The 57,671-nt window shown below is 41.0% G+C and carries 47 protein-coding genes, 2 pseudogenes, 1 riboswitch and 1 other annotated feature (1 of these 51 only partly in view); of the genes and pseudogenes, 42 read left to right on the top strand and 7 right to left on the bottom strand.

The features are described 5' to 3' along the window. Positions 1–6: 6 nt before the first annotated feature. A complete protein-coding gene (locus BSM4216_RS08570; protein ID WP_048622401.1) occupies positions 7–1,050 on the bottom strand; it encodes an IS30 family transposase in 1,044 nt (347 codons plus the stop codon). 406 nt (positions 1,051–1,456) lie between these two features. On the opposite strand from BSM4216_RS08570, the gene BSM4216_RS08565 reads away from it, so the two are divergent. Further along, on the top strand, positions 1,457–1,894 hold the full coding sequence (locus tag BSM4216_RS08565; protein ID WP_004439798.1) for a Rok-like winged helix domain-containing protein: 438 nt from the start codon (positions 1,457–1,459) through the stop codon (positions 1,892–1,894). Positions 1,895–2,074: 180 nt separating this feature from the next. On the opposite strand, the pseudogene BSM4216_RS08560 reads toward BSM4216_RS08565, so the two are convergent. Continuing rightward, a pseudogene (locus BSM4216_RS08560) lies at positions 2,075–2,833 on the bottom strand (IS1182 family transposase); the annotation flags it as partial. A gap of 173 nt (positions 2,834–3,006) precedes the next feature. Here BSM4216_RS08560 and BSM4216_RS08555 point away from each other — a divergent pair. Further along, positions 3,007–4,368, top strand: a complete 1,362-nt coding sequence (locus BSM4216_RS08555; RefSeq protein ID WP_003353499.1) for an IS4 family transposase — start codon at positions 3,007–3,009, stop codon at positions 4,366–4,368. Here BSM4216_RS08555 and BSM4216_RS08550 read toward each other — a convergent pair. Beyond that, positions 4,355–4,981 (bottom strand): annotated as a pseudogene (locus BSM4216_RS08550) (transposase); the annotation flags it as partial. The gene BSM4216_RS08555 and the pseudogene BSM4216_RS08550 sit on opposite strands and share 14 nt — an antisense overlap. Before the next feature lie 448 nt (positions 4,982–5,429). On the opposite strand from BSM4216_RS08550, the gene BSM4216_RS08545 reads away from it, so the two are divergent. The 4 genes from BSM4216_RS08545 to brnQ all read left to right on the top strand — a co-directional run bounded on the left by BSM4216_RS08545 (position 5,430) and on the right by brnQ (position 12,808). Beyond that, positions 5,430–6,302: an AAA family ATPase gene (locus BSM4216_RS08545; RefSeq protein WP_048623434.1), complete on the top strand. Its 873-nt coding sequence runs from the start codon at positions 5,430–5,432 to the stop codon at positions 6,300–6,302. An 8-nt stretch (positions 6,303–6,310) separates the two neighbouring features. Then, positions 6,311–8,221 carry a vWA domain-containing protein gene (locus tag BSM4216_RS08540; RefSeq protein WP_048623433.1) on the top strand — a complete coding sequence of 637 codons (1,911 nt, stop codon included), beginning with the start codon at positions 6,311–6,313 and terminating at the stop codon, positions 8,219–8,221. Between the two features lie 235 nt (positions 8,222–8,456). Further along, complete coding sequence (locus BSM4216_RS08535; RefSeq protein WP_048623432.1) at positions 8,457–10,160, top strand: ABC-ATPase domain-containing protein; 1,704 nt, start codon at positions 8,457–8,459, stop codon at positions 10,158–10,160. Positions 10,161–10,427: 267 nt separating this feature from the next. After that, positions 10,428–10,659, top strand: a binding site (T-box leader). 820 nt (positions 10,660–11,479) lie between these two features. After that, positions 11,480–12,808 (top strand): branched-chain amino acid transport system II carrier protein, encoded by a 1,329-nt coding sequence (gene brnQ / locus BSM4216_RS08530; RefSeq protein WP_048623431.1) that lies wholly within the window; start codon positions 11,480–11,482, stop codon positions 12,806–12,808. Between the two features lie 260 nt (positions 12,809–13,068). On the opposite strand, the gene BSM4216_RS08525 is transcribed toward brnQ, so the two are convergent. The 4 genes from BSM4216_RS08525 to BSM4216_RS08510 all read right to left on the bottom strand — a co-directional run bounded on the left by BSM4216_RS08525 (position 13,069) and on the right by BSM4216_RS08510 (position 16,199). After that, positions 13,069–13,347: an acylphosphatase gene (locus BSM4216_RS08525; RefSeq protein WP_003352441.1), complete on the bottom strand. Its 279-nt coding sequence runs from the start codon at positions 13,345–13,347 to the stop codon at positions 13,069–13,071. A gap of 175 nt (positions 13,348–13,522) precedes the next feature. Further along, positions 13,523–14,662 carry an IS110 family RNA-guided transposase gene (locus BSM4216_RS08520; RefSeq protein WP_048624456.1) on the bottom strand — a complete coding sequence of 380 codons (1,140 nt, stop codon included), beginning with the start codon at positions 14,660–14,662 and terminating at the stop codon, positions 13,523–13,525. A gap of 445 nt (positions 14,663–15,107) precedes the next feature. Beyond that, entirely contained in the window at positions 15,108–15,869 is a 762-nt protein-coding gene (yidC, locus tag BSM4216_RS08515; protein WP_040340837.1) for a membrane protein insertase YidC, read from the bottom strand. Positions 15,870–15,881: 12 nt separating this feature from the next. Beyond that, positions 15,882–16,199 carry a hypothetical protein gene (locus BSM4216_RS08510; protein WP_048623430.1) on the bottom strand — a complete coding sequence of 106 codons (318 nt, stop codon included), beginning with the start codon at positions 16,197–16,199 and terminating at the stop codon, positions 15,882–15,884. Positions 16,200–16,458: 259 nt separating this feature from the next. On the opposite strand from BSM4216_RS08510, the gene BSM4216_RS08505 reads away from it, so the two are divergent. The 36 genes from BSM4216_RS08505 to mutS form a co-directional block, all read left to right on the top strand. Next, the gene (locus tag BSM4216_RS08505; protein WP_003352438.1) at positions 16,459–16,686 is read left to right on the top strand and encodes a FeoA family protein; all 228 of its coding nucleotides are present in this window, start codon (positions 16,459–16,461) and stop codon (positions 16,684–16,686) included. Beyond that, positions 16,683–18,680, top strand: coding sequence for a ferrous iron transport protein B (gene feoB / locus BSM4216_RS08500; RefSeq protein ID WP_048623429.1), 1,998 nt, complete (start codon positions 16,683–16,685; stop codon positions 18,678–18,680). The genes BSM4216_RS08505 and feoB overlap by 4 nt, the downstream gene beginning before the upstream one ends. Then, positions 18,616–18,864 (top strand): FeoB-associated Cys-rich membrane protein, encoded by a 249-nt coding sequence (locus BSM4216_RS16320; RefSeq protein WP_315968600.1) that lies wholly within the window; start codon positions 18,616–18,618, stop codon positions 18,862–18,864. Before feoB ends, BSM4216_RS16320 begins: the two co-directional genes overlap by 65 nt. Before the next feature lie 268 nt (positions 18,865–19,132). Then, positions 19,133–19,372 carry a YlmC/YmxH family sporulation protein gene (locus tag BSM4216_RS08490; protein WP_040340808.1) on the top strand — a complete coding sequence of 80 codons (240 nt, stop codon included), beginning with the start codon at positions 19,133–19,135 and terminating at the stop codon, positions 19,370–19,372. A 261-nt stretch (positions 19,373–19,633) separates the two neighbouring features. Further along, a complete protein-coding gene (dpaA, locus tag BSM4216_RS08485) occupies positions 19,634–20,539 on the top strand; it encodes a dipicolinic acid synthetase subunit A (protein WP_048623427.1) in 906 nt (301 codons plus the stop codon). Continuing rightward, on the top strand, positions 20,536–21,135 hold the full coding sequence (locus BSM4216_RS08480; RefSeq protein ID WP_048623426.1) for a dipicolinate synthase subunit B: 600 nt from the start codon (positions 20,536–20,538) through the stop codon (positions 21,133–21,135). The genes dpaA and BSM4216_RS08480 overlap by 4 nt, the downstream gene beginning before the upstream one ends. 165 nt (positions 21,136–21,300) lie before the next feature. After that, positions 21,301–22,347 (top strand): aspartate-semialdehyde dehydrogenase, encoded by a 1,047-nt coding sequence (asd, locus tag BSM4216_RS08475; RefSeq protein WP_048623425.1) that lies wholly within the window; start codon positions 21,301–21,303, stop codon positions 22,345–22,347. A gap of 32 nt (positions 22,348–22,379) precedes the next feature. Then, positions 22,380–23,627, top strand: coding sequence for an aspartate kinase (gene dapG, locus BSM4216_RS08470; protein WP_048623424.1), 1,248 nt, complete (start codon positions 22,380–22,382; stop codon positions 23,625–23,627). A gap of 20 nt (positions 23,628–23,647) precedes the next feature. After that, positions 23,648–24,520 carry a 4-hydroxy-tetrahydrodipicolinate synthase gene (dapA, locus tag BSM4216_RS08465; RefSeq protein ID WP_003352428.1) on the top strand — a complete coding sequence of 291 codons (873 nt, stop codon included), beginning with the start codon at positions 23,648–23,650 and terminating at the stop codon, positions 24,518–24,520. A gap of 525 nt (positions 24,521–25,045) precedes the next feature. Then, a complete protein-coding gene (locus BSM4216_RS08460; RefSeq protein ID WP_048623423.1) occupies positions 25,046–26,215 on the top strand; it encodes an ISL3 family transposase in 1,170 nt (389 codons plus the stop codon). 174 nt (positions 26,216–26,389) lie between these two features. Then, on the top strand, positions 26,390–26,599 hold the full coding sequence (locus BSM4216_RS08455; RefSeq protein WP_048623422.1) for a hypothetical protein: 210 nt from the start codon (positions 26,390–26,392) through the stop codon (positions 26,597–26,599). Next, positions 26,596–28,263 (top strand): ribonuclease J, encoded by a 1,668-nt coding sequence (locus BSM4216_RS08450; RefSeq protein ID WP_003352426.1) that lies wholly within the window; start codon positions 26,596–26,598, stop codon positions 28,261–28,263. The genes BSM4216_RS08455 and BSM4216_RS08450 overlap by 4 nt, the downstream gene beginning before the upstream one ends. 100 nt (positions 28,264–28,363) lie before the next feature. Beyond that, the gene (locus BSM4216_RS08445) at positions 28,364–29,113 is read left to right on the top strand and encodes a ClpP family protease (RefSeq protein ID WP_003352424.1); all 750 of its coding nucleotides are present in this window, start codon (positions 28,364–28,366) and stop codon (positions 29,111–29,113) included. Further along, positions 29,110–29,331, top strand: a complete 222-nt coding sequence (locus BSM4216_RS08440; protein WP_048623421.1) for a YlzJ-like family protein — start codon at positions 29,110–29,112, stop codon at positions 29,329–29,331. Before BSM4216_RS08445 ends, BSM4216_RS08440 begins: the two co-directional genes overlap by 4 nt. A 174-nt stretch (positions 29,332–29,505) precedes the next feature. Next, entirely contained in the window at positions 29,506–31,815 is a 2,310-nt protein-coding gene (locus BSM4216_RS08435; RefSeq protein WP_048623420.1) for an FtsK/SpoIIIE family DNA translocase, read from the top strand. A 564-nt stretch (positions 31,816–32,379) separates the two neighbouring features. Then, complete coding sequence (gene yfmF, locus BSM4216_RS08430; protein WP_048623419.1) at positions 32,380–33,660, top strand: EF-P 5-aminopentanol modification-associated protein YfmF; 1,281 nt, start codon at positions 32,380–32,382, stop codon at positions 33,658–33,660. Further along, positions 33,660–34,946, top strand: a complete 1,287-nt coding sequence (gene yfmH / locus BSM4216_RS08425) for an EF-P 5-aminopentanol modification-associated protein YfmH (protein WP_048623418.1) — start codon at positions 33,660–33,662, stop codon at positions 34,944–34,946. The genes yfmF and yfmH overlap by 1 nt, the downstream gene beginning before the upstream one ends. Positions 34,947–35,197: 251 nt before the next feature. Next, on the top strand, positions 35,198–35,923 hold the full coding sequence (gene ymfI / locus BSM4216_RS08420; RefSeq protein ID WP_003352419.1) for an elongation factor P 5-aminopentanone reductase: 726 nt from the start codon (positions 35,198–35,200) through the stop codon (positions 35,921–35,923). Positions 35,924–36,036: 113 nt separating this feature from the next. Beyond that, positions 36,037–36,294 (top strand): DUF3243 domain-containing protein, encoded by a 258-nt coding sequence (locus BSM4216_RS08415; RefSeq protein WP_003352418.1) that lies wholly within the window; start codon positions 36,037–36,039, stop codon positions 36,292–36,294. Between the two features lie 102 nt (positions 36,295–36,396). Then, complete coding sequence (locus BSM4216_RS08410; protein ID WP_048623417.1) at positions 36,397–37,188, top strand: DUF3388 domain-containing protein; 792 nt, start codon at positions 36,397–36,399, stop codon at positions 37,186–37,188. Positions 37,189–37,206: 18 nt separating this feature from the next. Further along, positions 37,207–38,106, top strand: a complete 900-nt coding sequence (locus BSM4216_RS08405) for a helix-turn-helix domain-containing protein (RefSeq protein WP_048623416.1) — start codon at positions 37,207–37,209, stop codon at positions 38,104–38,106. 55 nt (positions 38,107–38,161) lie between these two features. Beyond that, positions 38,162–38,740, top strand: coding sequence for a CDP-diacylglycerol--glycerol-3-phosphate 3-phosphatidyltransferase (pgsA, locus tag BSM4216_RS08400; RefSeq protein ID WP_003352414.1), 579 nt, complete (start codon positions 38,162–38,164; stop codon positions 38,738–38,740). Positions 38,741–38,868: 128 nt separating this feature from the next. Beyond that, positions 38,869–40,104, top strand: a complete 1,236-nt coding sequence (locus BSM4216_RS08395; protein WP_048623415.1) for a competence/damage-inducible protein A — start codon at positions 38,869–38,871, stop codon at positions 40,102–40,104. Between the two features lie 84 nt (positions 40,105–40,188). After that, positions 40,189–40,304, top strand: a riboswitch (SAM riboswitch). 130 nt (positions 40,305–40,434) lie between these two features. Continuing rightward, positions 40,435–41,742 carry an O-acetylhomoserine aminocarboxypropyltransferase/cysteine synthase family protein gene (locus tag BSM4216_RS08390; protein WP_048623414.1) on the top strand — a complete coding sequence of 436 codons (1,308 nt, stop codon included), beginning with the start codon at positions 40,435–40,437 and terminating at the stop codon, positions 41,740–41,742. 229 nt (positions 41,743–41,971) lie between these two features. Beyond that, positions 41,972–43,315 (top strand): ISLre2 family transposase, encoded by a 1,344-nt coding sequence (locus BSM4216_RS08385; protein WP_048622768.1) that lies wholly within the window; start codon positions 41,972–41,974, stop codon positions 43,313–43,315. A gap of 492 nt (positions 43,316–43,807) precedes the next feature. After that, a complete protein-coding gene (gene recA, locus BSM4216_RS08380; RefSeq protein WP_048623413.1) occupies positions 43,808–44,863 on the top strand; it encodes a recombinase RecA in 1,056 nt (351 codons plus the stop codon). A gap of 933 nt (positions 44,864–45,796) precedes the next feature. Beyond that, complete coding sequence (rny, locus tag BSM4216_RS08375) at positions 45,797–47,356, top strand: ribonuclease Y (RefSeq protein WP_048623412.1); 1,560 nt, start codon at positions 45,797–45,799, stop codon at positions 47,354–47,356. Positions 47,357–47,531: 175 nt separating this feature from the next. Further along, complete coding sequence (locus tag BSM4216_RS08370; protein WP_048623411.1) at positions 47,532–48,332, top strand: TIGR00282 family metallophosphoesterase; 801 nt, start codon at positions 47,532–47,534, stop codon at positions 48,330–48,332. 182 nt (positions 48,333–48,514) lie between these two features. Continuing rightward, complete coding sequence (gene spoVS / locus BSM4216_RS08365) at positions 48,515–48,775, top strand: stage V sporulation protein SpoVS (protein ID WP_003352407.1); 261 nt, start codon at positions 48,515–48,517, stop codon at positions 48,773–48,775. A 241-nt stretch (positions 48,776–49,016) separates the two neighbouring features. Beyond that, positions 49,017–49,937, top strand: a complete 921-nt coding sequence (locus BSM4216_RS08360) for a dipeptidase (protein WP_048623410.1) — start codon at positions 49,017–49,019, stop codon at positions 49,935–49,937. Between the two features lie 157 nt (positions 49,938–50,094). Then, on the top strand, positions 50,095–51,852 hold the full coding sequence (locus BSM4216_RS08355; RefSeq protein ID WP_048623409.1) for a 2-oxoacid:acceptor oxidoreductase subunit alpha: 1,758 nt from the start codon (positions 50,095–50,097) through the stop codon (positions 51,850–51,852). A gap of 23 nt (positions 51,853–51,875) precedes the next feature. After that, entirely contained in the window at positions 51,876–52,742 is an 867-nt protein-coding gene (locus tag BSM4216_RS08350) for a 2-oxoacid:ferredoxin oxidoreductase subunit beta (RefSeq protein ID WP_048623408.1), read from the top strand. Between the two features lie 198 nt (positions 52,743–52,940). Beyond that, complete coding sequence (gene miaB, locus BSM4216_RS08345; protein ID WP_003352402.1) at positions 52,941–54,485, top strand: tRNA (N6-isopentenyl adenosine(37)-C2)-methylthiotransferase MiaB; 1,545 nt, start codon at positions 52,941–52,943, stop codon at positions 54,483–54,485. A 1-nt stretch (position 54,486) separates the two neighbouring features. Then, a complete protein-coding gene (locus BSM4216_RS08340; protein ID WP_048623407.1) occupies positions 54,487–54,918 on the top strand; it encodes a YlbF/YmcA family competence regulator in 432 nt (143 codons plus the stop codon). Between the two features lie 1,030 nt (positions 54,919–55,948). Beyond that, a complete protein-coding gene (locus BSM4216_RS08335; protein ID WP_048623406.1) occupies positions 55,949–56,485 on the top strand; it encodes an outer spore coat protein CotE in 537 nt (178 codons plus the stop codon). A 137-nt stretch (positions 56,486–56,622) separates the two neighbouring features. Then, positions 56,623–57,671, top strand: the 5' portion of a protein-coding gene (gene mutS / locus BSM4216_RS08330; protein WP_048623405.1) for a DNA mismatch repair protein MutS. The gene runs 1,570 nt beyond the window's last position; 1,049 of the gene's 2,619 nt are visible here — the first part of the coding sequence; the start codon lies at positions 56,623–56,625; the stop codon falls past the right edge of the window.

The following is a 57,671-nucleotide window of genomic DNA, read 5'->3' as shown; positions in this document are numbered from 1 at the left end:
TTAAGGTTAAGAAGCTAAGCCAGCTAACTCTATTTGGAAACACTCCTCAGGTGTACGATAATTGAGGATCTTCCTTGGAAGATGGTTACACCAATTTTCAACATAGGTAATGGTTTCGTCTGCCACAGAGGAAATGGGTCTCCCCTTTGGTATGAAGCGCCTAATAAGGCCATTATGACGCTCGTTGGTTCCTCGTTCACAGGATGTGTAAGGGTGTGTAAAATAAACCTCTGTTAGATCTTTTTCAACACTAAGGCCGAGGTCAGCAAATTCAGAACCGTTATCAGCCGTAATGGTTTTAAACACTTTAGAGAACCGATTACCATAAGACACTTTCAACTGAGATATGACTTCTGAAACGGATAGACTATCCTTGGCTGTCACTCTCAAAATTATTTCTTTACGGGTTTTGCGCTCAGTAAGAGTCAATAAGGCCTGATCTTTAGTCTTCTTGCCTATAACCGTATCAATTTCCCAGTGACCAAACTCTTGGCGTTCATTGACTTCAATTGGTCGCTCATCGATACTGCGTCCTAAGATCTTCTTATTCTTCCGGTTACGTTTTTTCTTGGTGTTCAGGGTAATTTTCATAGGTAGGTCAATGTTTTTAACGCCTATAAGTCCTAGATCAATATAGTTATAAAGGGTCTTGGTGCAAACCATTTTGTCTTTGAATTTCCCATCACGTTTGGCTCTCCCACATACCGCATCAGGAGACCATTTCTTATCAAGGATCTGAGTTTCGGCATACTTAATAAACTCGATGGCATCGTCTAGTTTTAGCTTGCGGCCACAGGCTTTCCTGTTTCTCTCATAGAGAAGTTGACCTGTGTCTGGAAAATAGACATGAACAATTTTCCCGTTGCTTTTTCTTTGTGGCACTGTACCTCTTCTTAACTCACGGGAGATGGTGCTTTTGTGACAACCAACATAATCTGCAATCTCCTGTTGAGTCTTACCAGCAGCGTGTAAGGCCGCAATTTTCCCACGGTCATAAGCCGTTAAGTGTTTGAAATGCCGAGCTCCTATGGTAGAATTAGTAATTGCCATAGATAAATCCTCCGTATCGATATTGTTTTAGTCGACTTAATCATACGTGGTTTATCTATGGTTTTTCATTTTTTATGCTTGTTGCATTTGATTATACAACTAGCCAATTTATAAAATCATAAAAAGTATTTAGAAAGATAATAATTAGCAGCAATGATTAAATGAGTCCATAAATGAGTTTCCCTTGTAAAAAATAAGGTGAAGAAGAGGATCGAAAAGAAAGTCTCATAACGAAAAAAATAAAATATGAGAAAAAAGAATAGTTTCTTTAATAATAGAAATGAATAATTATAAATTTTTAATAGTCACGAGTGCATTTTTTTGTTAGTATAACTTTGACGCAATTTATTATATAGAATAGAAAATGGACTAATTTACATTTAGAAATAACGGAGGGAGCAGGGGGATGCTTTTTAACGAAAGAATGGCATTGAAAATTCGTTTGGAACAATTAAATAATGTGGAAGTGAAGATTTTTCAGGAGATCCGAAAAGAACGGGAAGAAATTACAAACAGATTAAGAGAATTGGATGCGATGGAAAAAAATCTTCAAGGTGATTGGCCGGTAGAAGCATACTCCCCAAATGAAGCAGCCAACGCTGTTGATTCTGAAAAAAGAATCTTAGGGAGAAGAGAAGAAGTAAGCGAAATGAGAAAAGTGGCAGTCTCCATTTTGAAAGCGCAAAATGAACCGATTCGAGGAGTTGACTTGCAAAGACAGATTGAGGCCGTCACTTCTAGGAAAATCGCGAATATGACTACTTTTATGAAAGCGCTTATGAAAGAAGAACCGCATGTTCAAAAACTGGGAAGAGGATTGTACATTTACGATTATGAAGACTGATTGTTTATACATATGATTCAATTGATCGGTAAAACGGACGATGATGCCAACAGCTTAGGCTGATTACGGATGTAATCAGCTCAGAGTGTAGACAAAAGGCATCCGAATGTGCGCTTTCGGATGCCTTTTGTCACTTTTATGCTTTCAAATGTTTGGAATAGACCCCTCCAGGGGTCTATTTTATGTTATTGCTGGACTTTTCCATGTCCAGCAAGCCATCTTTTTCAAATTCATTGCAGCAAAAGTTAGCATCGCCTGCATGGACAATTTTTTTAGACCTCTTAAGGTTGTCCAACGCATACCATGCTTTTCCTTTGCATCAGCAAAAACACGTTCAATGGTTTCTTTCCGTCTTGCATAAATGCTCTTATTCTCTTGTGTATGCCGAAGATGATCAGCTTCCTCTAAATAAAATTCCCATACATGTCGCTGAATCAGTTTTTTATGCTCCTTACTTTGGGTGCACTTCGAAAGGAATGGACAATCTTTACACTGGACTGGATCAGAAAAATATTGACGATAGCCTTCCTTCGTCGTAGTTGCATATTTTAACACTTGTCCTTGCGGACAAAGATAACAATCGTAGTATTCATCGTAAACATACTCATGTTTTTTGAAATAACCATCCTTTGTACGAGGGCGAGTATAAGGTAAAGCAGGGGTCATATCATTTTCAAATATGTATTGGGCAACGGCGGGAGTTTTATATCCAGCGTCAGCAGCAACTACAACCGGTTTTCCATGTTTTTCTATGACTTTTTCAAGAAGTGGCTCCAATACGGAACTGTCATGAATATTCCCTGGCGTTACAATAGCCCCCAAAACAAAGCCATTTCGATCCGCAGCAGCATGGAATGAGTAAGCAAACTGTTTTGTTCGCTCGTCTTTTACGTAGTAACCACTTTCCGGATCAGTGGTACTTTCTTTTATTTCTTTACTCAACTTTCGCAGTGAAAAATTTATGAATAATCCTTGATTTGATAGGTTTCTTTGGGTATCTCATATTCACTTGACACTGAAAAAATTCGTCTAAAAAACAAAAAGACACCTCTTTCTTTTGGTAAACTATTGGTGACCAAACCAAAAACCAAAGAAAGAAAGGTGTCACCATTATGATAACGAAAAAAGAGTATTTTGCGCAATTACCAAAAGAAATAAAAGACGGATTTTCTGAATTACAAATTGGTAATCATTTAAGAAAAGCAGGAATTATCAAGGCTTGTGGTTATTCTTGTTTATCGATTTTTCAACTATTATTTCTTCTTGTTTTTCAATACAGAAACTGGTACCACGCCTTACAAAGCAAAAAGGCTGCCGATTTACCAGGAAAAGATACCATTTATCGTTTTTTGAACTCGTCTACGTATAACTGGAGAACCTTTTTACTATCTCTGAGCTCCGAAGTGATTCGTCGTGTGAAACAAACGATTTCGAAGCGCCGTGTTACCGTGTTTATTGTAGACGATTCGATTTATTCTCGTAACCGTAGTAAATCGGTTGAGCTTCTAGCTAAAGTATTCGATCATTCCACTCGTCAGTTTGTCAATGGTTTTCAACTATTAACGCTCGGATGGTCCGATGGCTTTACATTTGTACCTATCGATTTCGCTCTTTTGAGTTCAGCGAACCAAAAGAATCGCTTGAACGAAATCCATTCGTCCATTGATAAACGAACCACAGGCTACAAACGACGGCTCGAGGCATTGGAAGCAAAACCAAACATGGTGTTGAAATTAGTAGAACATGCATTGGATAAAGGAATTTTCGCTGATTATGTGCTCATGGATACATGGTTTACTCATGCCCCGTTGGTGGAGAAGATTCACTCCAAAGGCCTTTTTGTCATTGGTATGGTCAAACAGCTGAAACAACGGTATCTTTTCAACGGAGAACGTTTAACCTTGGAACAACTGTATCGAAAAGCGAAACGAGACATTGGCAAAAAAGAAACACTCGGCTCGATTCACGCAACCCTTCATACGGGTTTACCAGTGAAAATCGTGTTTGTGCGGAATCGAAACAACCAAAGTGAATGGCTAGCCATTTTGAGTACAGATACCACGCTGTCTAATGAAGAAATCGTTCGAATCTATGGGATGCGTTGGGACATTGAAACCTTTTTTAAATTCAGTAAATCGTTTTTACATTTAGCCAAAGAGTTTCAAGGTCGTTCCTATGACATGATGATTAGCCATACTACCATTGTCTTCACTCGGTATATCTTGATTGCTTGGCAACTTCGGAAAGAAGAGGATCCGAAGACCATGGGCAACTTATTCTTGTTTCTATGTGACGAAGTAAAGGAGATGGACTTTAAAACGGCTTTACTACAATTGATTTCTCTTTTCCAAACTTTGGCTGAAGCTAAGGTTTATTTGAGTATGGACATTTTTCAGTGTCAACTGTCCAATTGGATTACTTCTTTACCTCGTTATATCAAGGACTGTCTCCATATTTCTGTGTGCGAAAGTTGAGTTCTTTATATTCTTCTTTCCCAAATTTATCTGGAGGAAATGGCTTTTTTCCATGTGCTTCTCGATCAGCATTTATCTCATCTTGTAGACGTGCTTGATAGGCTTTCGTTTCTTTTCGAACCACTTTCTTCTCAAATTTATGCTTATTCGCACTCGCTTTGACATGAGTAGAATCAATAAAGACATGCTCACTGCTTATCAGCTTCTTATCTGCAGCTTCTTTCAAAATGCGATAGAATATCTGTTCAAATAAGTCTGTATCCTTAAAGCGTCGCTCGTAGTTTTTCCCAAACGTTGAAAAGTGAGGTACCTTATCATAAAAACCAAATCCAAGAAACCAACGGTAAGCCAGATTCGTTTCGATTTCCTCTATAGTTTTTCGCATGGAACGAATACCGAAGGTATATTGGATGAAAGCCATTTTAATCAATACAACTGGATCAATACTTGGTCGACCTCTTTCCGATGAATACATGTCTTGAACAAGCGAATAGATAAATGAAAAATCAATAGCAGCGTCGATTTTACGAACCAAATGATCTGCAGGTACAAGTTGGTCTAAAGCTATCATTTCTATTTGATCACGATTCATCTGTGTATTTTTTGTTAGCACTTCATCCACCTCAATTCATTACGGTATCTTAATTATACAAAAAAAGACTGTCGGCAAATCCGATTTTTTCGGATTTGTCGACAGTCTGGGCTGATTACGGATGTAATCAGCTTTTTTGTTGTGGTCAAATATAATGGTCTTATGATTTTAAAGAATCTCCTGTATCATCTTTTAAATAGAATGCACGTTTGCCGACCGATCTCTTACCGTTTTAAAGCGGGCCTTACAAATAGTCTTGTTTCTTTTGGCAAGGTATAATAAAGTGTAAATTGGTTTATTCACGTCTTTTTCTTTTCAGCGTCTAGATTGAATGGAAAATATTTCAATTTAGAATGTATCAACGCTTTTTTGATAGGTGATGAAAGCAAGATATCCATCACTTAAATCTGTTATTGGTCATTTAATGAATGAAACTGTGCAAAATGCTTCATAGAAAGGATCGAGATAAATGAGTTCTATAGAATATTTGCCGCAGCCGGTTCAAGAAGAAATTCACAAACGGTCACAGCGGTTTAAAAATAAGGAACAGCAGACAAAAATACGATACAATGCCGAAGATCCGGCTATTTTTGTTGACGCAGCCATCGCATTGGCAATGGGGAAAAATATATTATTGAAAGGACCGACTGGTTCAGGGAAGACAAGACTGGCAGAGACGTTGGCGTCATTATTTTCGCAGCCGATGCACAGCATCAATTGTTCGGTGGATCTCGATGCAGAAGCAATGCTTGGATTTAAGACGATTCAGGAAAAAAACGGAAAACAAGTCATTGAATTTATTCCAGGCCCCGTTATCCAAGCGATGACAAAAGGGCATTTATTATATATAGATGAAATTAATATGGCCAAACCGGAAACACTTCCGATATTAAACGGAGTTCTTGACTACAGACGAACCATTACAAACCCTTTTACCGGCGAAGTCGTCAAAGCGGATCATGATTTTGGCGTCATCGCTGCCATTAATGAAGGATATATCGGAACGACGCCATTAAATGAAGCTCTCAAAAACCGATTTGTCATGATTGAAGTACCTTATATTAGCGGAGAAACGTTAAAAAAGGTGTTGCTTGATCAAAGCCTCCTGAAAGAGGAACGAAAGATTGATCAATTTGTGGCCCTTTCTTCCGATTTAATCGAGCAAGCCAAAAACGGAATTATTTCAGAAGAGGCGGCTTCCATTCGAGCATTGATTGATGCCTGTGATTTAGCCGTTTTTCTGCCGCCGATTCGCGCCATTAAGCGAGCGATTATAGATAAATTGGAAGATGAGAGAGAAAAAGCAGCGGTTCAAAACATCGCTGAGACGATATTCGGGTAGGGATGGATATGGAGCGGTTTATCCAATTTAACGATGAAAAAATCGATTCATTTTTATATATGCAACTGACCGACTTGGCGAAGACGTTATCGAAAAATAAAGAAATGGAAGTGGAATTCGGTCCGTTTTCCTACCTTGATAGAGGCCAACAAAAAGTTTTTGTAAGCTATTTTTGGGATCATCGGCCGGCGTTTGATAAAGTCAATGGACTGAAGAGCGATGTGTATTTAAGAGCCATTGGCAGCTTGCATTATACGGACTATGAACAAGTCCGACAGTATGTAAGAGAGGTAAAAAAGACATCCATTTCTTCTTTTGCCAAACAACTGTTAGTGCTTGCTGAAGATTTGCGTCTTGAAGATATTTGCACGCGTCTTAGACCGGGTACAAAACGTTCTTTTGCCATCCGTCGAAAATTATATAAACAGCATTTTCGAACACAGATGAATGCCAATTTAGTCAAGAGTGTCCTGACAGATGCTTTGTTTTGCAAGATTTATCTTATGCTGAATGCAGAGTCGCCTTTGGAAGCTGCCGGGAGTCTTGGTGAAAAGCTGGATTCGGTATTTCCGTTTATTGAACAAACGTTATTGCCTATTTTGGATGCGAATTCTACAAGCGACGTTAGCCGCCGTTGTTTGCAAGTGGTAGAAGTTCTTGATGAACTGTTGGAAAAAGACATGCTGAATGAGTATTTTCACCTGCCGGAAACTGTTTTCCAATTAGAAGATGAGTTATCCTGGAAGGACGTAAAAAGAATGGATCCGTTGGAATGTCATAACCGGACTGAGAAAAAGAATGATGATGAAGACTTGATGGAGGAACAGTTTCAAACTTGGCATCGGGAAACAAAAGACAAAGGAAAATCGTTTCTTCAGTTTGATTTAGACCAAGGTTCAAAGAGCGATCTGCTGGGAGATGGTGTTCGCGAAGGAGATGTGGAGGACCAAGCTCTCGGCATCGTCCAAGGATCATCGCAAAAATCCTCTCGCCATGATTTTTTCTCGCTTGAGGCCGAACAAATGCGGGATACGAAAAAACAAACAGGTAAAGCCGAATATGGAAAGGAAAATCGTTTTGCCTATCCAGTGTTTAAAAGAGCAGCCATTCCGCGTCAGGAAGAGATTCTCCATTATCAACAACTGAAATCCTCCATCGCTCCTCTTAAGAAAAAGCTAAAAAAATTGATTACAGAAATATTGGAGCGTAAAAATAGTCATCCTCGGAACCATTTGCATTTTGGACGATTGGACAAAAATCTTCTTCGCTATTTTTTGGAGGAACAGCCAAGACTCTTTTATAAAAAGCACCAGCCCTCATGGGAGATTGATGCTGCTTTTGCCCTTCTGGTCGATTGTTCTGCTTCCATGGAAGATAAAATGAACGAGACAAAGGTGGGAATTACACTGTTTCATGAGGCGCTAAAATCCGTGAAAGTACCTCATGAGATCGCCGGTTTTTGGGAAGATGCGAATGAAGCCATTCCCGAGCGTCAGCCCAATTATTTGCAAACGGTGATCGATTATTCCTCCTCTTTAAATCCAGCAAGCGGACCCGAAATTTTGCAATTGAATGCTGAAGAAGACAACCGGGACGGTTTTGCCATTCGCATCATGACAGAACGAATCCTTCGTCGTTCTGAAAAACAAAAATTTCTGCTTGTTTTTTCGGATGGGGAGCCGGCTGCCTTGAATTACGCTCAAAATGGAATCATCGATACCCATGAAGCCGTTGTGGAAGCCCGAAAACAAGGGATCGAGGTGATCAACGTGTTTCTCTCCAAAGGCGGGATTGAGGAAGGGCAAAAAAAGACGATTGAAAACATTTATGGGAAATATACCGTTCTTGTCTCTAATGTGGAAGAATTGCCGGATGTCTTGTTTCCGTTGTTGCGAAAACTGCTTATTCAAAGCATTTAATTTCAACGTACACATGTGCGCCAGATCTTTCTAGTTATTTTTAGAGTTACGGTTGACATGAAAGTTTCTTCTTTAAATCGATTGAAATGCCTATTAAGATGGAGGCGAAATACTTGCTATTGGCAAAAAGAATTCCTTCTTGAATCATCAATCAATCGGTATAAAAAGCGGATTTGGCGCGCAGCTGATATCTTGTTCATGTCCAATTTTGGCTAGAGAAGAGGGAGATAATCAGATGGAACATATGAAACAAATATTGCGACAAATAGATGGAAAAGGCTATTCTTCCTACCAGCGATTACGCGGAGAGTACCGTTTTCCGGATTATACGCTCATCGTCGACCATGTCCAAAAAGACCCGTTTGCGACTCCGACGAAAATCCGGTTAATCGTTCCACTTCAAAAGTTGAATTTAAAAAAGGATCATTACAGTCCGAAGAGACGAAAGATCTATTGTGAAGATTTATTGGCGCGGAGAATAGCCCATTCATTAAAGAAAAGACGACAGACAGGAATGGGATCTGGAAAAAGCGGACAAATTCGTATTGACGTTCCGGGACAAGAAATTTTAGAAAGAACCGCTGTTCAGATTCATCAAACGCTTTCTATTTGCTTAACAGTGGGGCTGCCGGCGCGTGGCAGAACGATTTTAGGAAGAGAAGCGGAAACCATTTTCTTTCAAGATCTTCCGAAAATCGTGAAAGAAGCAGTCTATTCCGCTTCAAAAGCTGATTTTGACCAAGTGGTTCGATTATGTGACCAGCAATTTGCCATCCGCAAATGGATGAAAGAACATGATTATATTGCTTTTATTGCCAACGGATCGATTTTGCCGCGCGAGAGCGGGATAAGCGATTTGCCGGTGTCGAAAGAAAAGGCCATACCCTTTAAGAGTCCGAAAGAACTGGAAGTGAGCATTTCGCTTCCTCATCGTACGGAACCCATTGTGGGGATGGGAATTAAGAAAGGGGTGACATTGATCGTCGGCGGCGGTTTCCATGGCAAAAGCACGCTGCTTCAAGCAATTGAAAAAGGAATTTATAACCATATTGAAGGGGATGGCAGAGAGTTTGTCTTAACGGATGAAACCGCCGTGAAAATTCGGTCGGAAGATGGAAGAAGCGTGGCGTCGGTCAATATCGAACCTTTTATTCAAAATCTTCCTTTTGAAAAAGATACATTGCATTTTAGCACCGAAAATGCGAGTGGAAGTACGTCGCAAGCCGCCAATATTATGGAATCATTAGAAGCCGGTGCCAAAGTTCTTTTAATGGACGAGGATACTTCTGCGACTAATTTCATGATCCGTGATGCCAGAATGCAGGCCCTTATTTCGAAAGAACACGAACCGATCACGCCATTTGTAGATAAGGTACGTTCATTATTTACACAACATGGAGTGTCCACCATTCTCGTATTAGGTGGTTCAGGAGACTACTTGGATGTGGCCGATGTTGTCATAAAAATGGATCACTACTTGCCGTTTGATGTAACCAAGCAAGCAAAAGAAATTGCCAAACGTTTTTCTACTCAGCGTATTCGAGAAGGTGGAGAAACATTTGGAGAATTTCAAAGCCGCATCCCGTTGCCTCAATCGCTAAACTGCAGGAAAGGAAAAAAAGAGAAGGCAGCGGCAAAAGGAAAATACGAAATTCTGTACGGTCATGAATCCGTCTCTCTTCAAGCGGTGGAACAAATTGTCCATCCTAGCCAGACAGCTATGATCGCAGAAATTCTCCATTGGATAGAAAAAAAGGGATTTTTGAAAAAAAGAATGACTGTTTCTGAACTCCTGTTGATCGTGGAAAGAAAAATGAATGAGGAGGGGCTTGCTTCTTTTTCAAGCTTCCCGAAAAACCCCGGTGAACTAGCACGGCCGAGAGCATTGGAAATTGCTGCTGCTCTCAATCGGATGCGATCATTAAAAATTCATTGTTGAATCATAGAATATTTTTAAATAATATATTAGAAAAGGCATATTGGTAAAAAAATTGAACAATAGCCACTTGAATTATATGAATCGAAAAATTTAGCTTTTGAAAAAATTCAAAAAATTATATTGACAATAATTTTAATGATTGTTATGATGATAAACAATTAGTGAAAGTCGATGAAAAGAAGAGTAAGTATAATGCGAACCATGGTTTTGTCACAAAACGGTTCGATTTATCTGCCCCTTATTATTCCGATCTCCTCTGTTTAGAGAGGGTAAGCCTGGAATAGAAAGGGCAGATAAATATCTGTTCACCAGAGAGTCGGGATAGGTGGGAGCCGATGAACAGACTTATACTGAAGATCCTCTTGGAGACGCTATGCTGAAAGAGAACAGTAAGCATTGCCGGTTTCTTCCGTTACCAAGACTAGACGTATGATGCGTCTTCTAAAGTGCCGTATATATACGGAATTAGGGTGGTACCGCGATTCGACTCGTCCCTTCAACTGGACGAGTTTTTTTATGTGCGCCCGGCATGTACATGAACTATAGGGTGTAAGTCCCGAACCCCGAAGACAGAAGTAGAGGTTAGCCAAGAGCAAGGGTGTCCGTGGTGACGCGGAATCTGAAGGAAGCTGGAGGCAAAACACCGGTCCGAGGAACACGAACCTCATATAAGGCTAGGTATGATTGAGTGAGTTTGCATAACAAAACAAAGCTCTTTCTGTCGAAGGTCATATCGAGTAAATGAGGCGGATAGATGGTGTGAAAGTGCATGTACTTACCCGGGGAGGTCTGGCGGATATGTGAAGTACTCTTCATAACCTACTTAGTGATAAGTAGCTGAACCGTCAGAAGTCAGCAGAGGTCATAGTATTAGTTGGTCTAGAACAACTAAGAAGGACCGAACAATTAAGAGAGAATAGCCCTTGGTATTCAGTGAGTCATGATGAACACAGAAAACGTAGTACCTCACTTGAGGGAGGAAGCGGTGAATCCCGTGGGAGACCTCTTGGAGGGTGGAGTGACCACTGGCATAAAGAGAACAGCTATTCACGGAAGTTATAAAGACTTGCGTCAATTATCTTAATTGAACCGCCGTATACGGAACCGTACGTACGGTGGTGTGAGAGGACGGGAGTTAATCGCTCCCTCCTACTCGATTGAAAAAATATTCTAATAGAGTACTGGAATCAGGCAGCCAGCTCATCGAAAGGAGAAAATAAAATTTTGCTTTGGCGTCTGACTTGTCGGAGTAAATGTTTTTTTAATCCAGTACCACTAATTCATCATTCAGATTACAACATAGAGAAAGGGGAAACGTTATGAAAAGAAAAGAGTTATGGGTTGTAGGGCTTATGCTTTTCGCGCTGTTTTTTGGAGCGGGAAATTTAATTTTTCCTCCTTTATTAGGAATCCAATCAGGACGGTCTTTTTGGTCAGCCATTGCTGGATTTATCATCACGGGAGTAGGGCTGCCCATTATAGCAGTGGCGGCGGTTGCGTTGTCCAGAAACGGGGTCCTTTCGATTGCTGAAAAGGTCCATCCACGTTTTGCGCTGTTTTTTGCCGTGGTGATTTATTTAGTAATTGGACCGTTTTTTGCCATTCCGCGCGGTGCGAATGTTGCATTTGAAATGGGTGTCAAACCATTTTTATCGAACGAAGCAGGTTCCATTAGCTTATTTTTATTCAGCATCATCTTTTTTATCTTGATCCTTTGGTTAAGTTTAAATCCATCGAAAATGGTCGATCGAGTGGGCGAATTATTGACTCCGCTCCTGCTTGCCTCTATCGCTGTTTTATGTGTGACGGGTTTCTTAAAGTTGGATGGTTCCATTCAGCCGCCGTCTGCTGAGTACTCGCATGCCCCTTTAGCAAAAGGGTTTATGGAAGGGTATTTAACGATGGATGCCATTGCCGCTTTAGCATTTGGCATCGTGGTCGTCAATGCACTTAAGGAAAGAGGAATTAAAAATGGCAAGAAAATGGTGGCGATGACGGTCAAAGCCGGAGTAATCGCTGGTTCGGGATTGGCACTTGTTTATATTGGAACAGGTTATATCGGGGTTAAAATGGCCACACACGGTTCTTTCGAAAATGGGGGAGAAATCCTGTCCAAAGCAGCTAGCCTTCTTTTTGGAGCAGGAGGTAAAGTTCTTCTCGGCATCATTGTGGCGCTGGCTGTATTAACGACTTGTATTGGATTAGTGGTGGCATGTGCCCAGTTTTTTGCGGAACGATTGCCTGCTGTTTCATATAAAAAATTTGTCATTTTGATTACGATTATCAGTTTTTTGATTTCGAATATAGGCCTTAATCAAATCATTTCCATTTCCGTTCCGATTCTAAGCATGATTTACCCTTTGGCCATCGTATTAATCGTTTTGTCTTTCATAGATCATTATTCCAAAGGCATTTCTGAACGTGTTTATCAAGGGGCCATTCTTTTTACGGCAGTTTTCAGTTTATATGATGGTTTGAAAGCATTCGGATTCAATTGGGAATGGCTGAATCATTCCTTGTCTTGGGTTCCGTTGTTTTCCGTAGGATTAGGGTGGCTTTTGCCTTCGATTCTCGGAGGAATCATCGGATGGGTCTTATCTTCTTCTCGTACTGAGAAAAAATGGACACCTGCTAAAATGAAACAGTAACGTTCACACAAAACAGCATCATTTCGTTTTTGCTATATAAACGGACCATATAGAAAGAATGGCTGCCGACAAAGTCGACAGCCATTCTTCATTCATGACAGGCGTTGTTTCTGCATGGAACAGGTTTACGGGAAAGACGTATGATCGCCATTCGGGGGATCCCAAGAATCGTTAAATGCAGGAGGAAATGACCTATCTGTATGATCCTGTTGCAACAAACAGATTGTCATTTTTTGTGAGTTCAAGAGATTCTTTTTGAATTAGTATTGGATGGTAAATTTCTTTTCATTTTCTTTCGGTTCTTTTTCGACAACTTCGATTTGATCTACTCTTCCGTGGGGGCTGGCTCCTTTTTTGATGAAAGAAATCAACTCGGACAGAGGCATTTCATCCCCTTCGGCTTCTATTTCGACAGATCCATCCATTTCGTTTCGCACCCAGCCTTTCAGACCTAATTGTTGGGCTTTTTGTTGTGTGTAATAACGGAATCCTACACCTTGAACTTTTCCGTATACTTTAATAAAAAGTCGTTTCATCATAATCTGATCCTCCTCGTCATTGCGGGGTTTTTTTCTGTGAAAATAATTTCCTAGGTTTCCTCGTATATTACGGGCGGAAGCAGGCAAACCTAAACAAAGAACGAAAAAAGTCAATAAGAAAGCAGAGCTACCTGTGGGAGGTAACTTTGTATAAATCTTTTTGACTTTGGTTATACTAGTTAATTTGCTTTTCTTTAAAAGCCTCCTTGTTGATAAGCATGGAGTAAATGATCCGAAGCATTCGATGCGATGTGGCAACGAGTGCTTTTTTCTTTCCTCTTCGTGCTGCCAATGACCAATATTTTGCTGCTAACCATCTGTTTCGGCATCTTGACACTGCCCAAGCCGCCTCGCACATGGCGGATTTGATAGGTGGATTCCCTTTTACCGTCCTTGTACTATACCGTTTTCCTGCACTTTCTTTGTTCCCTGGACACACTCCCGCCCATGATGCTAAATGTTGTGATGTAGGAAACTGACTCATATCTACACCCATTTCGGCGATAATGACGGCTGCTGTGTCTTTCTTAATGCCGGGTATCGTTAGAAGTAATTGAAGTTCTTCCTGATATTTCTGTAATAAAACATCAATTCTTTGTTCAATTTCGGTGATGAGGGATTCCAAATATTCAATGTGCTGCCAGGACTGACGAATCAGAAAAAGCTGATGCTCGTTTATTGTTCCAAATAAGGAATCCGCAATCTGCTGCTTTTTCGAAGCCATTTTCCCATGAATTCTTTCTTCAACATCCTTTACATCTACATATCCTTTTTCGATGAGGCGATTGAGCAGCTTTCTTCCTGAAACCCCAAACACATCTGAAATGACCGTACTTAATTTAACATTTGAGGCTTCCAATACTTTCTGAATCCTGTTCTTCTCAGAAGTTACGTGGCCAATCCATTTCTTTCTCAGCCTTGTTAAATCACGCAGCTCCCGAATATCTACCGGAGGGACAAAACTCTTTTCAATTAATCCATGGCGCAATAATTTTGCAATCCATTCAGCGTCAGAAACATCCGTCTTCCTTCCAGGTACGTTTTTAATCCTCTGGGCGTTCGCCAGGGTTATATCGAAGAAGTCCTCTAAGATATTGAACACGGGTTTCCAGTAGACTCCCGTACTTTCCATCGCAATGTGGGTCACATCATGGTCTTCGAGCCATTTTAACAACCGGAATAAATCTTTGGTCAAAGTCGGAAAGGTTTCTGTTTCCTTAATTAGTTCATCATCCTTTGAACCAATCAGAACACAAGCCACTATGGTTTCTGAATGAACATCCAATCCTGCACATCTTTCAATAAATACTTCCATCCAATCACTCCATAAAGATAGGATCACAAACAGTGAGTGAATTTGAAAATAAGCATTTTTCTGTACGTAGTCATCCTTCCATTTGGAAAGAGCTAACAAAGGGTTGAACACCAAATTCACTCAAACAGTTTTGTGTTCAGGGTCGAACCACCAAAAAAAGCCACGTATTATGAACTGTTTGTGTCTTTACCAATATGGACGGGAAGGAACTATTTTCATGCACGGGTTGGGAGAGAGACGATCATGAATGTTTTGTGAAAACATCCTCCTAAAGAATAGAAAGGTAGAAAATTCAATTTCATAGTTTTCCGAAAATAGCACCTTGACCGAGAATTTATTTTTATTTTATCACAGGATAAAGGCTGATTGGGATCGGGAAAGCAATGAAAAACGGACTGACTTTACTAGCAGTCAGCCCGTTTATAAGTTCAAAATGAATCGTTTTTTATTGTCCTTCACGTGCTTTTTGTTTTTCGTAAAATTTCTTCGACAACCATGTTTGTCCAATTAGAAACAATCCGCTGACAGCCCAGTAAAGCGGCAGTGCAGCCGGGGTTGAGAACGAAATGAACAAAATCATCAACGGAGACATTAGCCCCATGATTTGCATTTGTTTTTTCTGGTCTTCCGGAACACCTATCATGGAAACACGGAATTGGAAATAGTACATAATTCCGGCGATAATGGCCATGGGAATATCAGGATGTCCTAATTTAAACCATAAAAAGTCCGCTTTTTTAATATCCTCAGAAATTCGGATTGCATAATAGAGAGCCATCCAAATCGGCATTTGGATCACAATCGGAAGGCAGCCCATTGAAAAAGGATTGATTTCGTGTTTTTGATATAGCTGCATCATTTCTTGCTGCAGCTTCATCTGCTCTTCTTTTGTTTTAGCCGATTTTATGCGTTTCTGAATTTTTTCCACTTCCGGTTTAATTTTATCCATTTTTTCTTTCATTTCTTGCTGTTTTTTCATGGTGTTCAACATAAGCGGCATCAATATAATTCGCACAAGCAACGTGATCACGATGATCGCTAAAGCATAATTTCCGCCCAAAAAGGAACCGATGGCATGAATCAATTTTACGAATGGTTCTACAAAGTAATCATGAAAAAAATGTCCCTTTTGTTGGGCGCTGGAACATCCGGATAAAAGAACAGAAGAAAAAAGAATAAAGGTCAATAACGAAAAGTATTTTTTCAACATACATCCTCCTCAATAAGAAAAATTCCAAACAGATGCGGCAGAAAGAGAAGGAATATAATGATCTTCGTTATCACGCGCCGATTCTTTTCGGCAAACAGACTTCGGCAGCCAAGACACAAACCGAACGGCAGGGAGAATGGTATTTTGCTTGATGGAAAGCAATACCGTTTCTTGAGTTGTCCGTTCAGCTATTGTGTAGCATGTTTTCTTCGAAGAGTACTTGACAATCCAATGAAGAGTCAACGCGAACACAAAATGGAGAACCAAGCTCATATAGAGAGAGTAAAAGGCAAGATCCGTCAAATTATCACTCATAATCGTTATCATGGCGACTCTCCTTTTGCAAACTAAAAAAATTATACATGAAAATTCATTTGTATTCAATTAATTATGAAACATGCTGCTTGAAAGATCCCTATTCCTTTTAAAGAAAATTTCAAAAAAATGATTTTCCCTATGTTTCTTATTCGTGTTAAAATGAATTGAGAGTTATTGAGAAGTATTATCATTCTTAATTCGATTTTGTAATTTCATGAGAATCAAATGGATGAAAAGTGCTCGTTCATTTTAAAGGAAGGGTTTGGTTATGACGCTAACTGAATTGAAAGAAGGAGAAAGCGCTTATATCACTACTTTAGAAGGAGTACAGCAACTTGTGAAAAAGCGTTTATTGCATATAGGGTTAGACGAAGGATCATATGTGACATTACACCGCATTTTGCCGATTGGAGGACCATGTCTATTAGAATGCTCCGGTCAAATGATTGGAATTCGTCGCAAAGATGCCAGGAAAATTAAGGTGAAAAAGATATGAGCCAGACAGCACTCATCGGAAATCCGAATACCGGAAAAACTTCTTTGTTCAACAGCTTGACCGGTTCCTACGAACACGTGGGAAACTGGAGCGGTGTGACGATTGAGAAAAAGATTGGCAAGTTAAAAACAGAAGATGGATTTTTAATCGATTTACCGGGAGTATACTCACTTCATCCTCTATCAAAAGACGAAGCGGTTGTCATTCGATATATGCTTCATGAACATCCGCAAACACTATTAAATATTGTAGATGCATCGTTATTGGAACGGAATTTGCAGTTGACAGTCCAACTTCTGGAATACGGAAAACCGCTTATTCTTTGCCTAAATATGGTCGATGTTGCAGAGCGGAGAGGTTTGAAAATTGATGACCGGCTTCTTTCCAAACGATTGGGTGTGCCTGTTATCCCCGTCATTGCTCGAAAAGGAGAGGGATGTCAGGAAATTAGCGTGTTATTAAATCAAACGATTCAAACAAAGCCTATTGCTATTTTCTATGGTGATATGGTAGAAAGGGCCATTGATTCGATCGTTCGTTTGTTGCCGGAGAATCTGCCTTTTTCGGCGCGGTGGCTGGCTCTGCATTTGCTTGAACAAAATCCATATGCGATGGAATTTGCTCAAGAATGGATTTCAGAAGAAGAGCTGAAACAGCAGATTGAGGCGGTCAGTCAGGAGCTGAAAAAACATGGCGACTCCACGGTGAGCCGTTCGATATTCAATACAAGAAAAAATTGGATCAGTCAAATCGTCAACGAATGCGTCGTCATGGAGGAGAAAGCATCCGCCGTCAACTGGACAAAACGAATAGATGACGTTCTTACTCATAAAATTTTGGGGGTTCCGATCTTTCTCGCTTTTATGTATTTATTGTTTATGATGACGTTTAATTGGATCGGTACTCCGCTTTCGGACATGTTGGACCGTTTTTTTAACGGTCCGCTTACAAAGTGGATGGAACAATTGTTGGTTTCGATCCATGCCGGGCCGTTTGTGCGGGCGTTGGTGCTTAATGGAATTGTCGGAGGAGTCGGTGGAGTTTTAGTGTTTATACCGCAAATTTTTGTGTTATTTTTCTTTATTTCTTTCCTTGAAGATTCCGGGTATATGGCTCGAGCGGCGTTAGTGATGGACCGATTGATGGAAAAAGTCGGACTAAACGGCAAAGCTTTTATTCCGATGGTCATTGGTTTCGGTTGCAACGTCCCCGGCGTGATGGCCGCGAGAACGATCGAACAGCCGAAAGAACGGCTGCTTACGATTTTACTGACGCCTCTCATGTCCTGTTCGGCAAGGCTTCCCGTCTATGCCTTGTTTACGGGAGCGTTTTTTGATCATCATCAAGGGGAAATCGTGTTCTCATTATATGTACTTGGAATCTCGGTCGCATTCTTATTGGCAAAATTGTTCTCCAGCACCGTTCTAAAAAACGAAGCTTCCATTTTTGTCATTGAACTTCCGCCGTATCGAGTACCACAATGGAAAACGCTATGGCTCAGTACTTGGGATAAAGGCAAAGGCTTTGTACGCAAGGCGGGTACGTTTATTTTTGGAGGCTCGGTGTTTATTTGGCTGCTTTCTTATATGGGTCCCGGAGGCATTGGGGTTTCTATGGACGAAAGCTTTTTAGCGAAAATTGGCGGTTTAATCGCTCCTTTGCTTGTTCCGCTGGGATTTGGTACTTGGCAGGCGGCTAGCAGTTTACTAACAGGTTTTCTGGCAAAAGAAGTGGTCGTGTCGACGATGAATATTATTTACCATGCGGCAAACACCTCGTCCTTAAAAGGCGTTATTACGGGGAACTTTACTCCGTTATCCGCTTATAGTTTTATCGTATTTATTTTGCTGTATGTCCCATGTGTGGCGACGGTTGCTGCCATTCGACACGAAACGGGTTCGAAAAAGTGGACGTTCTTTTCGATCGGATATGGATTGGCTATTGCCTATCTATTATCTTTCATCATTTATCAAGGCGGACAACTATTCATCTAAAGGAAGTGAAGGCGTGATGATCATCAGTAGTTTCATTGGGGCAGTGGTTTTCGGCTATGCTGGATACACTTTATATCGATATATTCAAAGAACGAAACAAGGCGGGTATTGTGCTCACTGTTCTCTAAAAGACAAATGCACAACGAAATGTGAAACGGTCAAGAAAGAGTCTATCTCTCATTGACGTTATACCAGGAATAAAAAAACACGTATGGACTTTTTATTTCATGCCATTGAAATTGTATCGGAATATGGGCGATAAAGATGATAATGGACAGAATCCGCTTAATGGCGGGTTCTTTTTTAATAAACATTTCTTCTATCAAATATAAAAGGATCAAATCTTTCAAACGTTTTGAGCGCGACAAAAAGGTTTCTTCCACTTTCGTTTCCAGTTCTAAATTTTTATTTCGGCTGATACATTGTAGTAAAAGGGATTAAAGGTGATGAATATGCGACTTAGCGAATTAAGCGGAAAAGAAATCGTCGATTTGAAAAAAGCAGAAAGACTTGGTGTCTTAGGGCAAACGGACTTGGAATTTAACGAAAAAACCGGCCAAATCTATGAATTGGTTATTCCAACCGGTAAACGGCTGGTTAAAAAACAGAATGCCGAGATTCGCGTGCCATGGCAACGTATCAAAACGATCGGCTCTGATATGATTATATTAGAAGTGCCTGAACAGTCTTAATAGATTACAAAAAGGTCTGGTTCAAATCCTTCGGGTGAACCAGATCTTTTTTTGTTTATGAAAGGAAATGCCTCCGTTTTAGACTGCATGCTGACACGCATTCTCTAGTGGGTGAAAATGAGTTTCTTTTATAAAAACACCGGAAAACGAAAAAGCTGTCCTGATTCTCCGCAAAATTCCTCCTCATTACACCTATTGATACCCATCTTCATACAATAAAAAAGTAAATATAGAGCTTATGATCATCAAAGGGGGTTCAATATGTTAACAGGCATGCAAATTGCAGTAATCGGCGGAGATGCCCGCGAATTGGAAATCATCACAAAATTAACAGAATTAAACGCCAAATTGTTTTTAGCCGGATTTGAACAATTGAATCATGCTTATCCCGGGGCTGTGAAAGAGAAAATGGAGGACATTCCTTTTTTCGAAATTGATGCCATCATATTGCCTGTAGCGGGAACCAATCATGAGGGAGTGGTTGAAACCATTTTTTCTGATGAGCGGGTTGTCCTTACAAAAGATATGCTCCAAGCCACTCCCCAACATTGCACCGTTTATTCAGGTATTAGCAATCAATACTTGAACGATTTAACCAAAAGAACAAACCGAAAATTGGTCAAATTATTTGAACGTGATGATGTCGCTATTTATAACTCGATTCCAACCGCTGAAGGAGCGATTATGATTGCTATTCAAAATACAGATTTCACGATTCACGGTTCGAATGTCGTCGTTCTCGGCTTTGGCAGAGTCGGGATGAGTGTAGCAAGAGCCTTTGATCAATTGGGGGCAAATACGAAAGTGGGGGCAAGAAAAAGTGAGCATTTAGCAAGAATATCTGAAATGGGAATGACGCCTTTCCATCTTAAAGATTTAAAAAATATGGTTCGTGATGCGGATATTGTCATCAATACTATTCCGCATTTAGTAGTAACGGCTTCCGTAATTGCCAACATGCCATCTCATACCATAATCATCGATCTAGCTTCCAAACCGGGAGGAACCGATTTTCGCTATGCGGAAAAACGAGGGATAAAAGCCATATCGGCACTCAGTCTTCCGGGAATAGTCGCTCCCAAAACAGCCGGGCAAATTTTGGCCAATGTGTTGGCAAAGCTTTTAAAAGAAGATGTTTTTAAACGAAGGGAGAATATTTCCTTATGACGTTAAAAGGAAAACGAATTGGTTTCGGATTGACAGGATCGCACTGCACGTATGATGAGGTGTTTCCGGAATTGGAAAAACTGACGAAGACAGGAGCAGAAGTGGTGCCGATTGTAACATATACCGTCCAAAATACATCCACGAGATTTGGTGAAGGAGAAGAATGGGTAAAGAAAATAGAGAAAGTAACAGGCAATAAAGTCATAAACACTATTGTGGAAGCGGAACCGCTCGGACCGAAAAAACCGCTCGATTGCATGATTATTGCACCGATGACGGGAAACTCGATCAGTAAATTTGCCAATGCATTGACAGATTCACCGGTGCTGATGGCGGCTAAAGCGACTTTGCGAAATCAAAAACCGGTTGTTCTTGGCATATCTACGAATGATGCTCTTGGATTAAACGGGGTAAATATTATGCGTTTAATGGCATCGAAAAATATCTTTTTTATCCCATTTGGTCAAGATGATCCTGTCCAAAAGCCAACTTCTATGGTAGCACGTATGTCCTTATTGCAGGAGACAGTAGAAAAAGCTTTGGAAGGAAAACAACTTCAGCCAGTGATTATTGAAAGGTTTCATGACAACGTGTAAGTAAAATCTCCTCATTTTCAACAACTTTTTCAAATTAGTATTCTCATTATCTTTTAATGTGATAAAATAATAGCAATTCAAGGAATATGTTATGTCTTAAGGAGCTGTTCGTTTCCCTTACGCTTACGACGCGTGATAAGGAGAAACTGGAAGGAGAAGATTAGATTGACGAACAATGGTTTTCACGTAGCAGTAGTTGGCGCAACAGGTGCAGTAGGACAACGAATGATTGAAACGTTGGAAAAACGTAATTTTCCAATTCGGAAACTGACACTTTTATCTTCTTCCCGATCAGCGGGAAAGACCCTTACGTTTAAAAATGAGGAGATTACTGTACAAGAAGCTAAGCCGGAAAGTTTTGAAGGCGTAGATATTGCATTGTTTAGCGCAGGAGGAAGCGTCTCAAAACAGCTCGCCCCGGAAGCTGCTAAAAGAGGAGCAGTTGTCATAGACAATACAAGCGCATTTCGGATGGATCCGGAAGTTCCGTTAGTGGTCCCTGAAGTGAATAAAGAAGATTTAAAGAAACATAAAGGAATTATTGCCAATCCAAACTGCTCCACTATTCAAATGGTAGTCGCGCTTGAACCGATTCGCCAAAAATACGGGCTGAAAAAAGTAATCGTTTCTACCTACCAAGCTGTATCAGGAGCAGGAGCCAAAGCCATCAACGAATTGAATGAACAAACAAAAGCCATTATCAACGGAGAAGAATTTACACCGGCCGTTTTGCCAGTTGCTTCAGATCCAAAGCATTATCAAATTGCCTTTAATGCCATTCCGCAAATTGATAAATTTCAGGATAATGGCTTTACGTTTGAAGAAATGAAAATGATCAATGAAACAAAAAAAATCATGCATTTGCCTGAGTTGAAAATTGCCGCAACCTGCGTGAGATTGCCGGTAGCTGTCGGGCACTCTGAATCCGTTTATTTCGAAATTGAAAAAGAAGGGGTCACAGCCCGCGACATACAAGATTTGATTAAGACTGCACCAGGAGCAGTTTTACAGGACGATCCAGCTGAACAAATTTATCCGATGCCTGCTGATTCCGTCGGAAAGAATGAAGTGTTTGTAGGACGAATCCGCAAAGATTTAGATGAAGAGAAAGGCTTCCATATGTGGGTCGTTTCTGATAACCTATTAAAAGGAGCAGCATGGAATTCTGTCCAAATCGCTGAAACTTTAATTGAAATGGGATTATTGAAGTAAACAACTTGAATGGAATGCCGAGGTGTAGTCAATTGAAAATAGTGGTACAAAAATTCGGCGGGACATCTGTACGTGATGAAAAGTCACGATTAAGCGCAAAAAGACATATTCAAAAAGCAATTAATGAAGGATATAAAGTAGTCGTTGTCGTTTCCGCCATGGGGCGCAAAGGAGAGCCGTATGCGACTGATACGCTCCTTTCCCTGGTGGAAGGGGCGCGGACTAAGCTAAGCAAACGCGAACAAGATTTGCTAATGTCGTGCGGAGAAATCATTTCTAGCCTTGTCTTTACGAATATGCTTCTCGAACACGATATTTCCGCTGTCGCTCTTACAGGGGCGCAGGCCGGCTTCTTGACAAACTGCGATTATACCAATGCGAAGATTTTGGAAATGAAATGTGATCGGGTTAAAAAGGAACTGGAAACTCACGATGCGGTTGTAGTCGCCGGATTCCAAGGTGCTGACAAATACGGTGAGATCACAACTATCGGACGTGGCGGTAGTGATACGTCTGCGGCTGCACTTGGAGCTGCATTAGGCGCAGAATGGATCGACATATTCACGGACGTGGATGGGATTATGACGGCTGATCCTCGTATTGTCGAAAATGCTCGGCCTTTATCGGTTGTTACTTATAATGAAGTATGCAATATGGCCTATCAAGGAGCAAAAGTCATTCATCCGCGTGCAGTAGAAATTGCCATGCAGGCGAAAGTGCCAATCCGCATTCGTTCCACATACTCCGATGAAGTAGGAACGCTTGTCACAACGCTGAGCAAACAGAATAAAGGCACCGATATAAAAGAAAGGCTAGTGACTGGAATCGCTCATGTCTCTGATATAGCACAAATCAAAGTGAAAGCGAAAAAAGATCAATATGATTTGCAGTCCGAAGTGTTTAAAGCGATGGCTAATGAAAAAATCAGCGTTGATTTTATCAATATTTCGCCGACAGGTGTGGTATACACTGTGCAAGAAGACATGGCCGATCGGGCTGTGGCCATTTTGAATGAACTTGGTTATGAGCCTATTGTCGAAAAAGGATGCGCGAAAGTTTCGGTTGTAGGAGCCGGAATGACGGGAGTTCCTGGAGTTACAGCGAAGATTGTGACCGCTCTGTCTGAAGAAGGAGTACGGATATTGCAATCAGCGGATAGCCATACCACCATTTGGGTGCTTGTCAAAAAAGAAGATCTTGTTAAAGCAGTAAATGCTTTGCACAGTGCTTTTCATTTAGAAGATGAACAAAATGAATACGAAGCAACCATCAACATTTAAAAAAAAGAGGGGGAAAAAAGATGGTTTCTTTAGGTCGGATTTCGACCGCAATGGTTACACCCTTTGATTCAAAAGGAAATATAGATTTCCGAAAAACAACTCAGCTGGTCGAATATTTGATTGAAAATGGGACGGATTCTCTTGTTGTTTCAGGCACGACGGGAGAATCGCCCACTTTAACAACGGAAGAAAAAATCGCTCTGTTTCAACACGTTAAAAAAGTAGCAAACGGGCGCGTACCGATCATTGCCGGTACTGGCTCCTACAATACACAAGCTACTGTTGAGTTGACGAAAAAAGCAGAGGAAGTCGGAGTAGATGCAATTCTGCTCGTGACCCCATATTATAATAAGCCGAATCAAGAAGGGTTGTACCAACATTACAAAACAGTTGCAGAAGCAACTTCTTTGCCGATCATCCTTTACAACGTGCCGGGGAGAACAGGTGTTACGTTGCAGCCTGAAACGGTGATTAGGCTGTCTCGTATTCCTAATATAGTGGCAGTAAAAGAAGCGAGCGGAAACTTAGATGCAATGGCAGAAATTATCGCCAATACAGACGATGATTTTGCCCTTTACAGTGGAGATGATGCTTTGACGCTTCCTGTTTTAGCGATCGGAGGAAACGGAGTTATCTCGGTTGCTTCCCATATTGTGGGAAATGAAATGCAGGAAATGATTACGGCCTTTTTCGACGGTGATCTTTCCAAAGCGGCAAAACTTCATCAAAAACTTCTTCCTCTTATGCGAGGGCTGTTTGCTGCGCCGAGTCCTGTTCCGGTCAAAACAGCACTGCAAATGAAAGGAATGGATCCGGGACCTGTACGTCTTCCGCTTGTGCCGTTAACGGAAGAGGAACGAAACAAACTGGCAGAATTGCTCAATCGTTTATAAAAACTTCCGCTTTTTTATTTCTGGAATAGAGAGATTACGTGAACTGCAGGAGTCCTTCATTCGGGGAATGGACGTGTTTTTCAATCGGAATGTTTTCGTTTTTTGTCTCTTTAATAATTGGGATATGAAATATAAGAACAACATCGTTTGAACGTGAAGAAATGTTGCTCGTACCATGTGTGCTTAGGACGTGAAATATACTTGCGGTGATGAAAATAAGGAGAATCGACCATCATTTGGTCAAAATCAAAGTAGATTCGTTCGTCACCCTGAAGAAATGGGAATATCCCGTAAGATAGATATCGTTCTCGATAAAGGTTTGGTCCTCACATTTTCTGATATAAAGAACACGAGCTTAACCAGTTCCTGTTTTTTATATGGAAACGTGAAGGATCAAACCTTTTCATTTTTTGGTTCTATACTAAATGTTGGGGTTAAGAGACTTTTCAGGGAAAATAAAAGCACTTACGAAGATCTCCCTTTAAAATGATAGTTGGCGACTACATCGAAAGGGAGATTTCGTAAATGCATTCTCATTTTATCACAAAACTGCTTGGGTTAGAAGATGTTGAAATCACTCATGTAGAGGATCAAATCACTCACTTTGAAATCCATATTCAAACGCCTGTAAAAGTTCAAAAATGCCCCTGCTGTCAGAAGGAAACTTCCTCTGTCCATGATGATCGAATTCAAAAGATTCGTGATGTAAAGGTCTTTGAAAAATATTGTTTTCTCATCTTGAGAAAGCGCCGATACAGATGTAAGTCCTGTGGAAAACGGTTCTACGAACCCTATTCTTTTCTAGAGCGTTACCAGCGCCACACGAAACGACTCCTCCAAGCTCTTTTGGTTAAAGTGAGGGAGTATAACTTTAAGCAGGTTGCCAAGGAAACAGGACTTGGGCATTCCACCGTCATTCGGCTCTTTGACAAGTACTATTCCTATGACAATAAGGCCCTCCCGAAAGTTCTGGCCATTGATGAATTGAAAGGGACTTCTGAAACGGGCAAGTACCAATGTATCATTGGCGATCCTGTAAACCGAAGGGTTTACGATATCATTCCTAACAGGAATCTATCCACCCTAAAGGAATACTTCCGTACACTTCCAAGGGAGAAAGTGCAGATGGTGGTCATGGATATGTGGCAGCCCTACAAGACGCTCGCTTTGAAAAGTTTTGATAAACCGATTCTGGTGGTCGATCGATTCCATTATGTTCGGCATAATGTATGGGCATTGGAACGGGTAAGGAAGAGAGTCCAGAAAAACTTTCAAGAGAAGGATCGTAAATCCATGAAGAAGTTGCGTTATCTGCTTCATAAGCCACATGCCCATTTGAATGCAGATGAAATGGAACAGCTGAACTATTTCTTTTCACTGGCCCTTGACTTAAAGAAGGCCTATATCGTAAAAGAGACCTTCCATAAGTGGCTGAAGGAAAGTGACAAAACAAACGCCAAAAGAAACCTTGAGCACCTCTATAAGGTCATAGAGGAATCGGGACTCGAAGAATATCAATACATGAAAAGAACGTTCAAAAACTGGGAAAAGGAGATCTTAAATTCCTTTCTCTTCCCCTACACCAACGGATTTATTGAGGGGATCAACAACAAGATAAAGGTCATTAAACGAATGTCATATGGCATTCGGAATTTTAAGAGACTAAGAAATAAAGCTTTATGTTCACTCATCTAGTCAACTACAAAAAAGGGGGCACTTCGATAAGTGTACCCCAACAATTGACATAGAGCCCATTTTTTCTAGACAACAAGATTTCTCTTCCTATAAACTCAATAATAAAGGGGATATGAATCCTTTTTTCACGGATTAATCCGAATAGACAGAATAATTCATATAAAGGTAATTCTTATGAATTCTGCTTCAACACATAAAGCGTTTGGGTTGGAAGTGGGACCTTTTCATTTTTTTGCATTAAAAATTAAAGCTTGGAGCATTCAAAAAGTTTGTCGAATGAAAGTAGAAAGAATAGTGTTGGATTTTAAAAATGGCATCCGATATAATATTACTAATGGCAGCGGGCGGATTAGAGAAGTCAACATAGGAGGATTTAAACATTGAGTAAAAGAAAAAATGAGAGTATTAAAGTGATCCCATTGGGAGGAGTAGGAGAAGTCGGGAAAAACATGATCGTGATCGAAGTGGATCATGAAATTTTTGTCATCGATGCCGGCTTGATGTTCCCTGAAAATGAAATGCTCGGAATCGACGTTGTCATCCCAGATATTACATACTTGGAAGAAAACAAAGACAGAGTGAAAGGCATCTTTCTTACACACGGTCATGAGGATGCCATTGGTTCACTAGGCTATGTGCTCCGGAAAATCAAAGCACCTGTTTATGGAACGAAGTTAACATTAGCTTTGGCCAAAGATCGGCTTCGTCAAGAAAAAGGGATTGAATCTGTTAAATTTTATACGATCCATTCCGATTCCCGTTTGCGGTTCGATACGGTCGACGTGACTTTTTTCCGAACGACGCACAGCATCCCTGACTCTGTCGGGATTTGCATCCATACGTCCGAAGGCGCTATTGTTCATACGGGCGAATTTAAATTTGACCAAGAAGCAAAAGGTTTTTATAAACCGGATATTGGAAAGATGGCCGAAATTGGCGAAAAAGGAGTATTGCTGCTTCTATCGGATTCCACAGAAGCCGAAAGACCGGGACATACAGTATCGGAAGGTGTGATGGCTCGACACTTGTCTGATGCCTTTCATTCTGTCAAAGGTCGTATTATTGTAGCTTCCTATGCATCCAATCTGATCAGGATTCAGCAAGTATTCCAAGCAGCATATGAGAATCATCGGAAAGTCGCGGTTTCAGGAAAAAACCTGCAACGGGTTTATGAAATTGCTTTGAAACTCGGCTATTTAGATGTGAAGGATAATATGCTGGTCGATATTACAGAAATCAATCAGCATCCTGACAACGAACTAGTCATATTGACGACGGGCATTCAGGGAGAACCGATTGAGGCCTTGCAAAAAATGGCGAAAGGCACTCATAAATTGGTCAATATAAAAGAAGGAGATACGGTGTTTATTACCGCTAATGCAACGCCGGGGCTGGAATTGTTAATGGCCAAAACGGTGGATCTCTTGTTTCGAGCGGGAGCTAATGTTTTAACCAATCACCGCGAAGTTCACGATTCTGGCCACGGCAGCCAAGAAGATTTGAAATTTATGCTGAATCTGATGAAACCGCAATTATTTATCCCTATACAAGGCGAATATCGGATGCTGATTGCTCATGCTAAATTGGCCGAAAATGTTGGATTGAAGCAACGTCAAATTTATATTCCTGAAAAAGGGGAAGTCATTGAAATCAAGAATAAAGCTTTCAAAGTCGGCGGACGAGTGCAAGCAGGCAATGTTTTAATCGATGGCATCGGAGTTGGCGATGTTGGCAATATTGTATTGCGCGACCGCAAACTGTTATCACAAGATGGAATATTTATTGTAGTCGTCACGTTGGATAAAAAACGGAAAAAAATTGCCTCCGGTCCAGAAATTATTTCCAGAGGTTTTGTGTATGTAAGGGAATCGGAAAAGTTGATTGAAGAATCGACATCGTTAATTTCGCAAATCGTTGAAAAGAATATGGAAAACGACGTCATTGAATGGTCGAATATTAAACAAGCCATTCGTGATCAATTAAATACGTTTTTGTTTGAAAAAACGAAACGCCGTCCGATGATATTGCCGATCATTATGGAAATATAATCGATAAAATCACCGATGAAATTCGGTGATTTTTTTATGAGTATGAAAACGAAACGATCGTGAATAATAAAAGCATCACCGTTAAAAGGAGTTGCAATCCATGGCAGAGCTTGAAGGAACGAATCCAGAACCGTCCAAGCATGAGGAGGAGAATGAGCAAAATACCTCTTCCACTTTAATGGAAAAAATTCAGCAACTTGGACAAACGAATGTCCCGGAGCTTTCCAACGATTCGAATATTCACTGCCTGACAATCGTCGGCCAGATCGAAGGACACATCCAATTGCCTCCTCAGAATAAGACGACCAAATACGAACATTTAATTCCGCAGCTTGTTGCGATCGAGCAAAACCCTAAAATCGAAGGGCTGCTCGTCATATTGAATACAGTCGGCGGGGACGTGGAAGCTGGGTTGGCCATTGCTGAAATGCTTGCGTCTTTATCGAAGCCAACGGTTTCCGTTGTCCTGGGCGGGGGGCATTCCATCGGGGTGCCTATTGCGGTAAGCTGCGATTATTCTTTTATCGCGGAGACGGCCACGATGACGATACATCCTATTCGTTTAACGGGTCTTGTTATCGGAGTTCCGCAAACGTTTGAATACTTGGATAAGATGCAAGAACGAGTCATCAAGTTCGTGACAAGCCACTCTCATATTCAAGAAAAAACATTCCGGGATTTGATGTTTGCCACCGGAAATCTTACTCGTGATATTGGAACGAATGTTGTTGGCCGCGATGCAGTGGAAACAGGGTTAATCGATGAAGTAGGCGGATTAGGATCCGCCATGAAAAAACTGAATGAATTGATTGAAGCGAAGAAAAAGGCTGACAAAGGGATGATCCAATGATTTTGTATACCCCGATTCCAAAAGAACTCATTTTTCCAGCTTTACAAGAAGAATTTCAAGCCGTTGAAACGGTAACGTGGCAGGGAATTCCGTTGATGGTGCAGAAAGAAGAACAACAAATGCGTATCCTTCGTGTTTTAAGCACAAATCCAAACGATTATTTAAATCAGCAAATTGTACCAGGGCAGTATTTGCCATATCCACCAAAACAATATTAGGTAAATGCGAACAAATATGCTATAATGATAGGTGAAAATTAGCAGCCGAACTGAAGGCTGCTTTCTTTGTTCGTTTTTTACAAATAATCCATAATGATCTCGATCATCCGAAAGAATGGTTTATCGAGATTTTTTGGAAAATGACATACTCTGTTTAATCTAGGTGATGGTATCATGCCAAAAAAGAAAAGAAGAGCAAGACGAAAGTCGTCTCAAAAAGTTCAAGAGACATTGAAATATGAAATTGCGGGCCTTTTGCTGATTGCATTTAGTATTATTGGACTCATTCCATTGGGCGTTGGAAACTATTTTGTGTATGTTTTTCAATTTTTGCTGGGGAGATGGTATAAACTAGGATTCCTCATGGTCATTGTGTATGCTGGATTTTTAATGATCAAACGGACAAGACCCACTTATTTCAACCGCAGGCTTCTCGGATTTTATATTATCGTAGCTAGCTTGCTGCTGTTTGATCATATCGCTTCCTTTGAAAGCAGAGGATCTGTCAATCCTAGTATTATTTCTAATACTTGGGATATTTATTTGAAGGAAAAAGGTCAAGAGTTTCCAGCAGATCTTGGCAGCGGGATGATTGGAGCGGTGCTTTTAGCTGTTTCGTATTTTTTATTCGAAGCGTTAGGAACGAAAATCTTGTCATTGGTTCTTCTTATCATCGGTTTTATGCTTTTGACCAACATTTCGATTGGCGACATTTGCGGAAAATTGCTTTTCTCTATTTTGAGATTTTTAAAAGAACAATGGCAGGCCTTTTTGCAAGACATAAGAGACTGGCAGTCGGGACGTAGAGAAAGACGGAACCAATCAAATCAAGAGAAAAAAGCGAAGCCTACTGAAGATGAAAATGAAGGCAGCGTCGTGATTTTAGACCATAACCAAAACGAACCGACTCATCCAGTCATTACGGATTTTTCGGATAAAGTGGCGAACGAAGAAAACGATGATCCAACTCATTCGATCGTCAACGGAGGACCGGAAACAGAAGGAGAATCGGATGTTTATTCTGGTCCTCCAATGAACTTTAGTGAAGTAGAAAACGAAGATTATCAGCTGCCTCCTATATCTCTGTTAAAGAGACCTAAAAAGACCGACCAAAGCAACGAATATCGTTTAATTCACGAAAATGCGGCTAAATTAGAAAGGACGTTTCAAAGTTTCGGCGTCAAAGCAAAAGTCACTCAAGTACACTTAGGACCAGCTGTGACAAAATATGAAGTTCATCCAGATATTGGAGTCAAGGTCAGCAAAATTGTCAGCTTAAGCGACGATCTTGCATTGGCATTGGCGGCGAAGGACATTCGAATGGAAGCTCCAATCCCCGGAAAGTCGGCGATCGGAATCGAAGTCCCGAATTCAGAAGTAGCGATGGTTAGCTTGCGGGAAGTGCTCGAAAGCAAAAATAACGATCGTCCCGATTCCAAATTATTAATCGGACTTGGACGCGATATTACCGGTGAAGCAGTGCTTGCGGAACTTAATAAAATGCCCCATCTGCTGGTTGCGGGGGCAACCGGAAGCGGTAAAAGCGTGTGCATTAATGGGATTATTACAAGTATTCTCATGCGTGCTAAGCCGCATGAAGTCAAATTAATGATGATTGATCCGAAAATGGTAGAGTTAAATGTTTATAATGGAATCCCTCACTTGTTGGCTCCTGTGGTGACCAACGCGAAAAAAGCTTCTCAAGCTCTAAAAAAAGTGGTGGGTGAAATGGAACGCCGCTATGAACTGTTTTCACACAGCGGTACGAGAAATATCGAAGGCTACAATGAACACGTAAGGCGGCATAATAGCGAAACGGGGGATAAACAACCGCTTCTTCCTTATATTGTAGTGATTGTAGACGAGCTGGCAGATTTAATGATGGTGGCTTCAAGCGATGTGGAAGACTCGATCACCCGACTTGCCCAAATGGCACGCGCGGCTGGAATTCACTTAATTATCGCTACTCAAAGACCATCTGTAGATGTCATTACCGGGGTGATTAAAGCTAATATTCCTTCACGAATTGCTTTTGCTGTTTCCTCTCAAACGGATTCGCGAACCATTTTGGACATGGGTGGCGCTGAAAAATTGCTTGGACGAGGAGATATGCTTTTTCTTCCTGTTGGTGCTTCTAAGCCAATACGGGTTCAAGGAGCTTTTCTTTCAGATGAAGAAGTCGAAGAAGTGGTGAATTTTGTCATATCGCAACAAAAAGCGCAGTATCAAGAAGATATGATTCCAGATGATTTGCCGGAAACATCGTCAGAAGTAGAGGATGAATTGTACGATGAAGCTGTTCAATTAGTTGCGGAAATGCAAACTGCTTCCGTTTCTATGCTGCAGCGGAGATTTCGAATTGGATATACGAGGGCAGCAAGATTAATTGATGAAATGGAAGCAAGAGGAGTTGTCGGTCCTTATGAAGGCAGCAAGCCACGGGCTGTGCTGATACCAAAACCATCTGAACAACAAACCTCTTAAAAAGGCTGCAAACGCAGCCTTTTTTCATTTTTAAGGAACTTTTGTATTGGGCAAATGAAGTCATTGATGAAATTAATTAGACTGCTCGATCGCTTTTGCTCCTGTGTTTTATGGCGCTCAGCACGATATTTAAAAAAGCGTGACCATTACAACTGAAATGCGATTTTTCCACCAAACACCTCAAAGCTGCATTTTGAACTAGCATCTGAATATTTTCCGCTGTTGGATGGATCGTTGAAGCTTATTCCGTAATAGTGAATCATTCTCTAAGAAAATGTAAATGAAGGGACTTTTGGAAAAAGGACGGTATAATAGTTATCATAAAAATATTATGTAAACTAAATAAGAGGAAAAACTTGCTAATCACCGTTAATAACATGTATAGTTGAATTGGCTTTTCATAAAATAAAGCGAGACGAATGGGTTTTTACCGCATGGTGGGTTTAGCAGAAAAGGCTGACAATCTTTAAGGGCAAATGTCGCTGCCATCCTGAATGATGTTTTAGAACGATGAAAAACAAAATGCCTTTGATGAAGATGGAGATAAAAAAGGAGGAAATAGAGATGACAGTGGTGGATGAAATAGTCAAAAAGAAAAAGGGCTATACCCTTCATTTTGTCAAAACCGATCAATACAAAACGAATACAATTGTGTGGAAGATGAAAGCACCTCTTGAAAATGAGACGGTTACTTTAAGAGCCCTTCTCCCTTACGTGCTGCAAAACAGCTCCAAGAAATATCCGACAACCACATCCCTCCAATCTTATTTGGAAGAGCTGTATGGGGCTAATTTTTTTGTGGATGTTGGCAAAAAAGGCGAATACCACATTATGAGTTTTTCCATTGAACTCGCCAATGAAAAATTTTTAAAAGAGAAGACGCCATTATTACGTACAGGACTTGATTTTTTAGCTTCTATTTTACTTGCACCCAATGCAGAAAACGGCCGATTTCATGAATCATCCGTGACGAGTGAAAAACGGATTTTAAAACAGCGATTGCAATCGTTGTTTGACGACAAAATGCGTTATGCGAGCCAACGTCTCATAGAGGAAATGTGTGAAAATGAACCATATGCGTTGCATCCATATGGGCGCTTGGACGATGTCGATTCCATTTCTTCAGAAAGTCTGTATCAATATTATGAGAGAGCGCTCCGAGAGGACGAACTGGATTTATATGTCGTTGGTGATGTAGATTTCGAGGAAGTGGAAGATGTTTGCGACCAATTGTTCTTACTGTCGGATCGGCAGCCAAAATTAGTGAAAAAACGCTCGATTCCTTCGCGATCGGAAGTAAAAGTAGTGAAAGAGCAGCAATATGTAAAGCAAGGAAAATTAAATATTGGATACCGAACTCATGTGTCATTCGGCGATCCCGATTATTTTGCGCTGCAAGTATTTAATGGAATATTCGGGGGATTTTCTCATTCAAAACTGTTTTTAAACGTTCGGGAAAAAGAAAGCTTAGCTTATTATGCTTCCAGTCGTCTTGAAAGCCATAAAGGGTTAATGATGGTCATGTCCGGCATTGAAAGTAAAAATTATGAAAAAGCGGTTGCCATCATTCGCAAACAGCTTGAAGCGATGAAAAACGGAGACTTTTCCGACAAGGAAATCGAACAAACGAAAGCGGTCATTCATAATCAATTGTTGGAAACCATTGATACTCAGCGAGGTTTAATTGAAATGCTTTATCATAATGTGCTGGCGAAGAAAAATGTCACAGTGGAAGACTGGCTGCAAGGAATTGTGGAAGCATCTGATTCAGAAATTGTCAAAGTGGCCGAAAAAATTGAAATGGATACCATTTACTTTTTATCTGGACAGGAGGGGCTTAATTGATGGAAAAAATTCAATTTGATCAGCTCCAAGAAGAATTGTACTATGAAAAAATGAGCAATGGACTTGACGTTTATATTCTCCCGAAAAAAGGATTTCACAAAACTTATGCGACTTTTACAACGAAATACGGTTCTGTGGATAATGAATTTGTTCCGCTCAGTAAGGATCAATTCACCCATGTTCCGGATGGAATCGCCCATTTTCTTGAACATAAATTGTTTGAAAAGGAAGATGGCGATGTCTTTCAGCAGTTTAGCAAACAAGGAGCGTCTGCCAACGCTTTTACCACTTTCACAAGAACCACTTATCTTTTTTCCAGCACCTCCAACGTGCAGCAAAATTTGGAAACGTTGATTAATTTTGTTCAAGATCCTTATTTTACCGAAAAAACGGTAGAAAAGGAAAAAGGGATCATCGGTCAAGAAATTACCATGTATGAGGACAACCCCGATTGGCGTGTTTATTTCGGCTTAATTGAAAATATGTATCATCATCACCCGGTTCGCATCGATATTGCGGGCACGATCCAATCCATTGATAAAATCACAAAAGACCTATTGTACGAATGCTACTACACTTTTTATCATCCAAGTAATATGCTGCTCTTCGTTGTGGGGCCGGTCAATCCGGAAGAAATCATGAATCAAGTAAGGGAAAATCAATCGAAAAAGAACTATCAAAACCAGCCGGAAATCAGGCGTCACTTTGAAAAAGAACCGGAAGATGTAAAAGAAAAGCTCAGGGTTCTACCTATGGATGTAAAAACGCCGAAGTGCTATGTGGGCATAAAAGGCGCAAAGACCGATATTAAAGGAATTGAAATGCTGCGGTATGAATTATCCATCAATGTATTGTTGGAGATGCTGTTCGGAAAAAGCTCTCAAAATTATTTTGACTTGTACGAAAAAGGTTTGATTGACGATTCATTCTTTTTCGATTTCACGCAGGAAGAGGGATTTGGCTTTGCGATGATTGGCAGTGATACAATGAATCCGGATGAATTTGCTAAACGCATCCAATCCGTTTTACTGGACGCGAAAACAGGCGCTTATTTAACGGAAGATGCACTTGAAAGAACGAAAAAGAAAAAAATTGGTGCGTTTTTAAGATCGCTGAATTCTCCGGAATTTATTGCCAATCAGTTTACGCGGTACGCTTTTCATGAAATGAATCTTTTTGATGTAGTGCCAACTCTTGAACAACTGACATTTGATGACATAAAAAAAGTAGCAGCCGAATTGATTGCTCCTAATCGATTAACCACTTTTCAAGTTACACCCAAATAACGTACGATTTTATATCAGGAGTAGACAAAAAGCGCCTAACGTATCTAATTTGTGTTGAATGAATCACAACTTTTCATCCGTACGGAAAATTATTGCGGATGAAAAGTTGATTTTGTTTTTCATCCATGAGTCCATGTGTTTTGCTCTTACTACTAAGAGATGAAATTTCTCAAATTGGCTGAACGGCTAACATAGAAAATGTAAACTTATAAAGGAATTGTAGTTAAAAAATAAGGGAGTAAGTTTATAATATGAAAAAGTTTGCTTTAATTACCGGGGCGAGCGGGGGAATTGGTCAAGCAGCTGCTCGAGTATTGGCCCAAAACGGATGGAATTTGTACCTTCATTATCATCAAAACCGTGAGTCCATCCAAAACTTGATGAATGATCTCAAACCATATGGTTTAGAAATCATTCCTATTCAAGCAGATTTAAGAACGGATGACGGAATCACCACTTTGGTCGAAAGCCTTTTTTCCGTTGATGCCCTCGTTTATGCGAGCGGGAATTCCTATTATGGGCTGCTTCAAGACATGTCGACTGTCGAAGTGGATGAACTTCTTGCTGTGCATGTACGAAGTCCGTTGCTGCTCATTCGATCGATATTGCCCAAAATGTCTGCGAAACGGAAAGGCCAAATTGTACTTGTCAGTTCCATTTGGGGACAGACGGGGGCCGCATATGAAGTCGCCTACTCAGCTGTAAAAGGTGCACAAATCGCTTTTGTAAAGGCGCTAAGCAAAGAAGTGGCTGCGAGTGGAATCCGCGTTAATGCAGTGGCGCCAGGAGCAGTCGCAACCAAAATGGTGACCGAACAGCTGTCGGAAGAGGAATTGTCGATTTTAAAAGAGGAAATCCCAATGAGGAGGCTTTCCGCCCCGGAGGAAGTGGCTGAAGCCATCGCGTTTTTGTTATCTGATCAATCTTCTTACATAACCGGTCAAATATTGGCGGTGAACGGTGGCTGGTACACATAATTCAAAACGAATGTCTTTTACGAACATAGATGAATAAACCCGGTTTAAGAATGTATATTTTTGTGCAGACGTTACAAACTATACTTGTATCTCACTAAAGGGAGGTTCAATGAATGTCTGTACTTGATAGCTGGGAACAATGGAAAGATTTTCTAGGAGACCGTTTAAATCAAGCGAAAGATCAAGGAATGAATCAGCAAGCAATCAGCGATATTGCTTATCAAATCGGCAACTACCTTGCAAACCAAGTAGATCCGAAAAATGAGCAGCAACGGGTGTTGGCCGATCTTTGGTCTGTCGCTTCCCCAGAAGAACAACATGCCATTGCTAATGTCATGGTAAAACTTGTGCAAAATAACGGGACTCATTAGAGAGGGAAATCCCTCTCTTTTTTTTCTTTAAAAAATGGCGAAAATCATTTATCATAATAGCTAGATGTTTATTACCACCCGGATTGTCACTTGGAGGGTTTTATGGAAAAACAAGAGTGGTATTTAGAATACGAAATACAAAAGAACCGTCCTGGGCTCTTAGGCGATATTTCTTCATTGCTCGGCATGCTCTCAATTAATATTGTGACAATCAACGGGGTTGATCAAGGAAAACGGGGCATGCTTCTATTGGCTAAAACGGAAGAACAAATTGTCCGCCTTGAATCCATTTTGCGAACAATGGACACGATTAAAATTGTAAAACTTCGAAAGCCTAAAGTAAGAGATCGTTTGGCTGTTCGTCATGGAAGATATATCACCCATGACGCTGATGACAAAAAGACTTTTCGATTTGTGCGAGATGAATTAGGAATACTGGTTGATTTTATGGCGGAATTATTTAAACAAGAAGGTCATAAACTGGTTGGAATTCGCGGGATGCCGCGTGTAGGCAAAACAGAATCCATTGTAGCGGCAAGCGTCTGCGCCAATAAAAGATGGCTTTTTGTTTCTTCAACGCTGATTAAGCAGACTGTCCGCAGTCAATTGTTTCGGGAAGAATACAGCGACCAAAATATTTTTATTATTGACGGAGCCGTTTCGGTAAGGAAAGCAAATGAAAAACATTGGCAGCTCATTAGAGAAATTATGCGGATCCCGGCCGTAAAAGTAATTGAGCATCCTGATATTTTTGTCCAAAACAGCGAATATTCCATTGATGATTTTGACTATATCATCGAATTGCGCAATAATCCAAATGAAGAAATTACATACGACTTGATGTATAAAAATCAACTTTTTCAGAATTCTGAGTTCGAAGGATTTGACTTTTAAAATTGGAAGGTGTTTACGGTGACAGAACTAGGAAACCGCTTGAAAGAAGCAAGGGAAGCGAAGGGGCTTACCCTTGATGACGTTCAGGAAATGACCAAGATTCAAAAAAGATATTTGGCCGGCATTGAAGAAGGAAAATATGATCTGATGCCGGGAAAATTTTATGTTCGAGCCTTTATTAAGCAGTACGCGGAGGCTGTAGGGCTTGATGCTGAAGAAATTTTCAATGAATATAAAAATGAAATTCCGGACTCTCATGAAGATGAAATTCCTCAGCGAGTGACGCGGATAGAACCGTCTTCGCGAAGGACTGTTTCCGGCGGGGCTTCGGGAAAGTTTTTCGATTATTTGCCGAAGATTATTGTAGCTGTGTTTATTATCGGAGCGATTTTTCTTGTATGGGCATTGATTCCAAAAGACGGCGGAAATGAAAAAAGCGGAAATGATCATACGGTCAAAGTGGAGCAATCCAAAAATGTAGAGCCTGTTAAGGAAAATTCCGTCAGCAAGAAGAAAGAAACGAAAAAAGAAGCGAAGAAAGAAGAAAAAACGTCTAAAACGGACAAAAAAGAAGCGAACAAAAAGGATCAATCCGAGTTGAAAGCTGTTCAGTCTAGTGGTCGACAAACGGTTTACCAATTGACGAATGCGAAAGATTTCAAAATATCGATTGCTTCAACGGGTGAAAGCTGGATTCAAGTGACCGATGAAAGCGGAAAATCGTATTTTTCTAATTTGCTTCGAAAAGGACAAACGCAAACGTTTGATTTGAAAGGCCACAGTCAAGCGAAAATTGTGGTCGGTTTTGCACCTGCGACAGAGATTAAAGTGAATGGTCAAACCGTTCAATATAAAATCCCTGCAAATCAGGTCGTTCGCCAGGACATCATCATTCAAAATCGTAAATCGGCGCAATAAATTAATTAAAATTGTTTAGGATACTGTTTTCGATGGAATAGTGGGGGTACTTCTTGTGAATTTACCAAACAAAATTACTGTATCACGTATATGTTTAATTCCAATCTTCGTTATTTTGCTTGTTGTTCCATTCAATTGGGGAAACATCACCATTCTAGGGACAACCATGCCTGTGACTCACTTCGTGGGGGCCCTTGTATTTATCCTTGCCTCGACCACCGATTGGATTGACGGACATTTTGCACGAAAGTACAACTTGGTCACGAACCTGGGAAAATTTCTTGATCCGCTTGCGGACAAATTGTTAGTTTCGGCTGCGTTTATTATACTGGTTGAATTGGGATATGCTCCTTCTTGGATCGTCATTTTGATCATCAGCCGCGAGTTTGCGGTGACAGGGCTTCGCCTTGTACTTGCTGGGGAAGGAGAAGTAGTTGCGGCCAATATGCTTGGAAAAATTAAAACATGGACGCAAATCATTGCGATTTCTGCGTTGCTTCTTCATAATATTTTGTTTGAAAATTTCTCGATTCCGTTTGCGGATTTTGCCCTTTGGGTAGCGCTCTTTTTCACGTTATGGTCAGGCTGGGATTATTTCGCCAAAAATGCACATGCATTTAAAAACTCCAAGTAAAATGAAATGAAACAACTAGAAAGGCTGGCTCATCCAAGAACTCGAAAAAGACGGTTATGCACTTTCGTTCTTGTTGAAGAGCGGCCTTTTTCTGTTTGGATCTCTATATGATTGAGGAGGACTATTTTATGAATGCTGAAATTATTTCGGTTGGTTCCGAACTTCTACTCGGCCAAATCGTCAATACGAATGCACAATTTCTTTCTCGTCATTTGGCTGAAATGGGCGTCAACGTATTTTATCAAACCGTTGTCGGGGATAACAGCGATCGGCTTCTTTCAACGATTCAAAAAGCAGAAGAAAGAGCAGATCTCATCATTTTTACAGGTGGTCTTGGCCCGACACGTGATGATTTAACAAAAGAAACCATTGCCGCGCATCTAGGCAAGAAACTCGTTTTGAACGACGAAGCGTTTAAAGGAATTCGTCAATATTTCCTTAAAATAGGCCGTGAGATGACGGAAAATAACAAAAAACAAGCTCTTGTTCTAGAGGATTGTCTTGTTTTGCCGAATGAAAACGGCATGGCTCCCGGTATGTTTGTGAAATCAAAAAATAAATTTTATATGCTTTTGCCGGGGCCGCCAAAAGAAATGCAGCCGATGTTCGAAAAATATGGAAGGCCGGCTATATTAAATGTTTTGGATCGCCAAGAAAGCATTGTTTCACGCGTATTGCGTTTCTTTGGCATCGGAGAATCGCAGTTGGAGACAGAGATTGAAGATATGATTATGAACCAAACAAACCCGACCATTGCGCCTTTAGCTGGCGACGGAGAAGTGACCATCCGACTTACGGCGAAGCACCGATCAAAAGAGACAGCTAATGAGATGATAGACAAAGTAGAAAAAGAGATTTTAAACCGTGTTGGCGAATACTTTTACGGTTATGGACAAACTACGATTGCAGCTGAATTAGTACAGAAGCTGAAACAACAAAATAAGACGATTGCCTGCGCTGAAAGTTTGACCGGAGGACTGTTTCAAAGTATGATTACCGCTGTTGCAGGAGCAAGCGCTGTTTTAAAAGGCGGGATTGTTTGTTATACAAACGAAGCGAAAGAGCATCTGGTCGATGTTTCAAAAAAGACGCTTGATACGTTCGGAGCGGTCAGTGAGCAGTGTGCGAAAGAGTTAGCTGAAAATGTAAGGAAAAAGCTTAACGCTGATATTGGAATCAGCTTTACGGGAGTAGCAGGACCCGATTCTTTGGAAGAAAATCCTCCTGGAACTGTTTGGATCGGCATTTCTGAAAAAGGAAAAGAATCAAAGGCCGTATTGCTGAAGCTTGCAGGGGATCGGAATCAAATTCGTAACCGTACAGCTAAATACGGTTGTCATTTTTTGCTGCGAACTTGTCAGTAATTTGCTGAAAATGATTGACTTTTCTTTTTTATTGCGCTATTCTTTAAACAAGAGCCACACAATTCAATATTGTAACAGAATTGACTCTTATCAAGAGTGGCGGAGGGAATAGGCCCGAAGAAGCCCGGCAACCTTCAAGAAATCAATGCTTGAAAAGGTGCTAATTCCTACAGATCAGGAAATGATCTGGAAGATAAGAAGGGAAATGATGAACTCAAGCCCTCTTCTTATTGGAAGAGGGCTTTTACTGTTCCTCATCCATCAGGATGGGATCTATTCTCAGATAAGTCGCTGAAATTTCAATCTTCGAATTTTTCGGGAGGTTTTATTATGGCAAACGAGCAATGGGAAAAAGACACAAAATTATTGCATGCAGGGCAAATACCTGATCCTGCGACGGGTGCCCGTGCAGTACCGATCTATGAAACTACTTCTTATGTGTTTCCGGATACGGAACACGCGAGCGCTGTATTTGGACTAAAAAAAGAAGGGAATATTTATACCCGGATTACCAATCCAACTGTTGATGTATTTGAAAAAAGAGTGGCGGCGCTTGAAGGAGGTACTGCCGCTGTAGCATTTTCTTCAGGCATGGCAGCTATCGCGCTCTCCGTTTTAAATGTTGCGAGTGCAGGAGATGAAATTGTCGCAGCGTCTGAATTGTACGGCGGTACTTATAATTTGTTTTCTGCTACTTTTCCTAAATATGGGATTCATGTAAAATTTGTCGATGCTCAAGATCCTGAAAATTTTCGAAAAGCGATCACTCCACGAACAAAAGCTCTTTTCGGAGAAATCATCGGAAATCCAAGTCTAAATGTGTTGGATGTTGAAAAAGTTGCGGCCATTGCCCATGAAAATGGGATTCCGTTGATTGTAGACAATACGTTTGCGTCACCATATGGTTCCAATCCAATCAAATGGGGAGCCGATGTTGTCGTTCACTCGGCAACAAAATGGATTGGCGGTCATGGAACAGTTATTGGCGGAGTTGCTGTAGACGGCGGCCACTTTGATTGGAATAATGAAAAATTCCCTGATTTTATCGAACCGGACCCAACTTATCACGGTTTGCGTTATGCCGATTTAGGAGGAACTGCGTTTGCAACAAAACTCCGCGCACAGCTATTGCGTGATTTTGGGGCATCTTTAAGCCCGCATAGTGCGTTTTTGCTATTGCAAGGATTAGAAACGTTGCATCTTCGTTTGCCAAGACATCACGATAACACGAAAGTCATTGTTGACTATTTGCTGAAGCATCCAGCAGTGGAATGGGTGTCTCATCCTAGCTTAAGCGATCATCCTTCCCATGAATTGGCCAAAAAATACTTAAATAATTTCTTCGGCTCTATTGTGGTATTTGGCATTAAAGGCGGTCGAGAAAGCGGGAAAAAGCTCATTGATCACATTCAACTTTGGTCGCATCTCGCCAATGTGGGCGATGCAAAATCGTTAATAATCCATCCGGCCTCCACTACACATCAACAGCTATCAGCTGATGAGTTGAAATTAGCAGGTGTCAGTGAAGAAATGATTCGTCTTTCTGTTGGACTGGAATCTCCGAAAGATTTAATTGCCGATCTCAATCAAGCTATCGAAAAAGCAACCGGCATTTCGGCTGAAAAGCTTGAAATATAAACAATTTGAAAAGGGGGCGTATTGCTCTCTTTTTCTTGTATGAGTAAAATTATTGTGGGCAAAATTTAACCCCCTCATTTGTTGAGGGAACGTTAGAACGCTCAACAAATGAGGGGGCCACCAAGCGAAAGCGCGGTAGTTAATAAGCAAATAACATGAAAAAGAGGGTTACTCCTTGGTAGAATCTTAGTCAACCAAAACTAAATCACAAACAAAGGAGTAACCCCTCATGCAAAAGAATAACACAGTATATCCAAATTTAAAACAGATTGAGCAATTAGTTTGGAGGCAATTACAGGAAACCTTCTCAAAGGTCATGAAAACACTATTAGAGGACATGGACAAGCAGATTGCTGAAGAACGAAATAAAAAGCGTTATCGTCTACTCGATAAGCGTATCACCACTATTATCAGTCTTTTTGGAGAAATAAAGGTGAAACGGAACTACTACCGAGACAGGGAGAAAGGTGAATATGTCTATCTGCTTGATCGCTCTTTGGAATTCGAAGGGACCGGCTCCTTTAGTCCGCTGATAGAAGAAGCGGCTCTAGAGCTTGCCATTACAGGGCCATCCTATCGAAAGGCAGAACACACGCTTGAAACACTTTTAGGATACCGAGTGATTAGTCACGAAGCTATACGTCAACACCTGTTACAGATTGAAAGTATCCCAAAAGAGCGACAGCCTGTAAACTATCCTGTCCTATTCGTGGAAGTGGACGGCCTATATGTGAAACGTCAAGGAAAAGGAAAACGGGGCAAGGAAGAAAAAATTGCAGCGGTTCATCAGGGCTGGGAAATCAACGGAAAACGAGTAAGTTTGAAAGACAAACGCCATTTTATTCACCGTGGGAACCAGCCATTTTGGGAGGCGTTTGAGGATTTTCTCATTGAAAACTTCGAGTATGACCCAACTGTCCATAAGCTAGTAATAAACGGGGATGGTGCCGGATGGATTACAGCCTGTCGAGACCATTTTAAAGGCAGGGCATTCTTTTCAATTGACCGTTTCCACGTGGCAAGGGATATTCGCAGCTTATTCCGTAAGCATCCTCGCTATCGCCAAATGCAAAAGGCACTAGCGTCCTATGACAGTCAGAAACTACTTACGGAATTAAACAGTGCTGTTGGAACACTAGAGACAGAGGATCAGGAAGAACGTCTTGACCAATTGATTCGTCAACTAGAAAAATATCCTGAAGCCCTCGGGGATTACCGGAAGTGGCTCCAAGAACAAGGTATTGACACCAAAGGAATGCGTCCAATGGGAAGTGCCGAGGGAACGATGAGTGTCTTCGCAAAAAGGCTCAAAAATGGACGTAGCTGGGTAGAAAAAGGCGTAAGTGCCATGATTACTGGATTGGTGGCTTTCCTAGACAATCTGGCATTGAAAACATTATTTGGGAAAGTCGAAAGATGGACAGAAACCAAGGAGGAAAAGAATCCACCAAAACATTACGTAGAAAAGGTGACAAGTACAATTGGTGAAGTCACAAGAGACAATCTCCTATACCTAAAAGGTAAGGCAAATATTCCAGTGTACAAGACTTTAAAGGAGTTGGCCGGATTTTAAAAAAGACAAATTTTTTATCAAGAGAGTACCCTAAAATGGTGAATCCGCTTTCATTGTTAGGGAGAAAAAAACTGCCCACAAATACTTGACTCAATCCTTTTTCTTCTTTTGTTTGCTTTTCATTCTGCTTTGTTTTAAAATATTCAGTAGAAAATGATCCAGACAATTTCTCTTCGTGTGACCATCCACCATTAATCCCTCTCTTGGACATTTTCCCCCCTCTTTTTTTTACTTTCAATCCAATTTATGAACAAGAGCGTGTGAATTTTAGCAATAGCTGGAAAAATTAGGATCAGCTGAACATGGTATTTTGAAAAATAATAATGACGAATAAATGTTCGATTTTTGCTTGTAAATCGTTTCAGAAACATTTATATTATTAGTAGGCTTTAACAAAAAAACAGCTCTGGAAGATACTGTTGAATAAAATCCAAAATCAATGAGGAAAACCATATGCTTTTAATAGATTGATATTTGAGGAGGAAATAGCGAGTGAATGATCGTCAAGCGGCGTTAGAAATGGCGTTAAAGCAAATAGAAAAACAATTTGGTAAAGGATCCATTATGAAATTGGGCGAACAAACGGACCGAAACGTATCTACTGTTCCAAGCGGTTCTCTTGCTTTGGATGCGGCGCTGGGGGTAGGTGGATATCCGCGAGGTCGGATCATCGAAATTTATGGTCCTGAAAGTTCAGGGAAAACAACGGTAGCTTTGCATGCAATTGCTGAAGTGCAAGCACGAGGTGGCCAAGCGGCTTTTATCGACGCTGAGCACGCGCTGGATCCCGTTTATGCTCAGAAACTGGGTGTCGATATTGATGAACTTTTGCTTTCACAGCCGGATACCGGTGAACAAGCGTTAGAAATCGCTGAAGCATTGGTTCGTAGTGGAGCCGTTGATATTATCGTGATCGACTCAGTGGCAGCTCTTGTTCCGAAAGCGGAGATTGAAGGAGAAATGGGTGATTCCCACGTCGGTTTGCAAGCGAGATTGATGTCCCAGGCGCTTCGCAAACTGTCCGGAGCCATTAACAAGTCCAAAACGATTGCCATTTTTATCAATCAAATCCGCGAAAAAGTAGGCGTTATGTTTGGAAATCCTGAAACGACGCCAGGCGGACGGGCGCTGAAATTCTATTCATCGATTCGTTTGGAAGTCCGCCGTGCAGAGACGCTGAAACAAGGAAATGAAATGGTCGGCAATAAAACGAGAATTAAAGTAGTGAAGAATAAAGTGGCGCCGCCTTTCCGCACCGCAGATGTGGATATTATGTACGGTGAAGGAATATCGAAAGAAGGGGAAATTATCGACCTCGGCTCCGAGCTCGACATTATCCAAAAAAGCGGTTCGTGGTATTCCTACAATGAAGAAAGACTAGGGCAAGGACGTGAAAATGCCAAACAGTTTTTAAAAGAAAATCCAGAGATCCGCGATGAAATCATGTATAAAATTCGGGAACATTACGGTTTGGACACCCCTCCTGCTGAGCCGGAAAACCACGAGGAGGAACAAGAAAATTTCAGCTTGCTCGATGATGAGGCATAAAAAGCAAAGCGTTCGCTTTGCTTTTTTCAATTGGGGAGAATAAACCTTCTTCCATCTGGTTATGGTGGTACTGACTCTGTATTTGAAAAGAGCAGGGACTATTGCAGAAAGACAAAAAAGTGGAAACTTTCAGGTGGAGCTGTTCTGATGGAGATGGTTTTGCTCAGTTGTCGCAACTGTCTGGCACTCATCTTTAGTGAATCCGTTCAATGAGGAAAAAACATTGCGGGAGTTTTGAAAGTCTAACCTGTGGGTGAGACCACATTATCAGCTGACAGGCACAGTCGATGTGGCTATTTGGACAAACTTCTAAGACAAGTTTTGTTCGGAATCGATTCTGTTATAAGGACACTACTCTTGATTTCTTGGCCTTTAATCTTATTGGATTCTCATTTTTAGCAGCGGAGTTGGAGACATGACCTATTTTAGCTGATCCATTTTTAAAGCGGGTAGTTTGAAATTTACAAGTTTTGGACGGGTATTTTTTTATGGGTGATGATTGGAGGGTGCTTTGCTGTAGCACAGGTTGGCTTTGGGGGTGCTGTACCGCAAGACAGCGAGCGATTCACTAAATGGTTTTATTCTTAGGTATTTTATTAGAGGCTTGTTTGGCAAACGAGCTCGCTTAATGTATGTTGCGGATTACATCCGTTCCTTGTCACTTTGGACGGTTTTGCTCGATCGGATGCGATTCAACACAAAGTTTCATGAATTTTCATCCTGCAGGGTCGCTCCCTTTCTCGTTTATAACCAACGCTGTATTTGACAAAAGCTTGACAATGATTTTTTCCAGCCTTAAAATTAATATGTATATTTTACATTTTTTCACACTAAAATTGGCAAGCCTAGCGCGCTGTATATTGATAGGGAAACAATGTACAAGCCGACATGTTAGAAGCATGATACAAGTTCATAGCAAGAGGAGGTGAAACAATGACATCCATTATAATCATCTCCATTTTGCTTGGCCTAATCGTCGGTGTAGTTGTTGGCTATTTTGTTCGAAAATCCATTGCTGAGCATAAAATCGCAGGGGCAAAGAGTATTGCGGATCAAATCATTGAAGACGCAAAGCGCGAGGCGGAATCGGTGAAAAAAGAATCCCTGCTGGAAGCAAAGGATGAAATTCATAAGCTTCGTACAGAAGCGGAACGAGAAATTCGTGAACGAAGAAACGAATTGCAGAAACAAGAAAATCGTTTATTGCAAAAAGAAGAGAACCTTGACCGCAAAGATGAACTCTTGGATAATCGGGAGTCGATGCTGGAAAAGAAGGAAGATTCTCTAGCTGAAAGACAACAACATATTGAAGAGATGGAAAGCAAAGTGGACGAGATGGTGCGAACGCAGAAAGCCGAACTGGAGCGTATCTCGGGTCTCACTCGCGAAGAAGCCCGTTCCATTATTTTGGAACGCGTTGAAAATGAATTGTCCCACGAGACGGCTCTTATGATAAAAGAGCATGAAATTCGCGTGAAAGAAGAGGCTGACAAAAAGGCGAAAGAAATTCTGTCGCTGGCCATTCAACGGTGTGCCGCTGAGCATGTGGCTGAAACAACCGTTTCTGTTGTCAACCTTCCAAACGATGAAATGAAAGGACGCATTATTGGACGGGAAGGACGTAATATCCGGACACTCGAAACACTAACGGGGATAGACCTCATCATTGATGATACACCGGAAGCGGTAATCTTGTCTGGTTTTGACCCCATTCGCCGTGAAACTGCGCGAATCGCTCTTGAAAAGCTGGTGCAGGATGGAAGAATCCATCCGGCAAGAATCGAAGAGATGGTGGAAAAATCAAGACGAGAAGTGGACGAATATATTCGCGAAGTTGGCGAACAAACGACTTTTGAAGTGGGGGTTCACGGACTTCACCCTGATTTAATTAAAATTTTGGGACGTTTAAAATTCCGGACGAGCTACGGCCAAAACGTTCTGAATCATTCCAAAGAGGTGGCCTATCTTGCCGGCCTGTTGGCAGCGGAATTGGGTGAAGATGAAACTTTAGCCCGCCGTGCAGGACTTCTTCATGATATCGGAAAAGCGGTGGACCATGAGGTAGAAGGAAGCCATGTTGAGATTGGAGTAGAACTTGCAACCAAGTACAAAGAACATCCAGTAGTGATCAACAGCATTGCTTCCCACCACGGAGATACGGAACCAACATCTGTGATTTCCGTATTGGTGGCGGCGGCTGATGCGTTATCCGCGGCCAGACCAGGAGCTCGAAGCGAGACGCTTGAAAACTATATCCGCCGTCTCGAAAAATTAGAAGAGATTTCCGAATCTCACGAAGGCGTGGAAAAATCATACGCCATTCAAGCGGGACGCGAAATACGAATCATGGTGAAACCTGAACAAGTCGATGACTTAGAAGCACATCGGCTGGCAAGAGACATTCGCAAACAGATTGAGGAAGAGTTAGATTATCCTGGTCACATTAAAATCACAGTCATTCGTGAAACAAGGGCTGTAGAATATGCGAAGTAAAAGCGGTGTGAGATTTCACACCGCTTTATTTAGAGTAACAGTCCTTGCCAAAAAGGCTTCATTCAAAGTGTTTCATTGAATAAAGCTAATGCCAACGATTAAATGATGCCATTATCCTAAGAACTGCTATATCTTTCTTCATTGAGCAAAATTACAAAATAGAAAGGAAATACATATGAAGCTACTTTTTATCGGCGACGTCGTCGGATCACCAGGAAGAGATATGGTTTCAGAATATCTGCCGAAATTAAAAGATAAATACCGTCCTGATGTCATCATTATCAACGGAGAAAACGCAGCAGGCGGCAGGGGGATTACCGAAAAAATATACAGAGGTTTTTTAAACCTCGGGGCCCATGCGATCACCCTTGGAAACCATACTTGGGATAACAAAGAGATTTTTCAATTTATCGATGATGCTAAACAATTGGTCCGTCCCGCCAACTTTCCGAACGGAACACCAGGAAAAGGAATGATATTTGTAAAAGCCAATGGTTTTGAAGTGGCTGTGATCAGTCTTCAAGGCCGAACGTTTATGCCTGCTTTGGATGACCCGTTTCAGGCAGCGAATTCCCTTATTAAGAAAGCTAGAGAACGGACTCCGATCGTCTTTGTTGATTTTCATGCAGAAGCGACGAGTGAAAAGCAAGCGATGGGCTGGTATCTCGATGGGAAAGTTTCAGCAGTCATTGGGACTCATACTCATATTCAAACAGCAGACAACCGTATTTTGCCAAATGGAACCGCTTATTTAACGGATGTTGGCATGACAGGCCCTTACGATGCGATATTAGGAATGGATCGAGATGCTGTTGTCAAAAAATTTCTCACCGGCCTTCCTGTTCGTTTTGACGTCCCTAAGAACGGCCGCAAACTTTTAAGCGCTTGTATCATTGATATTCATGATAAAACAGGGCTGGCGAAAAAAATTGACCGTATTCTCGTGAATGAGGACTCTCCTTTTTTATCCGAATAAGGTTTATGTTCATTCTATGAGCAGCTAGACTATGCAAATCGCTAGGTTCGTTCCCCCTTTTTTGCGACCAAGCCGGAATATTCAGTGAAATTTCAGAATATAGTAGCAGTGGAATCATTTATACCAAACATGTTCACTCGAATGGACATTCGGTATTGGGAAATGACAAGGGGGAACAAGAAATGGAAATATTAAAAGTTTCAGCAAAATCTAATCCGAATTCTGTAGCTGGAGCACTTGCCGGTGTTCTTCGTGAGAGGGGCGCGGCAGAAATACAAGCAATTGGGGCCGGTGCTCTGAATCAAGCGGTGAAAGCGGTTGCCATTGCGCGCGGGTTTGTCGCCCCAAGCGGTGTTGATCTAATTTGCATCCCTGCGTTTACGGATATTCAAATTGAGGGAGAAGAAAGAACGGCGATAAAGTTAATAGTCGAACCACGGTAATCTTACAAGCTGTTTTTCGAAGAAATCGAAAAACAGCTATTTCTTTTTTAAAGGCAAACCCAGTAGGCGGCTCCGAAAGTTTCTAAAAGATTCATTGGAAACGGAATGTTACAAAAATAAAAATCTTTTTGACATATTATCCCGATCATTTTACAATGAAATAAATCATCCTCATCTACATAGTTCCGTTCGTTGAAGGGGTTTTTTATGTTTGTGACATTACGAAAAGGTGGTTTTCAAAATGATTTTTGATGCTCATTGTGATGTATTGTATCAACTTCAGAATGACGGAACAAAAGATTTTCAAAATGGGGACGATCTGCATATAACCTATCAACAGCTTGTAGATACGGGCGCCAAAATTCAATGTTTTGCGATTTTTTTGTCTCCCAGGGTGAAGTCGCATAATCGTTTTGATACAGCACTCGAAATGGTGGATTTATTTTATGAAAAAATTCTGAAGCCTAATCCTCATATAAAGCTGGTACGGTCTAAACATGATATTGACAATTTGAAAGAAAACGAGATGGGAGCTGTTTTAACGCTGGAAGGATGCGAATCAATTGAAGAAAATTTGGTGAAGTTGCGCGCGCTTTATCGATTAGGATTACGGTCTGTTGGTCTAACATGGAATTATGCGAATGCGGCAGCCGATGGCGCTTTGGAAAAGCGCGGGGGAGGTTTAACATATTTTGGTCAGTCGATGATCAAAGAATTAAATAAACTAAAAATATGGACAGATGTTTCCCATCTTTCTGAAAAAGCATTTTGGGATACGATCGAGTTGGCTGAGTATCCAATCGCGTCCCATTCCAATTGTTACCGAATTTGCAAGCATCCTCGAAATTTAAAAGATGATCAAATCAAAGCTTTAATCCAAAAAAACGGAGTGATTGGCATCACATTTGTCCCGGAATTTGTAAAGGAAAACGGTCAAACTCAAATTTCCGATGTCATTCGCCACATTGATCATATCTGTTCATTAGGTGGGGAACATCATTTAGGGTTTGGCTCGGATTTTGACGGAACAGAAAAAACGATTCCTCGTTTGTCTCGGTACAAAGACTACGAAATTCTTATAGAGTCTCTGTTAAAATACTATTCTGCACGACAAGTGAAAAATTTTTTGTTTGACAATTTTGTCAGCCGTTTTCCCCAGTGACGAGTGTTGATGAAAGAAGAGAGTAGTTCAGAAAAAGGAGGGTTTCTTTTAATTTTTTTCTATTCGAAACAGGATTAATAGGAAATGAACTGAAAAAATGATAAACTAGTAAGAAGTAAATGCAATTTATTGTGAACGTATAAAGGGGTGTAATTTTATGATAGAGCAGCTTTCATGGAAAGTTGGAGGGCAGCAAGGTGAAGGAATTGAGAGTACTGGAGAAATTTTCTCCATTGCTTTAAATCGGCTAGGTTATTATCTCTATGGATATCGCCACTTTTCTTCACGAATCAAAGGTGGACACACGAATAATAAAATACGGGTTAGTTCGACAAAAGTCAATTCTGTCGCCGATGATTTGGATATTTTAGTGGCTTTTGACCAAGAAACAATCGATGTTAACTATAAAGAACTGAACGATCATGGCGTGATCATCGCCGATTCTAAGTTTGAACCGAAGAAACCGGAAGATACAAAAGCGGTTCTTTATTCTGTTCCGTTTACGGAATTGGCAACAAATCTTGGAACTTCTCTTATGAAAAACATGGTGGCGGTTGGAGCGACTTGCGCTATTTTAAATATTGACGTTGAAGTATTTCACGAAGTAGTGAAAGAAATTTTCGGCAAAAAGGGAGAAGCCGTCGTACAGAAAAACATGGAAGCCATACGGCAAGGGTATCAATTTATGCTGTCTGAGACAGAAGGGCAGATCAGCCATCTTGAACTTGCCCCGGCTGATGGAAAAAAACGGATGTTTATGATTGGAAACGATGCAATTGCGCTCGGAGCGCTTGCGGGGGGAGCACGATTTATGGCGGCTTACCCTATCACTCCTGCATCTGAAATTATGGAGTATTTAATTAAAAAATTGCCGCTTGTTGGTGGAACCGTGATCCAAACGGAGGACGAAATTGCTGCAGCCACAATGGCCATAGGGGCCGGCTACGGCGGAATCCGAGCATTGACTGCTTCGGCGGGGCCCGGTCTTTCATTAATGATGGAATCGATCGGGTTAGCGGGCATGACAGAAACGCCGATCGTGATCATTGATACTCAGCGTGGAGGTCCTTCCACAGGCTTGCCGACGAAACAAGAACAATCGGATCTATTGGCGATGCTGTATGGAAACCACGGTGAAATACCTAAAATCGTCATCGCTCCTAGCACGGTGGAAGAAGCGTTCTATGACACGGCTGAAGCTTTCAACCTTGCGGAAGAATATCAATGTCCTGTTATTGTGCTTTCTGATCTGCAATTGTCGTTAGGAAAACAAACAGTAGAACCGCTCGATTATTCAAAAGTGGAAATTCGCCGCGGAAAATTGATTCCTCTGCAAGAAGAGTTGCCGGAACTTCCTCAAAAAGGGTATTTTAAACGCTATGAAGTAACGGAAGATGGCATTTCACCAAGAGTGATACCAGGAATGAAAAACGGCATCCACCATGTAACGGGAGTGGAACATGACGAAACAGGGAAGCCTTCAGAAAAGCCATTGAATCGTAAACAGCAAATGGATAAACGCATGCGGAAAATCCAGCATGTCCATTTTAATACGCCTGTTTACAAAAATTGCCCTCATGAAGAAGCAGATTTATTGCTAATTGGCTTCAACTCGACACGCGGAGCCATTGAAGAAGCAATAGGACGCTTAGAAAAAGAAGGATTGAAAGTGAATCATGCTCATATAAGACTTATTCATCCGTTCCCAAGCGAAGAACTATTGCCGTTGATCAAGTCAGCGAAAAAAGTAGCGGTCGTAGAGCACAACGCTACAGGCCAGTTGGCAAAAATCATTAAAATGAATGTGGGCTACGGGGAAAAGATTGTCAATGTCTTAAAGTACGATGGAAATCCGTTCTTACCAAGCGAAGTTTATACAGAGTGCAAACAATTATTTCAACCACAGGAAATTTAAACAGTACAAGGGAGTTGTGTGAAATGGCCACATTTAAAGATTTTCGGAATGATGTGAAACCTAACTGGTGCCCGGGATGCGGAGACTTCTCAGTTCAAGCCGCTATTCAGCGTGCAGCTGCGAATGTTGGATTGGAGCCTGATCAGCTGGCAGTGATTTCAGGTATTGGTTGTTCTGGACGGATATCCGGTTATATTCATTCTTACGGACTACACGGTACTCACGGTAGGGCGTTGCCAATTGCACAAGGCGTGAAAATGGCGAATAAAGACCTAACGGTTATTGCTGCAGGTGGTGACGGCGACGGGTTTGCGATTGGATTGGCTCATACGATCCACGCGATTCGCCGCAACATTGACATTACGTATATCGTGATGGACAACCAAATTTACGGTTTGACGAAAGGACAGACATCTCCGCGTTCATCAGCCGGCTTTGTCACAAAATCAACACCGGATGGATCGATTGAACCAGCTTTATCTCCGATGGAACTCGCGTTAACATCAGGCGCGACATTTGTGGCTCAAGGATTTTCTTCCGATATTAAGGAATTGACTGCTTTAATCGAAGCGGGCATAAAGCATAAAGGTTTCGCCTTTATCAACGTCTTTAGTCCATGCGTGACGTACAATAAAATCAATACGTATGATTGGTTTAAGGAAAATTTATTCAAATTAAGCGATGTGGAAAATTATGATCCATCCAATCGCGCCTTGGCTATGAATACGTTAATGGAGCATAACGGGTTAGTGACGGGATTGATTTATCAAAATACTGAACAGCCTTCTTATCAAGAACAAATTCATGGATACGCAGAACAACCTTTAATTCAACAAGATCTGCGTTTATCAGATGAACTTTTCAATGAGTTGGTAGAAGAATTTATGTAAGAGAATGAGACAAAACAGCACTTCTTCCTAAAAGGGAGGAGTGCTGTTTTTGTGTCTTCTGTCTCTTTAGGCATTTACTATTGTTTAATTGGCTAAAACCCCTTATACTAAGAGAATGTGTAGATTTAGTTGAACTGCATGACAAAGAGCCTATATAATGAAAAAATAGGGAACTTAAAAACTGAATGGAGGATTTTCATGAACGAAGAACAACGTTTGCAAAGTCAACAAGTGAAAACGGTTGATCCTTCGGACAAAAAATCCGAAAAGGATTACAGCAAATATTTTCAGCGGGTCTTTATGCCGCCTTCCATGAAAGATGCCAAACGCCGAGGAAAAGAAGCAGTCAAATACCACGAAGATTTCAGCATACCGGAAGAATTTTTAGGAATGGGAAAAGGCCGGAAATTCTATATTCGTACTTACGGCTGCCAAATGAACGAGCATGATACGGAAGTAATGGCAGGTATTTTAATGCAATTGGGCTATGAACCGACAGATCAACCGGAAGATGCCAATGTGATTCTTTTAAATACTTGCGCCATCCGCGAAAATGCGGAAAACAAAGTATTTGGAGAAATTGGCCATTTAAAACCGTTGAAAATGGAAAAGCCTGACCTGCTATTGGGAGTATGCGGTTGCATGTCCCAGGAAGAATCGGTAGTCAATAAATTGCTTAAGCAATACCAGTATGTGGATATGGTATTTGGAACTCATAATATTCACCGTCTCCCTCATATTTTGAATGAAGCCTATATGGCAAAAGAAATGGTTGTCGAAGTGTGGTCGAAAGAAGGAGATGTCGTTGAAAATCTTCCGAAAGTTCGTCAAGGAAAAATTAAAGCATGGGTAAACATTATGTACGGATGCGATAAATTCTGTACTTATTGTATTGTTCCTTATACGCGCGGAAAAGAACGCAGCCGTCGACCGGAAGATATCATTCAAGAAGTACGCCAACTGGCGGCACAAGGATACAAAGAAATCACGTTGCTCGGTCAAAATGTAAATGCCTACGGAAAAGATTTTACCGATATGGAATATGGACTTGGCGATTTAATGGATGATTTGCGCAAAATTGATATTCCACGAATTCGCTTTACCACTAGCCATCCGCGCGACTTTGACGACCATTTAATTGAAGTGCTCGCGAAAAAAGGAAACTTAATGGAACATATCCATTTGCCAGTTCAATCCGGATCCAGCGAAATCTTAAAGATAATGGCTAGAAAATATACCCGTGAACAATATTTGGAACTTGTCCGCAAAATCAAAAAAGCGATCCCGGATGTGGCGTTGACAACAGATATTATTGTCGGTTTTCCGAACGAAACAGAAGAGCAGTTTGAAGAAACGTTGTCCCTTGTCCGAGAAGTAGGATTTGAGTCTGCTTACACTTTTATTTACTCACCTCGGGAAGGAACCCCGGCAGCTAAGATGAAAGACAATGTCCCGATGGAAGTAAAGAAAGAACGCTTGCAGCGATTAAATGAACTTGTGAATGAACTTTCCGCCAAAGCGATGAAAAAATATGAAGGAAAAATTGTAGAAGTGTTGGTGGAAGGGGAAAGCAAAAACAACCCTGACGTTTTGGCCGGTTATACTCGGAGAAATAAATTGGTCAATTTCAAAGGACCAAAATCCGCCATTGGCCAAATTGTCAAAGTAAAAATCACGGAAGCCAAAACATGGACATTAAATGGAGAAATGGTGGTAGAACGAGAAGCTGTCGAGGTGAAATAGGGTGGCCAAATACTCAAAAGACGACATTGTCGAACGCGCCAAAGAGTTGGCGAAAATGATTGCGGAATCGGAAGAAGTCGATTTTTTCAAAAAAGCGGAAGCAAAAATTCATGAAAATGAAAAAGTTCGACAATTAATAGCAAACATTAAAAGTTTGCAAAAACAGGCTGTCAATTTTCAACATTATGGAAAAACAGAAGCGCTGAAAAAAACGGAAGAAAAAATCGAACAGCTTGAGAGAGAATTGGACGATATTCCCGTTGTTCAACAGTTTAAAGAATCCCAAGTGGATGTAAACGATTTGTTGCAGATCGTAGCCAACACGATATCCAATACCGTGACAGATGAAGTGATTACTTCTACAGGCGGAAACCTACTGACAGGAGAAACCGGAGCTCAAGTTAGAAACAAGCTATCGGGGAACCATCATTAATCTCCGAAAGAGATTGACCAAGGAGCCCCTTTTAAGCAAGAAAACCCGACGATCAAATCATTTTTCTCGTCGGGTTTCTCTATGTGCGCCCGGCATGTACATGAACTATAGGGTGTAAGTCCCGAACCCCGAAGACAGAAGTAGAGGTTAGCCAAGAGCAAGGGTGTCCGTGGTGACGCGGAATCTGAAGGAAGCTGGAGGCAAAACACCGGTCCGAGGAACACGAACCTCATATAAGGCTAGGTATGATTGAGTGAGTTTGCATAACAAAACAAAGCTCTTTCTGTCGAAGGTCATATCGAGTAAATGAGGCGGATAGATGGTGTGAAAGTGCATGTACTTACCCGGGGAGGTCTGGCGGATATGTGAAGTACTCTTCATAACCTACTTAGTGATAAGTAGCTGAACCGTCAGAAGTCAGCAGAGGTCATAGTATTAGTTGGTCTAGAACAACTAAGAAGGACCGAACAATTAAGAGAGAATAGCCCTTGGTATTCAGTGAGTCATGATGAACACAGAAAACGTAGTACCTCACTTGAGGGAGGAAGCGGTGAATCCCGTGGGAGACCTCTTGGAGGGTGGAGTGACCACTGGCATAAAGAGAACAGCTATTCACGGAAGTTATAAAGACTTGCGTCAATTATCTTAATTGAACCGCCGTATACGGAACCGTACGTACGGTGGTGTGAGAGGACGGGAGTTAATCGCTCCCTCCTACTCGATTTCTGGAGTGAGTGAATTTTCGCGATCATCATCAATGCCCGATATAAAGCTTTATATGAAAAAAAGTGCCCTTGGATCATTATACCGACTATTGGGAAAACCCCTTTTTGTATTTACATTCAATATCATTTGAACGGAATGGAGAAGGAAAAAATGAAAAATAGATTCTTTCTTACTCTATTAGAAGGAGAATAACATTCTATTTCACATGGAATCCGCACTGTTGGAAAAAAACACGAGGCTTTAGCACACCCGTTTATCCCTCCGCATAGGATAAAGTGAAATTACATGAGGAGGGTTCGCTCAAATGCCAGAATTTAGAGAAATTATAACAAAGGCAGTTGTAGCTAAGGGGCGCAAATTTACCCAGTCCCATCATACGATCACTCCGCCGCATCATCCTTCAAGTATTCTAGGCTGCTGGATTATTAATCACGAATATAAAGCAAGGAAGAGCGGCAAGACGGTCGAAATTAGAGGGACTTATGATATAAACCTATGGTACTCTCATCATGACAACACAAAAACTTCCGTTATTACAGAAAAAGTGGAGTATGTGGATGTTGTGAAATTAAAGTATCGCGACCCCGATTGTGATGATAAAGAAGTAGTGGCACGTGTGCTACAACAGCCGAATTGTAATGAAGCTGTCATTTCTTCGAATGGCAATAAGATGGTCGTTCATATTGAACGAGAGTTTTTAGCAGAAGTCATCGGCGAGACTAAAGTCTCCGTCATGATCGATCCAGATGGCGTTGAAGAAGATGATTGGGATTCCGAGCTATCCGATGAAGACTTTGAAGAACTCGATCCCGATTTCATCGTCGACGATGAAGAAGAATAAGAAATCTGAATGCCAATTTTCGAAGAATCAGCAGCCTATTCCATGGAAGGAATCAGGCTGTTTTTTATTATATGATTCTTTTATGATATAATTATACTTTGTTAGAAATAGGCTTCGGGAAAGGATTGGAGAAACAAATGCCGCAATATACTCCAATGATTCAACAATATTTAAAAATCAAGGCTGAATATCAAGATGCCTTTTTATTTTTTCGGTTAGGCGATTTTTATGAAATGTTTTTTGATGACGCGATTAAGGCTTCGAAAGAATTGGAAATTACTTTGACCAGCAGGGACGGCGGTGGCGATGAAAGGATTCCGATGTGCGGCGTCCCTTATCACTCTGCCGATAGCTACATACAACAGCTGATTGAAAAAGGCCATAAAGTTGCGATATGTGAACAAACAGAAGATCCCAAACAAGCAAAAGGGGTAGTTAAACGGGAAGTGATCCAGCTGATTACTCCCGGAACGATGATGGAAGGGAAAGGACTGCTGGAAAAAGAAAATAATTATATTGCATCGGTTTCCGGAATGGAAGATGAGACGTTCGGACTAGCCTATACGGATTTATCCACCGGAGAAAATCGTGTAACACTGCTGACAGCTTTTGAAGATGTGGTAAATGAACTGTCCACGCTTGGAACAAAAGAAATTGTTATCGACCCTTCTTTTGATAACAGCTTGCAAAAAACAATAAAAGAGCGGTTGTCGTTGACGATTTCTTATGAAGAAGATCAGGAAGTCAAATCGGAATATCAACATCTTTTGGAAAGGCTTGAGGATTCACGGCTACGTTCGACTTCTGCCAGACTTTTTAATTATTTGTATCGCACGCAAAAAAGAAGCTTGGACCATTTGCAAACAGTCGAAACCTATCACGTCCATAATTATATGAAAATAGATTACTTTTCCAAAAGAAACCTGGAGTTGACGGAAACGATTCGATCGAAAGGGAAAAAAGGCTCTCTTCTATGGCTCTTGGATGAAACCATGACGGCCATGGGAGCGAGACTATTAAAACAGTGGATTGACCGTCCGCTCATTCAAAAGAGCAAGATTGAAAAGCGGCTTGCTCTTGTCGAGTTGCTGCTGAATCGTTATTTTGAACGCCAAGAGCTAAGAGAGCGATTAAAAGAAGTTTACGATCTTGAAAGGCTCGCCGGCAGAGTGGCGTTTGGAAATGT

It is taken from the genome of Bacillus smithii, assembly GCF_001050115.1.
Lineage (GTDB): Bacteria > Bacillota > Bacilli > Bacillales > DSM-4216 > Bacillus_O > Bacillus_O smithii.
This window is presented reverse-complemented; position numbering and strand designations above follow the sequence as displayed.

Bases quoted from the DNA above. Each gene is read 5' to 3' on its own strand.
- BSM4216_RS16320 (WP_315968600.1), top strand. From the start codon at position 18,616: ATGGATTGGCTATTGCCTATCTATTATCTTTCATCATTTATCAAGGCG.
- BSM4216_RS08510 (WP_048623430.1), bottom strand. From the start codon at position 16,199: ATGATAACGATTATGAGTGATAATTTGACGGATCTTGCCTTTTACTCT.
- BSM4216_RS08525 (WP_003352441.1), bottom strand. From the start codon at position 13,347: ATGATGAAACGACTTTTTATTAAAGTATACGGAAAAGTTCAAGGTGTA.
- BSM4216_RS08460 (WP_048623423.1), top strand. From the start codon at position 25,046: ATGCATTCTCATTTTATCACAAAACTGCTTGGGTTAGAAGATGTTGAA.
- BSM4216_RS08390 (WP_048623414.1), top strand. From the start codon at position 40,435: ATGGCAAACGAGCAATGGGAAAAAGACACAAAATTATTGCATGCAGGG.
- miaB (WP_003352402.1), top strand. From the start codon at position 52,941: ATGAACGAAGAACAACGTTTGCAAAGTCAACAAGTGAAAACGGTTGAT.
- feoB (WP_048623429.1), top strand. From the start codon at position 16,683: ATGAGCCAGACAGCACTCATCGGAAATCCGAATACCGGAAAAACTTCT.
- BSM4216_RS08540 (WP_048623433.1), top strand. From the start codon at position 6,311: ATGGAGCGGTTTATCCAATTTAACGATGAAAAAATCGATTCATTTTTA.
- BSM4216_RS08555 (WP_003353499.1), top strand. From the start codon at position 3,007: ATGATAACGAAAAAAGAGTATTTTGCGCAATTACCAAAAGAAATAAAA.
- BSM4216_RS08415 (WP_003352418.1), top strand. From the start codon at position 36,037: ATGTCTGTACTTGATAGCTGGGAACAATGGAAAGATTTTCTAGGAGAC.
- rny (WP_048623412.1), top strand. From the start codon at position 45,797: ATGACATCCATTATAATCATCTCCATTTTGCTTGGCCTAATCGTCGGT.
- BSM4216_RS08455 (WP_048623422.1), top strand. From the start codon at position 26,390: ATGAATTCTGCTTCAACACATAAAGCGTTTGGGTTGGAAGTGGGACCT.
- BSM4216_RS08435 (WP_048623420.1), top strand. From the start codon at position 29,506: ATGCCAAAAAAGAAAAGAAGAGCAAGACGAAAGTCGTCTCAAAAAGTT.
- BSM4216_RS08490 (WP_040340808.1), top strand. From the start codon at position 19,133: ATGCGACTTAGCGAATTAAGCGGAAAAGAAATCGTCGATTTGAAAAAA.
- spoVS (WP_003352407.1), top strand. From the start codon at position 48,515: ATGGAAATATTAAAAGTTTCAGCAAAATCTAATCCGAATTCTGTAGCT.
- yfmF (WP_048623419.1), top strand. From the start codon at position 32,380: ATGACAGTGGTGGATGAAATAGTCAAAAAGAAAAAGGGCTATACCCTT.
- BSM4216_RS08520 (WP_048624456.1), bottom strand. From the start codon at position 14,662: ATGGAAGTATTTATTGAAAGATGTGCAGGATTGGATGTTCATTCAGAA.
- brnQ (WP_048623431.1), top strand. From the start codon at position 11,480: ATGAAAAGAAAAGAGTTATGGGTTGTAGGGCTTATGCTTTTCGCGCTG.
- BSM4216_RS08565 (WP_004439798.1), top strand. From the start codon at position 1,457: ATGCTTTTTAACGAAAGAATGGCATTGAAAATTCGTTTGGAACAATTA.
- BSM4216_RS08355 (WP_048623409.1), top strand. From the start codon at position 50,095: ATGATAGAGCAGCTTTCATGGAAAGTTGGAGGGCAGCAAGGTGAAGGA.
- BSM4216_RS08385 (WP_048622768.1), top strand. From the start codon at position 41,972: ATGCAAAAGAATAACACAGTATATCCAAATTTAAAACAGATTGAGCAA.
- yfmH (WP_048623418.1), top strand. From the start codon at position 33,660: ATGGAAAAAATTCAATTTGATCAGCTCCAAGAAGAATTGTACTATGAA.
- ymfI (WP_003352419.1), top strand. From the start codon at position 35,198: ATGAAAAAGTTTGCTTTAATTACCGGGGCGAGCGGGGGAATTGGTCAA.
- BSM4216_RS08535 (WP_048623432.1), top strand. From the start codon at position 8,457: ATGGAACATATGAAACAAATATTGCGACAAATAGATGGAAAAGGCTAT.
- BSM4216_RS08445 (WP_003352424.1), top strand. From the start codon at position 28,364: ATGGCAGAGCTTGAAGGAACGAATCCAGAACCGTCCAAGCATGAGGAG.
- BSM4216_RS08335 (WP_048623406.1), top strand. From the start codon at position 55,949: ATGCCAGAATTTAGAGAAATTATAACAAAGGCAGTTGTAGCTAAGGGG.
- BSM4216_RS08360 (WP_048623410.1), top strand. From the start codon at position 49,017: ATGATTTTTGATGCTCATTGTGATGTATTGTATCAACTTCAGAATGAC.
- BSM4216_RS08545 (WP_048623434.1), top strand. From the start codon at position 5,430: ATGAGTTCTATAGAATATTTGCCGCAGCCGGTTCAAGAAGAAATTCAC.
- dpaA (WP_048623427.1), top strand. From the start codon at position 19,634: ATGTTAACAGGCATGCAAATTGCAGTAATCGGCGGAGATGCCCGCGAA.
- BSM4216_RS08395 (WP_048623415.1), top strand. From the start codon at position 38,869: ATGAATGCTGAAATTATTTCGGTTGGTTCCGAACTTCTACTCGGCCAA.
- BSM4216_RS08410 (WP_048623417.1), top strand. From the start codon at position 36,397: ATGGAAAAACAAGAGTGGTATTTAGAATACGAAATACAAAAGAACCGT.
- BSM4216_RS08505 (WP_003352438.1), top strand. From the start codon at position 16,459: ATGACGCTAACTGAATTGAAAGAAGGAGAAAGCGCTTATATCACTACT.
- BSM4216_RS08350 (WP_048623408.1), top strand. From the start codon at position 51,876: ATGGCCACATTTAAAGATTTTCGGAATGATGTGAAACCTAACTGGTGC.
- dapA (WP_003352428.1), top strand. From the start codon at position 23,648: ATGGTTTCTTTAGGTCGGATTTCGACCGCAATGGTTACACCCTTTGAT.
- BSM4216_RS08370 (WP_048623411.1), top strand. From the start codon at position 47,532: ATGAAGCTACTTTTTATCGGCGACGTCGTCGGATCACCAGGAAGAGAT.
- BSM4216_RS08440 (WP_048623421.1), top strand. From the start codon at position 29,110: ATGATTTTGTATACCCCGATTCCAAAAGAACTCATTTTTCCAGCTTTA.
- BSM4216_RS08480 (WP_048623426.1), top strand. From the start codon at position 20,536: ATGACGTTAAAAGGAAAACGAATTGGTTTCGGATTGACAGGATCGCAC.
- BSM4216_RS08570 (WP_048622401.1), bottom strand. From the start codon at position 1,050: ATGGCAATTACTAATTCTACCATAGGAGCTCGGCATTTCAAACACTTA.